The following is a 57,671-nucleotide window of genomic DNA, read 5'->3' as shown; positions in this document are numbered from 1 at the left end:
CTTTAGGGCTTGCTTATATGATGATCAAGAATGGGTTTCAGGATATGATCATCTGTGGAGGAGCTCAGGAAACCAATAAATATTCTATGGCCAGTTTTGATGGATTAGGGGTGTTTTCAGCAAGAGAAGACGAACCTACAAAAGCGTCAAGGCCTTTTGATGCTGACAGGGATGGGTTAATTCCTAGTGGAGGAGCCGCTTCTTTAATTGTTGAAAGCTTAGAGTCTGCTCGAAAAAGAGGAGCACCTATTATTGCTGAAATCATAGGATATGGTTTTTCATCCAACGGAGGACATATTTCAACTCCGAATGTGGATGGGCCGGCTTTAGCAATGGACAGAGCTTTGAAACAGTCAGGTTTGAAAGCCTCAGACATCGATTATATCAATGCTCATGCTACTTCCACTCCAATTGGTGATGCTAATGAAGCCAAAGCTATTTATGAAATCTTTGGAAGTGAAGTTCCGGTAAGTTCTACGAAATCCATGACGGGACATGAGTGCTGGATGGCTGGTGCAAGTGAAGTTATCTACTCAATTCTGATGATGCAGAATGATTTTGTAGCACCAAATATTAATCTTGAGAATCCTGATAATGAAGCTCAAAGGATAAATTTAGTCTCCAAAACAAAAAATCAAAAAATTGATGTATTTTTGTCAAATTCTTTTGGGTTCGGGGGAACCAATTCTGCACTAATAGTTAAAAAATTTGATTAAAAACATGGAAAGGGAAAAAATTGTTGCTATTGTTAATGATTTTCTGGTTAACGAATTTGAAGTTGACGGAGATGAAATCAGTAATGATGCCAACCTTAAAAATACACTGGGACTAGACAGTTTAGATTATATTGACATGGTCGTAGTGATTGAATCCAATTTCGGAGTGAAATTAGGAGAAGCAGACTTCAAAAAAATGGTGACATTTGATGATTTCTACACAACGATTGAACATAAGATCGCTGAAAAAAACGCATAGTAATTAAGTAATCTATATTCCTTACAATGTACCAATGTAATAATAGAAGAGAGGATACTCAGAGATATTGTTACATTGGTACACTTTTATATATTGGTAAATTGTATTAATGAACAAGTGGAAAGGTAAATCTAAAGGGACGGTTCTGGGCTACAGGATATTCGTCTGGTGCATTAGAAATATCGGAATCAGAAGTTCATATTTCGTATTGTACTTTGTGGCTGCTTATTACGTTCTGTTTCAGAAAAAAAGTAACCAGTACATTCTCTATTACTTCCAAAAAAGACTTAATCTCGGATATTGGAAGGCTAAACGTTCTATTTTTAAAAGCTACTTTACTTTCGGGCAAGTTCTGATTGATAAAACGGCTATTTCTGCCGGATTGAGAGAAAAATATACCTATGAATTTGACGGTATTGAAAACCTGAGAAACCTTCTGGCTGCTAAAAAAGGTGGAGTCCTTATCAGTGCCCACATCGGTAACTTTGAAGTAGCAGAACATTTCTTTGCAGATATTGATTTTGACTGCCAGATCAATCTGGTAACCACGGATCAGGAAGTCACTGTCATCAAGGAATATCTGGAAAGTGTTTCTGTAAAAAAGAGCAGTATCAAATTTATTTATGTGAAAGAAGATATGTCGCATATCTTTGAGATCAATCAGGCTTTGTCAAATAATGAACTGATTTGCTTTACCGGAGACCGTTACTTTGAAGGTTCAAAATTCCTGGAAGCTGATCTTTTAGGAAAAAGTGCCAAATTTCCGGCAGGTCCGTTTTTGATTGCCTCCCGATTGGGTGTACCCGTTGTCTATGTCTACGTGATGAAAGAAAAAAAACTTCATTACCATTTATATGCGAGAGTGGCTCAAAATATTAAAAATCGCGACTCTCAGGGGCTTTTACATTCTTATGTTCAGAATCTTGAAACCATGGTGCGAAAATATCCGCTTCAATGGTTTAATTATTTTGATTTTTGGGATGATATTGATTAATTTTTCTATTTTTATTCCCTAAAAAACTAATAAAAACTCAAAACCACTAAGAAATACTGAGAAACTGAAATTTAAAATGATATTATCCCAATAGGATTTTCCTGTACAATACTCACAAAATAATATTCAAATTTCTTAATTTCCCGATCTCTTAATTAAAAGCACATTCTCCTTTGAAAAAAGAATATGACATACTTGTAATCGGCAGCGGATTGGGAGGTCTTGTTTCGGCTCTTGTTTTGGCGAAAGAAGGTCTGAACGTTTGTGTGCTGGAAAAAAATAACCAGTATGGTGGAAATCTACAGACTTTTTCAAGAGATAAACTTATTTTTGATACTGGAGTTCATTACTTAGGAGGTCTTTCAAAAGGACAGAACCTCAACCGCTTTTTCTCCTACCTGGAGATTATGGATGATCTGGAACTTCAAAAAATGGATGAAGATGGATATGACAGAATTTCCTTTGGTGATGATGATGTTAAATATCCACATGCCCAAGGCTACCAAAATTTTGTAGAACAGTTATCTGTTTATTTTCCTGAAGAAAGAGAAAATCTTGAAAACTATTGTGAAGAAATTCAGTATGTATGCAGCCAGTTTCCAAGATATCACGTGGTGGGAAAGGATAACTACAATGAAGAAATCCTGCATCTAAATACCAAAAGATTTATAGAATCTGTGACACAGAATAAGACCCTTCAGGCAGTTTTATTAGGTTCTAATTTTTTGTATGCCGGAGATTCAGAAAACGTTCCTTTTTATGTGCATGCTTTAACAGTAAATTCTTACATACAAAGTGCTTATAAATGTGTAAAAGGCGGAAGCCAGATCTCAAAACTGCTGATTCGAAAGCTTCGTCAGTATGGAGCCGAAGTTCACAAACATTCAGAAGTTTCTGAATTTATTTTTAATGAAAACAGTACCTTGACTTCTGTCAAAACAAAGTCAGGAGAGGAATATCCAGCCAAGCAGTTTATTTCCAATATTGAAATACGTTCTGCCATCAAGCTGATTGGAGAAGAAAGGTTGAAAAAATCTTTTCTTAACAGGGTGTTAAGCTGGCAGCCGGTTTCATCCTGCTTCAGTGTGTACCTTGTTTTAAAGCCTCACTGTTTGCCGAACTTTAATTATAATATCTATCACTATTCTTCAGAAGATCGGGTTTGGAATGCTTACCACTACCATAAGGAATCCTGGCCGGAGACCTATATGCTTTCATCTACACCATCAAAACACCATCCCGGATTTGCAGAAAGTCTTACTGCAATTTCTTATATGGATTTTGATGAGGTCAAACAATGGGAGAATACAGTCAATACCGTTGCGGGCGAGCATGAAAGAGGAAAACAGTACGAAAAATTCAAGCTGGAAAAGACTGAGAAAATGATTGATGCCCTGGAAAAGAGAATTCCTGATTTGAGGCATGCCATTAAGCATATATATACTTCTTCCCCTTTGTCTTATCGTGATTATATCGGAAGTTTCGAGGGAAATATGTACGGTTATATGAAAAACTCAGAAAATCCTCTTAAAACAATGGTCTCTCCCCGTACAAAAATTGAAAATCTATTTCTTACAGGACAATCTGTAAATATGCATGGGATTTTGGGGGTAACCATCGGTGCATTCAATACCTGTGCTGAGATTCTGGGAAAAGAGACGATTGACAGTCGTTTGGATTCAATGACCTAATAAAAAACAACCGTGAAAAAAATTAATATCCAATACCTGTCATATAAAAAGTTTCTTCCCCTTTTCTTTTTTTTCTCCCTCCTGAGCTCCTGTGGGGTATCAAAATCAGTCCATCATCTTCCTGATGTAAAACAATATGCTCTGGAAATTCCAAAGGTCAACAGGATCAATGACAGTACATTCAGCTATAAACAGAATTTTCTTACCAAAAATAAACAACAGCTCTGGGAACTTTATATAAAAGGAAACCCATTGCAGTTAGGATATAACAACGGCGCGTTAACTCAAGATCTCATGCAGAAACAAGAAGGAATTTTCTTTTCCAAGGTGGAAAGCTTCGTCCCTTCAAAGTTTAAACAGAAGCTCTTAAATACCTTTTTAAAATGGTATAACCGTAAGATGTATCTCAATGTAAGAGAAGACTATCAGGTAGAATTGTATGGATTATCACAATATTCATCAGATCAGTATGATTTTATAGCACCAAGGTATTTGAGGAATCTTTATTTGCATGGGGCACATGATATTGGACATGCTATGCAGGATCTGGCAATGGTAGGTTGTACTTCTCTGGCAGTCTGGAATGAAAATACAGAAGATGGTGACATGCTGATCGGAAGAAACTTTGATTTTTATGTAGGCGATGAGTTTGCTCAAAATAAACTGATTGAATTCGTGGAACCGGAAAATGGTATTCCCTATATGTCTGTAAGCTGGCCTGGAATGATAGGCGTGGTTTCAGGAATGAATAAAGAAGGAATAACCGTAACCATCAATGCGGGGAAATCAAGAATTCCTTTAACCGCAAAAACTCCAATTTCCCTGGTGACAAGAGAAATTTTACAATATGCTAAAAATATTGAAGAAGCGATTGCTATTGCCAAAAAGAGAAAGGTTTTCGTTTCGGAATCCATCTTAGTGGGAAGTGCTCATGATAAGAATGCGGTCATTATTGAAGTTTCACCGAAAAACTTTGACGTTTACAGGGTTCAGAATACCAGCAGAGTGCTTTGTACCAATCACTTTCAGTCTGAAGGGTATAAAAATGATGTGAAAAATCAGAAGCAAATTGAAGAAAGTCATTCGAAATACCGTTATGAAAAGCTACAGGAGCTTTTACAGGACGAAAAAAAGCTGACACCTGAGAAAATGGCATCTATTTTAAGAAACAGGTCAGGTTTAAAGAATAAAAGTATTGGCTATGGAAATGAGAAAGCTTTAAATCAGCTATTGGCCCACCATGCTGTTATCTTTTCACCTGAGAAGAAATTAGCCTGGGTATCTTCTAATCCCTACCAATTGGGAGAGTTTGTTTGCTATGACCTCAATGAAATATTTTCAGATAAGGTTTTAAAGCCTAATGATTTTTCAAAATCAGAATTGAATATTCCACGTGATCCCTTTGCAGATTCTGAAGAATTTGAAAATTATGAAATCTCAAGAATACTGAGTAAAGAAATCAATGAAGCCGCAGAAAATAAAAAGATTGGATTAACAGAAGATGCTATCCCTTATTATCAGTCTTTGAATCCTGATTTCTGGAAAGTCTATTTTTTGAGTGGAAAGTATTATTATCACAAAAAAGAATATTCCCAGGCAAAAATAGAATTTGAAAAGGCGCTTACCAAGGAAATAACCACTGTTCCGGATCGGAAAATGGTTGAAAAATATCTTAATAAAATCAATAAAAAGATTAACAAGTAATATAGCTCAGGAATATTTTCAGGGCTTTTCTTTTAGCTTAGTTATTTTCCGGATTTAGTTTATTCAGGAAAAGAAAAGTGCTTATTCCAGCCACAGCAGATAAGGTAGTGCTCAGGATGAAGCTTCCGATTACATATTGAAGCAGATTATTTTTAATCAGTTCGAAGTTAAGATCCTGGCTCAGGAAGTTGCTGTTTCCATCTACAAATGGTGCTCCCAAAAATAAGGAAGCTGCAATGATAAAAGGAATGAAAGGAGGCAAGCTTACATTGGAAGCTACAAATGCCAGCACTTTATTCAGTTTGAAAAGGACAGATAAACTAATGACAAGTAAAGTCTGAAATCCCCAAAAAGGAGAAAGTCCGATGAAAACCCCAAAAGCAATGGAAAAAGCCTTTGTGCGGTTACTTCCGTCGCTTTCCAATACATCTTCTTTTATGAACTTTTTAAAGCTTTTTTTTTTGAAATTATTCACGAAGTTCCTCGGAATAATGTAGAATAGGGTAATGGTGACCAAAATTGTATTCAGAATACTGATTCGGGTAAAATCCTTAAACGGTCTGAAATGAGAAACACGTTCTGCAGGATCATACAACACTTTTATCGGAACGTTTTTTACGGGAATGTGTCTCCATGCAGTTCTTACAATGATCTCAATTTCAAATTCAAATTTAGGGGTAAAATATTTGTTTGGAATTTTATGCAAAGGGTAAAGTCTGTATCCGGATTGAGTGTCTTCCAGTTTAATTCCGGTTTCAAACCAGAACCAGAAATTGGAAAATCTATTTCCAAAGCTACTTTTCTTTGGAATCCCATCCTGAGACATGTTTCTGTTTCCAATCAGAAGAACATCTTCGTTTTCCTGAAGAAGTGCTTCTACAAATACAGGGAGGTCGTCCGGATAATGTTGTCCGTCAGAATCAATAGTGATGGCATGATCATAACCTAATTCTTTTGCCTTTCTGAAGCCTGTTTTAAGCCCGTTTCCCTTTCCTTTGTTCTCAGGTAAGGAAATTACCGTAATCTGAGGGTATTGGTTAAGAATCTGAGGTGTGGAGTCGGTGGAGCCATCATTCACCACAATAATACTTTCGGTGTAATCTAAAACACCGTCAATGACCCTTTTCAGGGTCTTCTCATTATTATAAGTAGGTATTAAAACGCAGATTTTCCTTTCGGAAATTACATTTTGTACTTCAGCAAGGGACATGTTTTTATTTTAAAGTGGCTTTTTCCGCCTCGGTCATCGTTTTGGACTGCATTGCAAACCTTTTGATATAGTTTTTTAAAGCGGTATTCTGTTTGCTGTAATTGTTCAGAAGAAATGCTTTGTCATCTTTTAAGCTTCCTCTGTATCCCACAATTTTAGGGATGTTTTCCTGAACACTTAATCTGATTAAACGCAATTCTGCATTATTAGGATTACTCTTGATGATACCTTCAAGATTAGTTGCTCCCGTTTTTACCAGCGCTTTTCTGTTGCCTTTAGATACTTTGGCTTCCATAATTTTGGCAGCTGCTTTATATCCTAAAGTTACTGGATCAGAACCTGATTGTTTCTCGGCAACTTCAATAAAATTCGAGGTATTGGTACTTGATTCATTGGCCTTGGCATAGCTGTTTCTCAGGGCATCGAGATCAGGCTGAAAGAAAAATAAAAATGCCGCTACGAAGGATAAAATAAGTTTCATGACATTAATTTTTTATAGCTTACAGACAGTTTCAATGCAATAGTCTCGCCAAAAGAGGTTACATTTTTTACTTTAACATCTTCACCATCTTCTGCAATATCAAGCTGAAGTTTCAGATCAGGAGTCTCAAAAGGGTTGATAATCGCCATGAACTTTATATTCGATGCTGTTTTTAAAAATAATTTTGAACCTGTAAATTCTTCTGTCAGTTCTTTAATGATCTGCATCATACAAACTCCGGGAGTTACAGGATTTCCAGGGAAATGTCCCTTGAAAATATCATGATCCTTATTTAAATGGATATGAGCTGTAAAGCTTCCGTTTTCTGTTTTTTCGTATGATGTAAGTGTATAAAAGTCTGTAAGAATGGTCTGCATGATCTTATTTTTTAAGATTAAAAGGGATGATAAAATCCGGTTTGAAAATGATATAAGCCTGTTTTTATGTTGGAAATCATTCTGTTTCGGTTATTTGAAATAGTCTTATATTGATCTTAAAATCCTTATGTTGTAAGTTTAAGCTGTCTGCGAAGATATGCTTTTTTGCATCAAAAGTAAAATCGATCTTTTCTTTGTTATTTTTCGTGTAAATGATTTGTTTTAGCAGATTATTTTCTTTGTTGAAGAACAGATAATAGCTTTTATTGTCAATCTTGGAGAGATAGATTTTAGCATTTGCATTTTCAAAACTTTCATTCACCTGATATTGTCTTTTTAACAGCTGCTGAAAGTCATTTTTCAGAAAGTTAATCACAATTTTCTTATCCAGATCAGGAAGTACATAATTGAGCTTAAAATTATTATCCGAGGAGATCTCAAAATCAATTAGCTTATTCCCGAAATCAGAAGTTAAGGCGACACGGTGTGTCGTTTCATTCAGTTTTTTGATAATCAGAATCCCGCTTACATGATTTTTATAAATATCCATCTGACATTTATACACATAATCTTCAGCAGACGAAAAATAAAGATTTTCAACTGTTTTTTTCGTTGGTGGAACTGGTTTTACATCAGTAAGCTGATACGTTTTACAGGATACAGCCAGTACCAGAATCACGCTATAAAGTAAATTCTGACGCAGGAATCGAAGCATTAATCTTTGTGTTTTTGAAAACAATATTCGTAGTATCTCCCGAAGCTTCTGTCATATTCACCTGAGAAACGGTAGACTGGTTTTTAGGAAAATAGAGTTCAATCTGCTTAATGTATTTCAGCAATTGAGAAGTTTTAGGAACGAATTTCGCCACATTGTAATTTCCGTTTTTGAAATACGTTACTGTAAATTCCGGATCGTTGAACATCGTTCCGTTTGAACTTCCGACAATCAGTTTGTTGATCTTTTCAAAAGTCTTGCTTTTGGCATCTACAGAAGATTTCTTCCCTTGATCATTGATGTAGATCTTGTTGCTTTTAAAAACGATGCTGTACTGGTAAGGCTTCGTATATTTCCAGCTTAGCATATTGGGAGTCTGCAAAGACATTTTTCCATACGTAACAATACTTTTATCCAGGAAATCCATTTTCTTGGTTTGTGTAAAGTCACTCTGCAACGTTTTGATTTCCTTGGTGTCTGCGGAAACTTTAGTTACAAATGCTTTAGCTTCTGCTCCAGACATTGCCGTGTTTTGGGCAAAAAAGAATCCAGAAACCAATAAAAATGCTCCGAAAGCAATATTTTTAATCATTTTTTCTTGAATTTGTAATGGAATCAACGGTAAATGTTGAATACTTTTTATCCGCCAAAAATACTAATAAATCTGCCAGTACACGATACGTTTTTTCTGAAGTATCATGAAGGAGAATAATGCTCCCTTTTTTCAGACCTTTAGTTACTCTTTGGTAGATTTTCTTTTCATCATCAGTAATAGTGTCCAGAGAGCGGACATTCCAACCAATACTTGTTTTATGAGTTCGTTGTATTGCTTTGGCAATACTGGGATTGGTAACCCCGAAAGGCGGTCTGTATAAATGGGTTTGTATATTCCCAACTTTCGTTATGACTTTATCACAGTTTTCAATCTCTGCCATCATTTTTGAAGTTGATAAAAAACCTGTTGAATTGGAATGCGATAGAGTATGATTTCCTATGGTATGCCCTTCAGTAATGATTCTTTGAAAGGTTTCAGGATATTTTTCAATCTGTTTTCCAATACAGAAAAAAGTCGCTTTTACCTCATGCTCTTTGAGTAGGTCTAAAAACTTAGGCGTAAATTCCGTAGGACCATCATCAAAAGTAAGGGCTACTTCTTTAATTCTTGTTCTTTTATGGGTAATACTGTTGACGAAATATCCCAGCTCAATAGCAAATGATCCCCAAACCACGACTGCTGAAAAAGCAAGGAAACATGCCATATACACCCAAAGACTTCCATGAAACGCATAGATAAAAACGTTACAGAAGAGATAAAACAGGATGAATGAATAATGTTTCATGATTAGTGAGGTATTTCTAGTAGAGGTTCTTCCTTCGTCAGAATGACCGTAAAGATTACTTTATATAATTTTGAGATGTTTTTAATATTCTTCTTGTCACTCTGTAAGAGTCTAAACCTATATATTCAAACTATCTATATTGAGATTCCACGCTTCACTTTGTTTCGCTCTGAATGACAAAAACTACCTTACAATAAAATCATTAAGCTCTTTCCAGTAATACTAAGCTGTGATCATCACCTGACAGATGATTGTAAAGAAGTATATTTTTTACTTCCTGCTTTTTCTCTGCGTTAATCATCATCACTTCCGGAATCTTTTGTTCCTTAAGAATATGACATGCTATAAACGTAGAAAAACCACTTGCCGTGTTAAATTCTCCACTCAAATGTTTGTAGTACAGTAATGCTGAATCCGGAAACAGATGCATTGCTTTTGTATAATAAACATCAGAGGCTGCATCACCGCTGAAACCCAAAATGACAGCATCAATTTCGTTGGCTGTTAGATTGTTTTTAGTTAAGAACTCGTGAATAAAATCTGAGGTTTCATTCAGCTCCAATCTATTGCTGATTTTAATGTCGGTGAGTTTTGCGTAGGTTTTTTCTGTTTTATCTTTTCCAACTACAAAAAAACTGGCGCCTTCACCCCAAATAACACCTTTGGTGGTAGAATGCAGATAATCTACTGGCAGATCTGATTCTTTTTTAATGGTATTATTCAGACAATAGAGTTCCATTGTTCTATCGGTCTGCTCATCAGTTGAGCCAACCAGAACATTTTCTGCTTCACCCTCCTTTATCTGAAGTTGGGCATCCAAAAAAGAAAATTCCAACGATGACGAAGTATTTACATAGGTGAAGTTGTAGGCGTGGCACTGTAATCCCAATGCAATTTGGCCTGCAACAGTATTATGAGTAGACTGAATAAAAAATGTAGGTGTTAAGAATTCCTCATGATTATCAATCACGTTTTTCAAAAACTTTTCAGAATCTTGTGAACATCCCATTCCGGTTCCTACAATAATAGCATTCGGCTGTTCAATTCCAGCTTCTTTTAAAGCGTAATGTGAAGCTACGGAACTCATTTTTACGGTTTTAGACATTCTCCTAATCATTGCGGGAGGAATGAATTCTTTGTAATTAGGTTCTATGGCTTTAATGATCTTCACCGAATTTTCCGGTTTAAGATTTTGAAGGATATTTTCGTTTAAAGTGTCCTGAACTGAGATACAGGATGCACTGTTGATGTATACTGTACTCATGATTTCGAGAAAATTAAAGTTGAACAGTTTCCACCGAATCCAAATGAATTGGAAAGTACATGAGTGATATTTTTCTTCTTCAGTTCAGTGACCGGAGTTAAATCGAACTCTTCCATTTTTGTTTTGAAATTCAGGTTGGGGAAAATAAGGTTGTGCTGCATCGCTAAAATTGAAAATACAGCTTCAATTCCGGCTGCGGCAGCCAGTGTATGTCCTGTAAATGCTTTTGTAGAGCTGAATTCAGGGACATTATTTTCTCCAAAAATCCTGATCATGGCAATTCCCTCAGATAGATCATTATTTGGAGTTGCTGTTCCGTGAACATTGATATAATCGATGTCCTCTTTTTTCAATCCAGAAACCTTTAGCGCTTTCTGCATCGCTAAAAATGCTCCTTGTCCGTTTTCAGAAGAGGCGGTTTGGTGATGTGCGTCATTAGCGTTTCCATAGCCGGAAAGATAGGCCAGCACCTGTTTGTTTTCTTTTTTAACAACTTCTTCGGATTCCAGCACTAAAAAAGCAGCCGCTTCTCCAAGGTTTAATCCTTTTCTGTCATTATCAAAAGGAGTATTGTATGAGTCTGTAAGGATCATCAGGGTATTGAACCCATTCAGTGTAAATTTTGAGAGAGAATCTGTTCCTCCAACAATAACACGATCCAAAACTCCATTTTTAATAAGTTTGGCCCCCATCATAATAGCATTGGCTGCAGAAGAACAAGCTGTACTGATGGTAGAAACCATACCTTTTAATCCCAAATGATCGGCAATAGCCAATGAGGAATTTCCGGCGTCATGAGCGTCAATGTATTTTTGCTTTTCAGGAAAGTCTTCATAGGAATAGAAATATTTTTCAGTAATATCCATTCCTCCGACGCTGGTAGAAGAAATAAGTCCGGTTCTGTATCCGTTAATGTTTGATATTCCGGCATTTTCTACAGCTTCTTTGGCGGCAACCATTCCTAATAAAGAGGTTCTTGTAACATTATTATCATCGTTAAGCTGAAGTTTCTGTACAAGTTCTTCATTGGATAATTTTATTTCACCTGTTTTAATCGCTCCGGCATGACGGGTTTCAAACATTTGTATATCTGAAATACCGTGTTTTCCGGTTTGTAATGAAATAAAATTTTCCTCTACATTATTTCCAATGGAGGAAATGATGCCCATTCCTGTTATGGCAATATTTTGATTCATTAATTAGTTTTTCTATGAATTATTTAACGCAATGAGTGCAAAGCTTTATTTTTAAACTGTTTTTTAAGCTCGCAAGGGCGTTTCACTCAGCCAAGAAAATACAATTAGTGTTCATTGCTAAGCGAAGCGCCTTTGCGACCGAAAAATATTTTCCGATGGTTAAAAAGCTCAGCGAACCTAGCGTTTGAAAAAAATTATTTTGTTCTGTTGTCTTCGATGAATTTAGCCATGGTATCGATAGATTGGAAAATTTCCTTTCCTTTTTTAGGATCGGCTAATTTTATTCCATAGTCTTTGTCAAGAAGAACGATCAATTCTAATGCGTCGATAGAATCTAATCCTAATCCGCCTCCAAATAAAGGATCTGTATCTTTGATTTCTTCTACAGAAACATCTTCAAGGTTAAGGACTTCAATAATTTTGTGCTTCAATTCAGTTTTTAAGTTTTCCATAAAAGGGTTTAATTTGAAAATATGTTAATGAGATAATTTGAAAATATAGTGAATTCTATCAGACATTGGATTTTAAATAAAAAAAATCTGTTGAATAGTTATTGTACTTTAAATTCTAACATTTTACATGATAGAAATAGCACATTTTCAAATTATCAAATTTATAATGTGAGCAAATATACAAAAGCTTTATAATTTTCTTGAAATAATTCAACCCAGCCACATAATACTTTATCAGCTTTTCTAGAAAGGAGGATCTGTTCAGCATATTTGTTTAAAAAATTTTCATCAAATTCGTCCAAAACGAAGAAAGCATTCTCAGTCTGCATTTTGTGTTTAATGCTGATTTCCCCTACACAGATGTTAGGCAGGGTATAAACAAAGACAGCCGGACTAGGGAAGTAGTTCTCCTGTGAATTGATACTTTCCTGATATTTGAAGTCAGTATCCAGACTGGATGATTTGTTGGCAAAAACTAATGCTGTTCTGCTGTGGTCTTCCTCTTTTAAAAGCATCTCGGCAGAGAGAAAGGCCAATTTACTCAGACTATCCATTTTATGAAATTTCGGATAACTGAGTGCCAGGCTTTTATAGGCTTCTTTTGCAAATTCCAGGAATGTATTGCTTTCGGTTTCAAAAATAAGGTTTCCATCAACGATTATTTTTGAATGTTCTATGGTGCAGCTGCTTATTCTCTTCATCCTATTCATTTTAACATTTTTCCAGCACAATTGCTGCATTACAGCCTCCAAAACCAGATGCCGTCTTCAAAATATATCTTACAGTTGCAGCCTGATTTCCCCTGATAATATTCAAAGGTTGAGATACACCCATTTCCTCAAAGTTTTTAGAAGGAATTAAAGTGTTTTGAAGAGCACTTTCCATCGAAATAATACTTTCCAGAAGACCGGAAGCACCCAGACAGTGCCCATAATATCCTTTCATGCTGTTTAAAGGAACGTTTTGCAGTTCCATTCTGCTGAAGGCGATACTTTCCATTTCATCGTTGTATAATGTTGCTGTTCCGTGGGCTGAAATAAAATCGATTTGCTGTGCGGAAACATTGGCTTCCATCATTGCATTTCTGATACTTCCGTATAAACCGTCTCCTGTTCTGGAAGGTCCGGAAATATGATTAGCATCATTGATAGCTGAATCTCCCAATACTTTAAATCTTAATTTTTCATTTTCTGAAAATTCTGTAGTGAGGTAAACTGCTGCGGCTGCCTCACCAATATTGATTCCGTTCCGATTTTTATCATAAGGTTTGCATGGTTCTGAACCAATCGCCTGAAATGAATTGAAACCGGAAATTACAAATTCCGAAATCTCATCACCTGCGATTACAAAAGCATCTTTATATTTTCCTGCCTGAATTATATTTTTAGCTACTGCAATAGCCATTACCCCAGAAACACAGGCATTGGAAACCACGATAGGTTTGGTTTTAAATCCAAAAAAATCAGCAATCTTCTGAGCTAAGTACGACAAGTAAACGTCTTCCGGTAATTCAGTCTGATTTTTTAATAAACTGATGTTTCCTTTTGTCGTCGAAAGAATTAGCGCTGTGTCTTCAGATATAGTATGTTTTTCCACTAAAGACTTCATGCTTAGAAGAAGCATCTTCTCCAGCCTTGTGAATGTTTGTTGTTCAATTTGAGAGAATACTCTGTCAAATTCTTCATTCAGCTTTTCAGAATTGATTCCGGAGGCGTAAAAAGCATCCTGGCTTTCTATAATTTTATGTAAATCAACCCCTGATTTTCCAGCTAAAAGTTCATTCCAGTTAGAATCTACATCAAAGCCAAGAGGAGTTACACAGTTGTAATCTGTAATATAAATTTCTTTCTTCATGATAATCCCATTTTATCTTTCCAGGCTTGAAAAAATTCCGGGTTGTATAAACATAAACTTCCGTTGCTATCCAGAAATACCTGAACAGTTTCTCCACTGCACACCAATTTATTTTCGTGATTGAAAAGTTCGTACTTATAGATAAGTTTCGCGGAAGCAGAATTGACAAAAGTGGTCACAATTCTGAAGGTTTCTCCATATTTTAAGGGAAGAAAATGTTCACAGGTGCTTTTTACAATAGGGGTTACATAGCCTGCCTTCTGAATATCAAGGTAAGTGAGACCATGCTGGCGCCCGAAGGCTTCTCTTCCGTCTTCAAAATAAACGATATAATGGCCATGCCAGACAATACCGAGCGGGTCTGTCTCATTGAATCGTACTCTTACTTCTTCGGTAAAGGTTAATATATTTTCGTTAGAATGCATGTTTTTCTTCCTGAGTGTTGTTTTTTATGAATGCCAGAAACTTCCTGACAATATTAGTAATAAAATAAATTAAATATTATGAAGTTTCCTTTCATAAAAAATAGAAATGGATACGGTGGCAATATAAAATAAAAACAGGAATACCAGTTCTTTGGCAATCCCGCCGATTCCACTGTTTCTTAATATAATATCATAATAAGCATTCAATCCCCAATTCATAGGAGAAAATTTAGCGACAGTCTGCATGAATTCAGGCATTAAAAATACCGGAACCCAGATTCCTCCAATTGCTGCCAGGACTACTACAGATGTTGCTCCAAAAGGGGCTGACTGTTCCTGGGTATCTGCAATGGTTCCCAGTAATACTCCAAATCCAATGGCAGCAAGCCCGGCAAAGAGAGTTACTGTAACGAGCTGGAACATTTTTCCGGATACATCAAACGCCGGAAGGTCCATATATGGGAAAAGATAGATCCCTACAGCTACCATCAGTAAAAATTGAATAAGGCAGATAATCAGATAGGTAAATGTCTTTCCTAAAATATGAACAAAATAGGGAGTAGGGCTTATTCTGGCTCTTACACTTGTTCCCTGGCTTTTTTCCTTTACAAGGTTGATAGACAAAGGAACCACGATGAAAAAGATAGCGAAAAGAGTCCAGGCAGGAACATTATGCTGAACGGAATTCGGCATGATATCCATTTCTCCTTTTTTCGGGATGATTTCCTTGAAACTGATTAGGTTTTTATTTTCTTCAAGGTTTTCTGTTGTTCCCAGTTGATCCTGAAAGGCTTTGTAGATCTTTTTATTTTCGATCTCAAAAACCATTTTGTTCACAGAATTCATCACAGAATTTTTGAATCCTGCGTTGGTAGCCGGGTCAAAATACAAATGAATCTCTTTGGCTTTTGGAGCTTCTATTTTTGTTTTTGCAGAATCACCCTCTAATCCAAATGAACTTACAATCGTCTGAACCTTGGAATCAATATTAGAATTTAAATCCTTTGTAAGATCCTCAGGAATAACGATGGCCATCTGATAATCTCCGGCAAAAACAGCATCCTGTGCTGATTTTTCGTTGAAATTGGTTAGCAGCTGAAATGTTTTGCTATTTTCCAGTTCCCCTTTTATATTTTTGGAAACTTCGGATTGATCGTTATCAATAAAAATGATTGGGATTTTTGAACCCTCAAGGTTTTTAAAAGTAGAATCCTGAATCAGGGTAATGGTTACAATCAAAAGCAGCGGCATCACAAAAATGATGACAATACCTCCAATATCTCTTTTCAGCAGAAGAATTTCCTTAATAAAGCTTCTCCACAATTTATACAACAACATCTCTTAATTCTTTTCCGGTTAATGAAATGAAAACATCTTCAAGGTTTTCTGCATGGGCAATCTGAGAAACAAGCTCTTCAGGAGTTCCTACAGCATGAATTCTTCCTTTATCGATAATGGCGATTTTGGTGCAGAATTCTTCCGCCTCAGAAAGGTGGTGGGAAGTATAGATAATGCATGTTCCGCTTTTATTCAATTCTAAAAGGAAATCTATAATTACTTTTTTGGATTGTACATCTACTCCTACGGTAGGTTCATCCAGAAAAAGGACTTTCGGATTGTGAAGAGTTCCGGCGATGAGGTTACAACGGCGTTTCATTCCACCAGAAAATTGTCCTACCTGCTTATTGGCAAATTTTGAAAGCCCCATAATTTCCAGGGAATCATCAATAGCTTTGGTAAGCTGTTTATGCTTTAAGCCATACAAGCTTCCGAAAAACATAAGGTTTTCTTTAGCGGTAAGAGTAGGATAAAGGGCGTACTCCTGTGGAACAATTCCCATGACCTCTCTGATCTTGAAATTGTCTTTTTGAGGAGACAGTCCATTGATGGTAAACTGCCCGGAAGTGGGTTTTATTAAGCCGGAAAGCATGGAAATTAAAGTTGTTTTTCCTGCTCCGTTGGGTCCAAGAATTCCGTAGATCTCGTTTTTGTCGATATTCAAAGTGATATCATTGACGGAAAACTCATCGGAATTTTTATATTTTTTATAAAGATTTTTGATCTCAATCATATTCTCTGCCATATCAGATTGCTTTTCTCAGTTTTTTATAAAAAGCTTCTTCTAAATCTGCAATATGAAGCATTGTTTTTGATAAGGTGTTGTAGATATCGCTCTTAGCATTTCTGTTTTTATAAACTCTGGCAATATCTACTGCAAAATCTCTCCAAAGATCACCAATGGAGGTAATTTCCTTTGAAAGTTCTTTTAATTCGTCATTTTTAAGGATAACTGCTGCTTCCTGAAGAAAGGCTCCATAGATAAATCTAAAGCCTCCGCCTCCGGTCCCGATCTCTTCCTGCATTCTGATCAATTGGCCCAGATAATGGTTGGTTACTTTTGTTCCTTTCTTCTCTGCCCATTTCGGGATACTTTTAGCAACCCATCTCATCGCTTTTACTCCAATTAATGGTACAGGAGCCAGCATATTTTTACAGGTATCTTTAATCCCTTTTTTAATCGCTTCTTCCAGATGAACATCTTCAGGAATATAAATAGGATAATACATATGTCCTTTTGGGGGAAGTGCCCCCTTGGCATATCGTACTTTTTCCAGTTCTGCTTCTGTAAGGGTTGTGGTATAATCCATTACCGGATCACTGATCAGGAATTTGCCGTCTTCTTTACCATAGACCACAAGATTGTGGGCATTGAAGTGGAATTTATATTCTTCAGGGAAATAGGTAAGGTTGAAAACACCTACCTGAAGACCTGTAGGGATATTTTGTTCTAAGTTTCTTTCCAGTGCTTTTTGAGCATCCTGAGGGTTAGAAAACTTTTCTCTTTTGATTTTAATTCCTAATCTCTTGGCCGCTTTACTGAAAATAGCACCCGGCATCGGACGATAGCTGAAGCCCGGAGCAAAATTCACCTTTAAAAAGGGAAGGTAGACAAAAAACAATCCTGAGCCAATCCCGAAGATCATAGGCTCACTTAGTTTCAGTCCTCTGTTAAGCAGTAGATTAGAAGCAACACCGTTTTCGCAATGCGCAGTCTGATGGTGTTCAAAGTTTAATTTCATTTGCAGTTTATATCTTTTTCATAGGTAAATAAAATGGAAGTGCCACTTTATTTATTTCCCGTCGAAGTTTTTTAGTTCATTCACTGAAATCCCAAATGCATCAGCATATTTTTTCAGTGCGGTTTCACTCAGTGTTTTAAATACTTTGGGTTTAAAGTGTCTTTTTACCCTCCATTGCCACATTCCTACATAAGAGGCTAATACTCCCAGATCCATTTTATTGAATTCCATAAAATAAACGATAGGACTTACCAGATTATTGGCAACATTTTGCTTTGCTTCTTCAATTCTCTCATAAATCAGTTCCATAGATTCATCCAAAGCAGCTTTTTTTGCATCCCAGCCGGTACTGTTGGCAGTTGTATAATTATCATTTTCATCCGTTACATACAGTACTTCTGTCATGTTGGCGGATTTCAGATTACTTTCGTCTTGAGGCAGGTCTTGTTTTTTCATCTGAATAATGTTTAATTTTTTAGGTTCCAGATGAACTTTATTTCATCTGTTCTCGATTTTTTAATCAAGTGGCTAAAATAGTGAAAATACATAATATGAAAATTAAGCCATCTTTGAATAGAAAATTTTTGTGAAATAATGACTGTATAAGGTTTTTTCATTTATATTTTCATAATAAGGCTCATGATTATATTTCTCCGTTTGAATAAGGGGATACTGATGGATATCTTTTCCCTTGCCTCGTAGTATTACAAATAATCTTTGTTTTCCTCAATTTTTAATTCAGATATGTTTAACTATTTTGATGTAATGAAATCTTAAAGAATACTGTTAATACTTATGATGGGAAGGCTGTAACAAGTAAGTCCTATGATAAGACTAATGGATTAGAAATTTGATTATAAAATTATTAAATAACCACTATGAAGAAATTTTTTATTTCTGTTTCGCTTTTCTGCATGCTTAGTGCTATGGCTCAGAAATTCGATACTCAAAAACTAACAGATGCCCAAGGGTATACGTATGAAACGGTAAAAAATGACCGTTCCGGGGTAAGAGTTTATACCCTGAAAAACGGACTAAAGGTTTATCTCGCTAAAAATGAAGATGCCCCAAGAATCCAGACTTATATTCCGGTAAGAACAGGATCTAATAACGATCCAAGTGATAATACGGGATTGGCTCACTACTTAGAGCATATGGTTTTCAAAGGAACTTCAAAACTGGGAACTCAGGACTGGGCAAAAGAAAAAGCTTTGTTACAGCAGATTTCTGATCTTTATGAGCAGCATAAAGCGGAAAAGGATCCAGCAAAGAAAAAGGAATTGTATAAAAAGATTGATGAGGTATCTCAGGAAGCTTCAAAATATGCAATTGCTAATGAATATGATAAAGCTATTTCTTCACTGGGAGCAACAGGAACGAACGCTCATACCTGGTTGGATGAAACAGTTTACAAAAACAATATTCCATCTAATGAACTTGAAAAATGGTTAAGAGTTGAAAAGGAACGTTTCTCAGAATTAGTACTTCGTCTTTTCCACACAGAACTAGAAGCGGTGTATGAAGAATACAACAGAGCGCAGGATAATGATGGCCGTTTGGTAAACTATGCTTTGATGGAAGCTCTTTTCCCAAAACACCCGAACGGACAGCAAACAACTATCGGTACTTCTGAGCATCTGAAAAGTCCTTCAATGGTAGCAATTCACAAGTATTTTGATACGTATTATGTGCCTAATAATATGGCTGTAGTATTGGTTGGAGATCTTGATTTTGATAAAACTATAAAATTAGTTGATCAATATTTCGGAGCTTTCAAATATAAGGAGCTTCCGATGAAAAAAATGGTAACAGAAGAGCCCATGACTCAGATTGTTTCCAGAACAGTAAAAAGTCCGTCTACACCAAGAATGACGATGGCGTGGAGAACAGATTCTTATGGAAGCCAGGAGGCTAGATTAGCAGATGTTGTTGCAGAGATTTTAAGCAATAGAGGAGATGCTGGTTTGATTGACCTTAATATTAATCAAAAACAGAAAACGTTAGGTGCAGGAGCTTATGAATCTCCATTCAAAATGTATGGAACATTTGCATTAGTAGTAACTCCTAAGGATGGACAAAGCTTTGATGAGGCTAAAAGGTTATTGCTGGATCAGCTCGATCTGGTTAAAAAAGGACAGTTCCCGGACTGGATGCTGAAAGCCATCGTCAACGATAAAAAGGTTCAGCGCATGAAAGGCTGGGAAACTGCTGATGGTTTGGCTACCGAGCTTTATGATTCCTATATCAAAGGAAGAAGCTGGGAGCAGGAACTGGATGAGATCAATCAGTACGAAAAGATCACTAAAGCGGATGTGGTAAAATTCGCAAATGAGTTCTTTAAGGATAACTATGTAGTTGTTTACAAAGAAAAAGGAGTGAATGATAAACTTGTTCGTGTAGAGAACCCGGGAATTACTCCTATTAAGCTGAACAGAGAGGCTCAATCTCCTTTCCTTAAAGATATTTTAAATACAAAGGTTACTGAAATTAAGCCTGAATTTGTGGATTATAAAACAGTGATCCAGACTTCAAAGGTAAAAGATAAAACGGTAAGCTTTGTAAAGAATAAATACAATGAGATTGCCCAGGTAAGCTATGTTTTCCCTTTCGGAACAGATCATGATAAAGAACTTTCTTTAGCGGGAACACTTTTCGAATACCTTGGAACAGATCAATATACTCCGGAGCAATTGAAGGAAGAATTTTATAAGTTAGGAATCTCTTACAGTTTCAGAACTTCTAATGATCAAACTATCGTTACTTTATCAGGACTTGAAAGTAATATGAAGAAAGGAGTGGAGTTAATGAATCACTGGATGACGAACGTAAAAGCAGATAAAGCGATTTACAGCCAAACTGTAAAAACGATTCTTGAAGCCAGAGAAGTTGCCAAAAAAGATAAAGTAAAAATTATGGGAGCGCTTTCCAACTATGCAAAATATGGGAAAGACTCAAGAATGACAGATGTTATTTCTAAAGCTCGTCTGGAAAGCATTGATGCTGCAGAATTAATGAAAAAGATCAAAACACTGAACCAATATCCTTACGAGGTTCTTCTTTATGGACAGGATCAAGCGGGAATGGAAAAAGCTGTACAGCCTTATATTGTAAACGCGAGTCTGCAACCTGCAAAAGCTAAGGAATATGCAGAGCCTGCAACAACAGGAAAAGTATATTTCACGAATTATGATATGGTACAGATGGAAATGGCAAAAGTAGCTAAAGGAAGCACTGTAAACCTAAGCAACTTCGGAAAGTCTAATGTATTCAATGAATATTTCGGAAGAGGATTATCATCTATTGTTTTCCAGGAAATCAGAGAAAGTAAGTCTTTAGCATATTCTGCCTATGTTTCTTATGCAAATGCTTCAGAAAAAGGGCATGCTAACTATATCACTAATTATATAGGGACACAGGCGAATAAACTTCCTTTGGCAGTCAATGCAATGAGCGATCTGATGGCTGAGCTGCCACAGATCCCAACACAGTTTGAAAATGCAAGAGGTTCTGCATTAAAGCAAATTGCATCTAACAGAATCAACAGGACTAATATCTTCTTCAGCCAGCTAGCCCTTAAAAAGCTAGGTGTTGATTATGATCTTAGAAAAGATACTTACGCTGAAATTCAAAGTTTGACACTGCCTCAACTGACAGGATTCTATAATACAGAAGTGAAACCTGTACAATACAATACAGCAATCATCGGTAAGAAAGAAAATCTGAATATGGAATCTATCAACAAGATGGGAACATTCCAGGAGGTATCGCTTGAAGAGATCTTCGGATACTAATATTTTAGTTTTAATAATAGGTAAAGTGGAGCAGAAATGTTCCACTTTTTGTTTAAATATGATACTTGCCTGATAGTGAATGTTCCACAGGTTTATGGAATGTTTCACGTGAAATATGCTGTTATTTAAACACAGATGTCACCAATAATTCCACCAATATTCACAAGGTTCTGTGATGTTTTTGACGGTTGTTACTTTTAACGCAAGGTTCGCGGAAGGGGTATTGATTGTGGATATTTCTCGCTCGCAAAGGCGTTTCACTCACCCATGGGAGAGTGTGATAAGATCAGTGGTTTTAAATTCAATAGAGGTGGGCTTTAGCCCACCTAAATAAATCATAAAATTCATCTGGCTTTAGCCAAAACCTAATGATGGATACAGTAATTTCCCACGTAAAAATAATTAGCAGCCTTAGCTAAGTGAAACGCCTTAGCGAACTTTAAAACAATAAGAATAAACATTTCCTTGGCGATCATAGCGTTAAAAATAACAACATCCAATTTATGTAATCATCAAAAAAACAAAAAAGCTGTACAAAACGCACAGCTTTTATAGTCTTTTTTCTTTCTTTTTTACGATTTTACCTCCTGAATAAACAGGTTTATCTCTGCTCTGATCAACAATTCTTCGTTGTTGAAGGTTTCGCAGAAAATATGGCAGATATTTTCAAACTGGGAAATCAGTGATGCTTTTGAAATGATTTTGTCATTTACTTTGGGAAGTCCGAAGATCTCAATCTTTTTGATATTGGTGATAAAGCCTATCACTTTGGTATCTGCTTCCGGATTTTCAAAGAAGCTTTGTCCAAGGATGGATGAGCAGGTCTGTGCCAGGTTTTCAATTAATCCGGCTTCTGCCAATTCATTGTTATGTACAAAGATATTGTCTTCTTTTATTTCAAAGGAAGTCACTACTTTTTCTTGGGTCAGCTCCAGAATATAGTCTGCCATCAGCATCGGTTCACGATGAGGTAAAAAGTTGTGGATATTGATGATATTTTCTTCCCTGATTTCCATTACAAGTTATTTTACAGCAGTTTTCATTTGAGATTTTGCAATCACTTCACCATTTAATTTGGTAACGATGTCTACAAGGGTTACTCCCATTACTTCATTGAGGATGGTTACCTCAGATTTCAGTTGATCTCCAATTCTAGGCAACATTTCAGCTTCAAAGGATTTAATGGCTCCGATGTATCCTGTAGGGGCATCTTTTCCAAGCAGATAATACTTGTACCCTGTGTGAAGTGCTACACTTTGTGCCTGATGCTCTATCAGCCCTGATGCCTGAAAAAAACCATCCTGAATGAAAAGATTATCTTCTTTTACTTCAAATCCTGAAATAAGGTGGCTTTCTGAATATTCTGATAACTCGTGTACCATTACAAATGGTGCACGCTGTGGAATAAGACTTTGTACAAAATCTTTATCGGATGATGGCAGTCTGTTTTCCATTAGCAGACTGTTAATAGTGAACAAGAATAAGCGAATCTTCCACTCTCAGGAACACAAAGAAGTATTTTTTCTCCTTTTTTCAATGTTCCGGAGTTCATCAGCTCTTCTAATGCTACGAAAATAGATCCGGCACCGATATTTCCAATATCAGAAAGGTTATAGAACCATTTTTCAGCAGGGAAATCCATTCCTTTTTTAGCGAATTCATCTTTCAGTCCATCTTTGAAATAGCCTGAAGAGATGTGAGCCAATACATGGTCAATTTTTTCAGGATCCAGATGATGTTTGTCAAAAGAAGCTCTTAAGCTTTCCGCACCTTTTACCAGGATATATTTATCAAGAATTTTAGTGTCTTGTTTGATGGCAAAAATAGAGTCTTTCAACCATGAATCAGAGGGATAATCTGCCCATGATTTTAAGCTTCCGTCTTCCTGCTTTTCACATCCGGCATACATACAGGCTTCGATCTCGTGAGCATAAGAATAGAAATCAATAAATTCCACTCTTAAAGAAATTCCGTTTTCTCTGGGTTTATTTTCTAATAAGAAAGCACCTGCTCCGTCAGAAAGCATCCATCTAAGGAATTCTCTTTTGAAAGCAATGATGGGTCTTTCTTCCAATAATTTTAAGTTTTCCGCTTCATGGTTGAATTTATCGGCTGTCATCCATGCAGACATTCTTTCAGAACCTGCGCATACAGCACTTTCCTGTACTCCGGCTCTTACAGAAAGAAAGCCATAGTTAAGAGCATTCATTCCTGAATTACAAAGTCCGGTTGCAGTATTGATCTCAATAGATTTACCAATATTCAGCTCACCGTGGACCATAGAAGCGTGTGAAGGCTGAATCTGATCCGGAGAAGTGGTTCCTACAGATAACAACTTCATATCCTTCTTTTTGAAATTCTCATCAAAAAGTCCTTCAATGGCCTTTGCCGTAAGCTGAGCATTGGTATGTGTAGGATTTCCTTCTTTATCTAAAGCGTAATATCTTGTGGTGATTTTATTATTTCTTAAAATAAGTGATCTGGCTTTAGAAGGTGCGTCATTGATAAGCCCCAGATATGTTTCCATTTCATCATTTGCTACCGGTGCATTGGGTAAAAATTTTGAAGCTTTTGTTATAAATACGTCGTACATTCTATTTTAAATTAATTCCTTGTAAATATCTTTTTTGTTTTTGTCTTTTAAACCAAAATATAGGGGTTGTAAGCAGGTGTAACACCAAAACGACAGGTGAGATGATCCATATCGCAGCCATCAAATATACCTTAAAGAATTTTACCAGCAATGGACGTTTCTCTTTTTTCTTGATAATCAGATGAGACCATACTGTGAAAATCTTGTTCCCTACCTTTTCTACACGCACTAAAAACGGACGAATTTCAATGGCACCATTTTTTACAAGATCCGGTTGTAAATTTTCCAGATGATTGTTTTTAAAATGCTTTTCAATGATCTCGCCATATTTTACAGAGCCTATAATTTCTTCATCTGAAACTCCTGCAGCAGGAAGCATACCTGATTTTTCCTTTTGGCCTGTTGTCAGCCATCGAAGAATAGTCAAAACACTGGTGTAGTTGTCATGTCTGTCTACCAAAGCAATGTTTCCAACAAGTTGGGCTTTAAGATCTCTTAAATATACTTTCAGTTTTTCCTGAGAAAGCATCCACATGTTTCGGGTTCCGGAAATAGTGACTACTGGAGTGTCTTTTAAGATCTGCTCTGCATAGCCGCTCTTTAAAAATGAAATAATCGGGATTGATGGTGTGAGATACCATACCTGATATCCGAACAAGATGAGGTCATATTTTTTGTTCAGTATTTCTTCTGAAGGGGTTACAATTTCCTTGGGTATTTGTAAATAAGACTCCGGAAAGGTGTTGAAAAAAACATCACTTTGCCAAGGAAAAGGGAAGTCCTCCTTTAATTTAATATTATAATAGGTAACATTATATTCTTCCTTTTGCGCTTCAAAAGGCTTGGCAATATTTTTCACAATATCCTCCAGTTGACCGGTTTGAGAATAATATATGACAAGTATATTTTTTTTCATGGAATCTTTTTTAGCGTTTACAAAAATATGTTTTTCATATGTATTATTTAGTTTTAAATACTTTTAATGAGTCAGAACTAAATTCTAATATATAATTTTTATTTTCTATTTCCGTTTTTGTGGTATTGATAAAAATAATCGTCTCAGGGAGATTCTTACTATTATTGATGTCAAAATAGTCATCCGAAACCAAAAGAACATCAATGTTTTTAGTGACTTCAGATAGTTCCTTTATATAGTTTATCTTTCTTCTTTTTACAAGATAATTATGTTCAGCTATGATTCGCTTTTCGTCATTTCTGATCCATGAGAATATTCTTCGGCTGGCCTGATAGAGCGTCAATAGAACATCTTTTTGACCAAAATCATCAGCAATATGCAGGATGTTGGCATCTGTGGCAATATGTTTATTCAGTTCAAAGTAAACGGATTTATGGGTGTTAAAATCTTTTTTTACTTCTGTTACTACTTCATTATCCTTATATAAATAACTTAAGAATAATTGCTTTTTAAAATAATTCTCATCTTCAGTTTCTTCTCTCAGCTTAGCAAATTCCTCTCGATAGTAAGCATTGATCTTTTTTGTTCTTTCAGAATAATTTTTACCATAACTAAGATCATCTTTACTGATTCTATCTCCTACTTTTACAGTAATGCTTCCATCATAGATAATGAAGTCACCTTTTGGCAGCACTTCAGAATTTCCATGAATATATAAAGGAAGAACATCCAGCTCAAATTGTTCTGCAAGATAAAAAGCTCCTTTATGAAATCTTTTTACGTCATTGGTATAAGAACGTTCCGCTTCAGGGAAGACAACAAGAGAATATCCCTGAGCAATTTTTTCCTTCAATTTATCCATTCCGTTTTCAATACCTTGAGAAACCGGATAAAAGCCCAATGCTCTTACCAATTTTCCGAAGACTGGAGATTGGTACACCCAATCATTTACTAAATAAATGATTTTATGGGTTGCCATTGCAATAGCCAGGGTGTCCAGGAAAGAAGTATGATTGGCAATAATGACTGCCGGTTTGCCGAAGTCTTCTTTTGGGTTTTCAATGACCTTCTTCTTTACAAATGGATTAGAATACAGAACAGAAGTTAAAAACTTAGCTAAAATAAGTTTAATTATATTCAGTGTTTTACCCTTTGAATTTTTCACAAAGAAGCTTCCTATGGCTGAAAATACCATTCCTCCAAGCCCATAATATAAAAAGGAAAACACGGATACAATAAAAAGCCGGAATGTTATAGGCGAAAGTCCTTTTTTTGCTCTGTTGGTAATCAATAATCTGAACCAGAACGGATATAGGGTAGAAGTAATGATAATCACTGAGAACATTCCGATCAATGCTACCAAAGCTAATGAATGTAAAGCCGGATGTTTAGCGAAAATTAAAGAACCAATAGATAAAATGGTTGTAAATACTGCTAGTATTATGGATGTTCTGTAAGTAGGAAGCTCATTTTTTCCTGTAGTATGTTCTTTTTGCATCGCCTGGGTAAGGAAAATGCTGAAATCATCCCCAACACCGAAAACTAAAGTACAAACTACTGTGCTGAAAATATTTAATTCTAATCCTAAGAAATATAAAATTCCGGCGGTTACTACTCCTGTCAGAACAATAGGGAACATGGTAAGAACCGTTAATTCAAAATTTCTGAAGAAGACAATAATGGTTAAAATAATCGCAAGAAGAGAATAATTAATCAGCGTATTGAAATCTCTTTTTAATAAGCCTAAAAAGTTTTCATTCATCTGCTGGCGGTCAATAGCAATGGCATCATGCTTCTTTTCAATATCTTTAATGAACGCATCTCTTTTATTTTCATCTACCTTCACTACATTAGAAACCGTGTAAAAGCCGTTTTCATTGCTCATGAATTCCGAAATCTGGAGCGCTTTTACTTTTTCATAATCCTTGATGTCTAATGTGGAATAATTCTTATTTAAAATCTCATTGAAATTGTCAAAGGCGGAGCTGTTGAATCCAAACTTATTTCCATGGGTGATAAGCTCAGAAACGGTTTGGTGTTTTTTATTGTCATTCCAGAAATTTTTCCATTCTTCGATTTTCTTTTGCTGATCTTTTTCAGACAGAACAATACTTCCGATAGAATTATAACTAAGGATTTTACCCTCTTTTTTTTCCTTTTCAAGGAAGGTATTTAATTGAGAGTTTCTGGCTAGCGCCTGCTCTTCAGAATTCCCATAAGAAATCGTATAAATGGATTTTGAAGTGATATCCGACAGTTTCTGAAGCTTAGCCTCACTGATCTTCATTTCTTTCGGAATATAGTTCAGATCCCCTATGTCTTCATTAAAACCTACATGTCTGAACCCAAATAAACAAGCCAAAATAATGATGGAACATCCAATAATTAAAGGTTTGTTTTTCTCATAAGGATAAGAACCTATTTTATCTATGAAATTGGTATTAAGCTTTTCTTTATTAGGCTTTGGTTTATACAGCTGAGGAACAATAATCAATGCAGTAATGGAAGAGAGAATAACCGTGATGGCGGCGAAAAGTCCCAGATCTTTTAAGGCTTCGGAACGTACAAATACCAGGCATAAAAAAGAGACTGCTGTAGTAGCACTACTCAAAATAATTGGCTGGGTGATTTCCTTGTAAAGCTCCTCAATATTGTTGTTGTGCTTATAATGGGTAAGAATATGCAGGGCATAATCTATGGTGATCCCAATAAGAATAGCTCCTACACTTAATGAAATAGCAGAAATTTTATCCTTAATAAAATATAAAACCAGTAATGCCAGTAAAACAGAAAATACTGTAGGAAGAAATACAATAATTGGTGTGAAGAAGTTTCTGAAATAATAGATCAACAGCACCAAAAGTACTGTCATAGAAATCACAACTGTATTCTGGATGTCTTTTTTGATCTGCTTGGCATTGGCCACCGCTATAACCGGAGAGCCGAAATAGCTGATTTCTGTTTTTCCTTTGAACTGTTTATTGAGATTATCTTTTATCGTATTAAGCTGGTCAATAAAAACTTCATTGGCTTTTGTATCGTTACTTTTATTTTTAGGTTCAATGAACAGCAAGAGGTTTTTACCGTCTTTGGTTACGATATAACTGTCTTCCAGTTTAAAATCCTTGCTGATATTTAAAGCATTTAATTTTTTGATTCCTAAAAAGGTCAGTCCAAGAGGATCTTTTTTAATAAATTCTTTGGTGACAAGACTGGTAGGGGAAACCAATGAAATATAATTATTCTCTACCTGTTTGGCAATACTGTCTTTTTCGAGTTTGTTTTCAATTTCCTTATAATCATTTTCATTAAGAAATAAAGGCAGGTTCTGATTCACGAAATCAAAGGTTTCAGAAATTTCATTATCATTTACTTTTCCCTGGATAGAACCAATATATTTTTGCAAAGGCTCTGTTTTTTGTAAAAAAGTATCTGCTGTTTCGGAAAGCTGAAAACTGTCTTCACCAGATTTATTTTCAATGATCACAATAATCTTGTCGGAAAAATTAAGCTGTTTAAGTACCTTAGCCGTAAGATCTGATTTTTCATTTTTAGGGATGATCTGATTAATATCTTCCTCAAAATTAATCTTTGAAGCAAAAAAAAGGCATAAAAGGGCAATCCCTAAAGTTGTACAAACAGAAAGGATTTTGTTCCTGGAAATCAGATGATATAAAAATATAAAAAAGCGATGCATTGCATTTGGGTCAAGTCTGCAAATTTAAATTTTTAAGAATTACATCAAAATAGTTAGGGAGAAGTTTTGGCTGAAAATCAATAAAATATTCTGAATGGAATGAAAATTATTCTACTTTTGTACAAGTTCCCTTTTGATGAAATGTATTTTAAACCAAAATTATTATTAAAAAAATAAGAATCTGTTTTTGATATGTCGATAAAAAATGATGAAAAAATAAATGGGTTTTTATTTGTAACCGTACTTCCGTTTTTGCTGTTTGCGATGTCCTATTACGGCTTCGAGTCTTCCTATGTAAGGTTGAAAACGATGGAGAAAGCACCGGATTTTATGTTCTCTTCTGTATATGCTTATAGAGTAATTCCCAATTATCTGAGTGTACACGTCACAGAATTAGTGACTTTCATTGTGAATAATTATGTTCCTTTTCTCAAAAATTTTCTTTTAAAACAAGGAACACTGTTTTATCATAGCATTTTTCTGATTAACAGTTTCTTTTTTGTATTGTCTTCGGTTGTTTTGCATTCGCTTCTTAAGCTAAATCTTACAGGAGATGCATTACATTTGAATATCAGAAGAATGATTCATTTGGTAGCTGTATTCTTTATCGTCATTGTTCAGTATGTTCCTACCAATTGTGATTGTATAGCGATCTTCTTTTATCTTTTAGGAGCATTGCTTACTTTGAAATATCTGCAGAATAGAAAGCCTCTGGACTTTATTCTTTTATGTGCGGTAGTATTTATTTCTACGCTCGCAAGAGAAACTTCGTGCCTGAATATTTCTTTTTTTGCGGCAATGTGCATTGATTTTGAAAAATTGAAAAAGAAGGATTTTACTTTCATTAAAGAAATTATCTTTTTGGTGATTGCTTTTATAGTGCCTTATGCAGGACTTAGAATGATGATTCACCAGAACGTATCTTTTGTGGAAGGAATTTATTTTTGGGATAATTTCAGCAGTCCTTTTAACTTAAGTGGTCTTTTGTTTGGATTGATCAGTATATATTTCAGTTACTTGCTGTGTAACGATAAAGGAAAAATATTCATCAGGAAATATCTGTTCTTTTCCATTCCTTACCTGATAATGATTGCGATGGTGGGGCTTTTCTGGGAAACAAGATTGTTTTTACCATTAATTCTTACAGGTATTGTGACGGCTGCCCATCAGTTTAAAAATTTCATACCCAACCCATAATATCCTTTTTTGTAATTACAGTTTAAAATTTTTATATTAAATTGGTTACTAATTGAATATGATAATTAAGTTTGATGATCTAGAGTATATTAAGTTCGATGAAAAAAACGCTGGAAGGATTTAAATCAGGGTGGTATCTTATAGCAGTTACGATTCTTTGCTTATTTAAAATTGGATTTGCCTATTATGCATGTAATGGGTTTGCTTTCGCGGACTGGTTGATTAATTATCAGGATGGAGGATTTAAAAGAAGAGGGTTATTAGGAACTGTTTTTGTCTTTTTTTATGACTCATTCTCCATCAAATTACAATATTCTGTTTTTGTAGTTCAGGCGATCGTTTATATTCTGTTTTTTTATATTCTGTCACTATTATTTAAATTAAAACAGACAAATATTATAGACATTTTCCTATTTCTTACACCATTCTGTCTATGGGGATTTTTTTCTGATGCAGCAATTGGTTCCAGAAAAGACGGGATCTTATGGCTGCTTTTTGTACTATATGCTTATTTTTTAGCAAAAAATAAATTATCCGGATTTAGAGAGAACATATTATTGATTTCATTCTCTTTATCCGTTTTTATTCATGAAAGTTTTATTTTTTATACCCCCTATTTTTTATTGATCCTATTTCTTCATAACAGGAGATTAGATATTCAGAAGACTCTTAAAATCGTACTGGCCTTTTTCATTCCGGCTGTATTTATTTTCTTTATGGGAAGTATGAATCCGGATTATCAGCACACCCTTCAGCTTGTTAATGAATGCGGGATCAATTTACAGGATGATAACATTTTTCAATGGAAAGAAACCGAGCTGATTAAAACAAAATATTATCTGGAACATCTGAATACAATCAGTCTTTATGCAGTGAGCTTTACCATACAGCTATTGTTTATCCTGTATTATATTTTTATTCTTAAGAAGGAGGAAATTTCTAATAAAAAGCTCCTGCTAATCGCTTTTTTTACATGTATTATACTTACTATTCCTCTGTTTCTAATTGCGATTGATGTAGGAAGATGGCTGTATAATCACTTTATTCTCTTCTTTATCATCCTTATTTTCCAGCTTCCTGAGAGAAAAGGGGAGATGAAGCTGATAGACAATTCTTTATTGAATTATAAAAATATGATGTTCGTAGCTGCTGTTCTTGTGGCTGACTTTGTTTATCGTGTTCCATCTTATGAATTAGGCATTGACATGGGATTGCCTCTAAAGCTTTTTTTGAAACTTTTTTAAAAAAATAACCGGACTTAATCTCATAAGATGATCAGTGTATATTTCAAATTAAAAATATAGCTTTTTATAATTAATATAAGCTGGAAAAAATGAATATATAAAACACTTAATATTATTCATTTTATTTTTTAATGATAATGGATATTTTTATATGTTTTTTCTTTTAATAACGTTTATTGTGTTATAAAATATCTATTTTTTTATTTATGATTCTATTTTTCTCAAAAATATAATTTCTCTATTTTGGGATTTTTTTCTTTTTTTTTGATAACTTTGTTAAAAATTTAAAGATAGTTATATCTGGAATTTTTAAGGGTTTGTACAGCACATAACCAGAAAACTAAAACATGTAATCGTGAAAAAGATTACGTTCTACCTATTTGTAGATTCCTTTGTTCACTTCCTCTGAAATTTATTCATAAGAATCCGATTTAATATACCCTGTTTTCCGGATAATACATTTACGATCCTGGCTTTTGTTGACAAGGTCTGGGTTGGGATAGTGCTTTGAATTCTATTTGATTTTCAAAGCATTATATGGGTTATACGTTCGTTTTACCTTCTAAACACTTTTTAATTCCATCGGTATGAAAAAAAGATTCACCTTAAAGATTTTTGCTGTAATATTTTGTATTGCAGTATCTCATACCTGGGCGAGGGCGGCTTCTGTCCCCAAACCTGATGAGACCAGTACGAGATTCAAGCATAGGGCAGCTTTACCGCCAAGTACCTATGATCTGGATCCGCTTATTATCATTTCACAGAATGTGAATGAGAAGGGATTGGTAGTTATGAAAGGAAACTTTCAAAAACCCGCTACCGCAGGAGATGTAAAAGTTACCATTAAGTACAAAGATGCCCAGAACAACTGGGTTTCTATATGGTGCAAAACTTTTGCAGGTAATTATGACTATGATGAAGATCTTACGGCTAATTTCGAGCTGCCACAATCAGCTTTGGCTTCACATTCCTTGAAAATCGAATTAAGTTCGAATGAGACGGTAACCAATTGGTCCTCTGTTTCATGGAATAAGTCAGTAAGCCATTACAGACAATCTGATTATATCTATGGAAACTGTGATCTGGATGAAAACCAGTACACCATTCTGTTTACCCCTAAAAAGAATGGAACTGTTGTGTACAATCCAAATGGGTCTGTTGCCGGGGTAAAAGATAGGGTAACTTCCCAGCATCTGGCGAGAAAGCTGGATAATATTGTTTTGTCTTTTCAGGGAAGAGCGGTATTAGATAATTCTAATGCCAATTCACCATTGGTTAACATTACAAACCCAAATAACCTTTCTACGATAGCCAGTTCACAGAAATATATTTATCAGAACAGTGATACCAGTCCTTTCGAGTTCTCTTATCATGATCCGGTATATATGTTTGCAGGAAGATTTTCCAATGAAAGTTTCTTTATTAACTTCAGCAATTGGTTTTTACTACCGTCTGAAGGAGGAGAGGATTTAGGCAGAGGATATCTGAATTTTACCAAGCCCAATACTCTTGTGAACCGATATTATAACCTTTATAACTATATCGATGAAAAATTGGGAGATGTTTTTGCCAATCAGCAGCCTGTTGTTATTGTGATCAGCAAGGTTACCGGATTAAGAGTTTATAAAGCCAATGGACAATTTATTTCCCTTTCTGCGATAAGCAACTACAATACAACGGATGATTTTGGGTATCCCCCTCTTAATGGCAAGCAGCGAGGTCCTGGTTCTGAGAATTTTTCATTAAGCAATACTTCCCAGGCATCATTGTATGGGGTGGGAGCGATCAGAAACAGAAAAGTGATCAATAGCTGGAACGGTCCGTCAAGGCCTTTGATGGATATCGAAAGTGAGATCAACAAATTTATAAAATATGTAGGGATTTTTAACAATCCAATTACAGAGGAATGTCCCGTTTCCTGCTTTACCATCAATTCAGGCGCCGTATCTGATTTTGCAGATTGGGCAAAAGCACCCAACAGTTATATCTTTACGGGTAAGGATAAGAAAACCAACGCTGATGTGGATGGTCTTTATATCCCTGTAAAAAAAGCCTATAAAATGTGGAACTCTAACCCGCTTATGGGTGGAAGTCCTATTCCTTCCGGTACTGTAACAGCAGATGTGTATTGGGAAGATATCCATGGATTGATAAAATCCGGAGACAATTACAGTTTAGAGATTATCGGATCCGGAGAGGATGCAAAAATAAAAGTTCCGATTAACAAAACGAAAGAAGGAAATGCCGTCATTGCCTACAAGGTAAACGGAGAAATTTTCTGGTCCTGGCATGTCTGGGTTACGGATGATCCTACCAATGGTTCAACCTACAAGAGTTTTGATGGGGTAAAAAGACAAAGGACTGATGGGACAGTGGAATTAATCCCTAATTCAGACTGGGGATGGATGGATAGAAACCTTGGTGCTTTAAGCAATACCATCACCGGAACAGAATATAACAAAAACGGAGGTCTGCTGTATCAATGGGGAAGAAAAGACCCAATTCCTCCATTGGCGTATAAAGGAAATGATTTTTATGAAGCTTCAGGATCTGTAGGAAGAATAAGACACAGACAATCCAGAAATATGGCTAATGGCTCTCAGAAGATTGATAACTTAATTAAACTGGTAACATTGTCAAATGCTACTGTTCCTAATAATATCCGTTTATCCATTAAAAATCCATTAAGCTTAATTTATGTGAACAAAGATGACAATTCAGGACAGGCTGTTTATAACAATAATACAATTCTTCAGGTAAACTGGTTTGGTAATTCTGCTACATTGCCTCCGAATAGATTAAGTGAACTAAACTTATGGTCTGATAACTCAAAAGGCTTTATTACAAACGGAGATTTGAGTAATGACAACAGTGCAAATCCATATAGGGATAAATCATCTTTTGATCCATGTCCTAACGGATGGAGAATCCCTTCCGTCTTGGTTGCCAATTTAGGGAATACAAGCTACATTGATAATGTTAGGGTAGATTTCAGCCCGTTTGGTATTAAGAATAATATCTCCATCAATACTTTTGAAGCCAATAAGTATCAGATCATTAAACCCAATGATAATAATACTCCATCTTATATGAAGGGATTCAAGATATACAACAATGTGGGGGTAGATCTTAGTAATGTAGGCGGAAATAATATGGGAATATTTCCTGGTACTGGAATGCTTGTAAGAAATTACCATGAAGGGCAGTATACCGATCAGCATGAAACCTATTTATGGACAGCAACAATGACGCGGTTTTTCGATGCAACACCTTCCGTTTCAGCTAGAAATCTCCGTATAATTCCTGATAGGGAGCAGCCGGATACTCCAGATCCTTCCTTACCTTCCATCACCGGAAGATATCAGTATTATCCTTTAACTGGGGGAGTAACTTCTGCCGCTCATGGATGCAGATGTATTAAAGATCCTTTATATGAAGTTAACAATTATAACTTCCCTACCGAGTTCTTTAATAATGCTGTGGAATATGCTGAAGGATTAAATAATCCGAATTCTTATACCCTTGTTAAAAGCACAGTAGAGTCTACCATTCAGATCCCAATCAGTAAAGCATTCTCTGCTCAGAGCAAGCTGCTTAATAATCCTGATATTCTGAATCCAGCGAATTTCAACAATTTGAAAGTTAATGTATTGTGGTCTACAGCTACCGGCTTAATCAGTAATATTGCCCTTTCTAATCCTGCTCCCACTTCATTAGCAGATATTTCCAACACGAATATCAATGTTAAGATTGCACCTAACCAATCAGGGAATGCTGTTGTTACCCTGCATAATGGAAGTATTACCAATCCTGTTTACTGGAGCTGGCATATCTGGGTAACCAATACCCCAATCAGTTCTGCTACTTATGTAACAGAATTGCCTAACCAGGCAGCTGTTAATTACATCAATTACATCAAGCCGGGTGAAGTAATCAAAACAGAAATAATGGATAGAGACCTCGGCGCTAACCAGGCTATTGCAGAAGACAATAAAACGGTTACTACCGGAGGGTTGCATTTCCAATGGGGTAGAAAAGATCCGCTGCCTGTTTTCGTGAATGCTAACAGGAACTCAGTTCCAGTTTATTTAGGAATGGTACAGGCTAATGGCAGTGTTACTTATACTACCTTGTCTGCTACAACCTATTATTCAGACTCTTATCTTAAAAAGTATCCTGATTATTCTGTACAGGCCAATGTATTGGCAACAGATAAAGTGGCAGATAAAATAAGCAAAGTTTTATCTTATTCCGTTAAAAATCCTATGACTTTTATGGTTCCTAATATGACCACGAAATCAGCAGATACTAACCACACCAATGGGGCAGACTGGTTGGCAAATGAACCCAACCTTGCTCCGGAAAGATGGGGGAGAGGGGGTAAAAAGTCTCCTTTCGATCCTTGTCCGGAAGGATGGAGGATTCCTGATTTAACCGGAGTCTCCAATACAAACGTAGGAGCAACTCCTTTTTATAAACCTGCCACCGGAGTTAGTATTCCTAATAATTATGGGGGGACAAGAATTAACAGAAATCCTTACAGTTCCGCAGCTATTGCCTATTTTTTTGGCGATGCAGCTTATAATATTGGAAGTTTTGCCAATTTAGGAGTACGAGGAGGTAGAAATACCATAGAAGCCACTCCTGCAGCTCCGGATTTCAATGCTATTGATTACGTTTATGGAGGTTTCTGGCTAGGGGCTTTAGGTTCCAATTATACCGGAAGAGCATTAAGAACAGAGATACAGTATGCTGGAAATTATATATTTCCGTTTAGTAGTAATGCCGATCCCTATTTTGCGCAGAACTGCCGTTGTGTTAAAGTAAAATATGATGAAAATGGAAATGAATTAGGCCCTATTCCTAAATTGCAGATTACCTCATTGTCTGCGGCTAAAGCGATTAATGTTTTAGCAAAATCAATTATTGAGGACAAAATAACCCGAAATAAACTTGAGGTATTCCCTAATCCTGTGAAAAACATATTGTATATCAAAGGTAATGACAGAGTGAAAGAATATTATTATCAGATCTATAATATGTCTGGCCAGATGATAAAATCTGGTAAGTTTGAAAACGAACAGACAGATCTTTCATCTTTATTATCGGGAGCATATTTAGTAAGAATCAATAATTCTGAAACCATAGTGAAAATTATCAAAGAATAATATAAGTGAATATGAAATCACCATGATTCCATACCACCTTTAAAAACAATAATAATTTTCATTTGAAATTTGAAACCGTCTCAATTTTTGAGGCGGTTTCTTAGTTAGAATTAAAAAAAGTTCATATTTGTTTTCATTTTACCCGAGGCTCCATAATCTGTATGATAAGGATCTTTTGAAGAAAAACTTATTGATAACCTTGTTATTACTATATTTATACGCTTATGAACAATTACAGATATTCAGTAAAAACTTTAACGCATATTAACAATTCCTTTTACGAAATTAATTACCTTTGCGTTGTTCCCAATTAACAGTATTAAAACACAAAATGCGCTCCATTACAAACTATTTTTTGCGATTTTTTTTATTAGGCATTACTCTTTTTTTGATTTTTAAGGTTTATTTTGCCTACACCATTGCCAATGGTTATCCTTTTGGTGACTGGCTTATTAATTATCAGGACGGAGGATTTAAAAGAAGAGGATTGTTAGGAACAGTCGTTTTTTTTCTGTACGAAACTTTTCAGATCAAAGTGCAGTATACTGTATTTTTCTTTCAGTTTATATTTCATTTTCTTTTCTTTTATTATCTGGTACGGTTAATCAACTTGAAAAAATATACTATTTTAGATTTTGTATTTTTATTTACGCCGTTTTGCCTGTGGGGATTTATTTCTGATTCTGGAATGGGGGCAAGAAAAGATGGTATTTTATGGTTTATGTTATCTTTTTTCGCCTATATTCTTACAAAAGGTAACATGAGCAAATGGTGGTGGTATTCTTTTTATATCCTCTTTTTTGTTTCGGTTTTTATACACGAGAGTTTCGTTTTCTTTTTTCCATGTTTTCTTTCTTTATATTATTTTCACACAAAAAAAGTTGAGCTTTCTAAAATTCTGCTGATTTCATTATCCTTCTGTATTCCAGCTTTGATTATTTTTTTTGCGGGGATGAAGAATGTTGGGTCAGAATATACTTTAGATGTTATTAAAGCATGTGGGGTCAACCTTCAAGATGATAATATCTTTGCATGGAAAGAAAATGAGTTTATTAAATTAGATTACTACTATAAGCATCTCTATGACTATTCACTTTACAGTGTAACTTTTCTGTTGCAGTTTGTCTATGTAATATTCTATTTATATATCAAAGAATTTAAGAAGGAAGATATAAGAAAACTGGTATTTTTCTTTTTTGTCTGCTTATTGTGTACAGTACCTTTATTTCTGATTGCGATTGATATTGGACGCTGGTTTTACAATTTGTTTATATTCTGGAGTGTATTGATTATTTCTCTTTTGCCAAAGAATGATTTTAAGATATCAGTTTTTGATTATAAAACTGTTTTTTCTAAAAAAAGTGTGAGTTTTATACTATTAATTTTTTTATCCAATTTTCTTTATAGAGCTCCTTCTTGTTTTGTTGGAATTGAAACAGCCGCGCCATTAAGGAGATTGATGCTTTGGTTGGGCTATTTGTAAATATTTTTTAAAGGATAAGCTTAAGCTGTATAATTAATATATGATTTTTAGATAAATTAGCACTATGGATTTATTACCCCTTTATTTTCTAATCGTTTTTTTTGTTTTACTATTTCTTACTTTTAAAGAATATTCTGGAGGGTATGTAGACCCTGCGACATTATATGGAATTTGTTTTTTTCAGATTATATTAATTGGACTTCGAAATGACGTGGGACCAGATTACGGGTCTTATAAAGGGATTTTTGACTACTCTTATATTTATGATTATGGGACGATCCTGATGAATGGCATTCCTTTTAGTGGGGCTCCCAAACTGGGGATAGAATGGTTATATATATTGATGAACCGGGTTGTATTTGATCTGGGGCTTCCATTTAGTATCATTACTCTATTAGTAGCCATAATCTCACTAACGCTAGTGTATAAATTTCTTATTAAAAATTCAGATTATCCTACTCTTTTACTCTTATTAGGGTTTATTCCCGGAATGTTAATCTCTACTGGGGGGCAGATGAGACAATCGGTGGCTGGAGGAATTATGTTTTATTCTTTTATTTTTATTAAAGAAAGAAAGTTTTGGAAGTATTTTATCTGCGTGTATCTTGCAGCAGGGTTTCATACCTCTGCGTGGGCTACCTTACCATTGTATTGGTTGGTGAAGCTTCCTTTGAATAAATTCTGGATATTTATTTTAGTATTAGCTTCAATGATATTATCCCCATTTAAGGTGTACGAGCAGCTTGGTGTTTTTCTGAATATGATAGCAGGAGGGTCTTCAATTTCAGATGGGATTAATGGATATATGGAAGAGCAGTATGCAAGGATTAATGGAGGTTTCGGGATCCCGGAAATCTTAATGGTTCTGTATACCTGTTTTATTTTATATTTTAATGATAAGTTGGAAGAGAAAAGTCCTTATTATGAGTACTATAGAAATGTGACCGTCATAGGAATATGTGCATTTTTTATTCTGAGAGAAAATCCTATTCTAAGTTCCAGGTTGGTAGGGGTTTTTATGGGATTTGTAATGCTGCTTATGGGAAATGCACTTTCTGTAGTTTCTAAAAGAGAAAAACAGATTATTTTTTCCGGGCTTCTTTTTATTATATTTTTTAACTTCTGTATTTTCTCCATTTTTAATGCTAAAAAGGCGAATTATTCTATAGATACCTATAAGAATTTCGTATTACCTTAATGAAGTTGGCTTTTTTGATTGCAGTTATACTTAGAAAATAAAACTTATTTCACATATTATATTGGTAACACGTTTGTGTGAATTTTAAAGCGCTTTATGAAGATGAAAAAGATAGTTCAGAATTTTAATATCAAGATTTTTATCTACTTTTTGATAATAATAACCACTCTATATACTCTTGCTTTTACCCTCGTGTTCAATCTTAAAGATGATGGATATATTCTTGCAGACTGGCTGATTAATTATGAAGACGGCGGGTTCAAAAGAAGAGGTTTATCCGGGAGTTTCTTTTTTATTCTGCAGGATATAACGGGGCTTCGTCTTAATTATATTGTGTATTTCTTTCAATTTGTGATTATTTCCCTGTTCTTTTGGTATTATACAAAACTTATCAGGTACAAAATAACAGATTTGTTGTATCTCTCACTTTTACTGTCGTCCATTGGTTTTGTGGGGCTTTTAAATACAGTGACTTATGTAGGGAAAAAAGAATTTATACTATTTCTGTTATTTACTTACTTTGCATACCTTTTAGATAATGATAAACTTTCAAAGTATAAAGAATATATCTTCTGCTTACTGCTTTTTATAAGTACACTTCTGCACGAGGTTACCCTGTTCTATATTCCTTACTTTGCGATTGCATTATATCTGAAAAACGGAAAACTGGAAATCAAAAGGTATATAAAATATTTCCTTGCAGTAATGATTCCAGCTGCAGCTATTGTCTTATTCGGGAAAAATGTGAACGAAGGCATGTCATTAGTAATCCTGAGCAAAAGGGGAGTACATCCTAACTACGGGATTTTTTATTGGGATATTGATGAAAGACAATATATTAAAGAACATCTTAATGAATATTTACTTTACTTTATCAGCTTAGGAATAAGTGTATTTCATATAGGCTATTATTTAAAATATCTAAAAGGCCAAAAGATTTTATATATTTTATTAATCGGAGCCTTTGTGTTTTCATTACCACTGTTTTATCTTGCGATAGACTGGGGAAGATGGATGTATATTCATATGATGCTCATCATTGTTCTTTTTGGGATGATGTTGAAAAAAGGAGACTCTATATATGCTTATGAACCGATAACCATTGATCGGAAATTCTATGTTATAATGGCTGTTATACTGTTGTCTTTACTATATAGAGTGGAAATGTCCGGGAAGGGTTTTACTTTTGAAGGAATACTCTATAGGCTGTTTGTTGCTCCCCTGGAATTATTAAATAAAATGTGATTTCAAAAAGTATATAATAAAAAAGCTTTACTTTTGCAAAAAAATTTTTTTTAGAATGTCGAAAAATTTAGTAATCGTAGAGTCCCCGGCAAAGGCAAAAACTATTCAGAAATATTTAGGTAAGGATTTTGAAGTGAAATCCAGTTTCGGACATATCCGGGACCTTCCTAAAAAAGGAATGGGTATAGATCTTGCCACCTTTAGTCCTGATTACGAAGTTTCAGCAGACAAGAAGAAATTGGTGACAGAATTAAAAGCTGCAGTAAAGAAAGCCGAAATGGTTTGGCTGGCTTCCGATGAAGACCGCGAGGGAGAAGCTATTGCATGGCACTTAGCAGATGAATTGAAACTGAAGCCTGAAAACAGAAAAAGAATTGTTTTCCACGAGATTACTAAAAATGCCATTCTAAAAGCAATTGAAAATCCAAGGGATATCGATCAGAACTTAGTAAATGCCCAGCAGGCAAGAAGAGTGCTGGACAGAATCGTAGGTTTTGAAATGTCTCCGGTTTTATGGAAGAAAGTAAAACCAGGACTATCTGCTGGTAGAGTGCAGTCGGTAGCCGTAAGATTAATTGTTGAAAGAGAAAAAGAAATCCGTGAATTTGTACCCAAAGCAAGTTTTAAACTAGACGGAATTTTCTTAAACAATACGGAACAGGAAATTGCAGCTAAACTTAAAAAAGACTTTGAAAAAGAAGCTGAAGCTGAAAAATTCCTTGAGCAGGCAAAAACTACAGAATTTAAAGTTCTGAATGTTGAAACAAAGCCCGGAACACGTTCTGCATCCGCTCCTTTTACTACTTCTACACTACAGCAGGAGGCTTCATCCAGATTAGGATACAATGTGACCAATACCATGCGTCTGGCTCAGAGACTATATGAAGAAGGATTCATTACTTATATGAGAACAGACTCTGTAAACCTTTCTCAGGAGGCTATTGAAGGAGCAAAAAAACAAATTATATCAGAATACGGAGCAGAATACTCTTCTCCAAGAAACTATACTACCAAATCAGCTTCTGCACAGGAAGCCCATGAAGCTATCCGTCCTACAGATTTCGGTGTGAAGAGCATTGGAGATGCACAGTTGAATAAGCTGTATCAACTAATCTACAGAAGAACATTAGCATCCCAGATGGCGAATGCTAAAATTGAAAAAACGGTCATCGAGATCGGAAATGCTTCATTACCCCATCATTTTGAAGCTCAGGGAGAAGTCATCATTTTTGATGGTTTCCTAAAAGCTTATGGTATTGTAAAAACCGAAGATGATGATGATGAAAACAATGAAAAGCTATTGCCAAAAGTAAAAGTTGGTGAAGTATTAAGTTATAAATCCATTACGGCAACAGAAAAATTCACCAGACCAAGTGCAAGATATACGGAAGCCGGATTGGTAAGAAAATTAGAAGAGTTAGGGATTGGTAGACCATCTACTTATGCACCAACCATTCAAACCATTCAGAACAGAGAATATGTGGACAAAAGAGAAATCGAACCACATACCCGTGAAGTGATCAAAATGTCTTTAGTAAAAGATAAGATCAAGAAAGTGGTTCTGGATGAGAAATTTGGTGGTGATAAAAATAAATTCATACCTACAGATATAGGAGAAGTTGTGAATGACTTCTTAACAGATAACTTCAGAGAAATCCTTGATTATGGTTTCACGGCAAGAGTAGAAGAGAGTTTCGATGAAATTGCAAGCGGAGATCAGAAATGGAAAGAAATGATGACGAATTTCTACTCAAAATTCCACCCAAGAATTGAAGATGTAGAAGAAAATGCAGACCGTGCAACCGGTGACAGGCTTTTAGGAGTTGACCCAAAGACCGGTAAAAATGTTCATGCAAGAATCGGAAGATTTGGAGCGATGATCCAGATCGGAGAAACTGATGATGAAGAGAAACCCATCTTTGCTTCATTGATGTCCGGGCAGAATATTGCGACTATTACCTTTGAAGAAGCATTGGAACTCTTCAAATTGCCTTTTGAACTGAGCGACTTTGAAGGGCAGGCAGTTTCTGTGGGAGTAGGAAGATTTGGGCCTTATGTGAAATGGGGTGAAACTTTTATCAGTATTCCCAAAGGTGAAGATCCGCTTTCTGTAGATCAAAAACGTGCAGAAGAGATCATTAATGAGAAGAAAAAAGCTGATGCTCCAATCGCAACGTATAAAGGAGAGCCTGTGACTAAAGGATCAGGAAGATTTGGACCATTTATCAAATACAAAGATATTTTCGTAAACGTTCCGAAGAAATACAACTTTGAAAACCTTTCCCAGAGTGATATCAATGAACTGATTGATGCTAAACTGGAAAAAGAGGCCAACAGATATATCCAGCAATGGGAAAAAGAAAAAATTTCCCTTGAAAACGGAAGATGGGGACCATTCATTAAGTTTGGAAAAGCCATGTTCAAGATTCCAAAGAAAAATGATGATACCAAATACGACGCAGAAGAATTGAAAGAAATTTCTCTGGATGAAGTCAAAAAATGGATCACGGATCAGGATAAAAATGCCTTTGCAGAAAAGAAAAAACCAGCAGCAAAAAAGGCAGCGACTGCTAAGAAAGCTACAGCAGCTAAAAAACCTGCTGCTAAGAAGAAGTAATATTAATTATATCATACAAAGCCGTTAACAAATAGTGTTGACGGCTTTTTTTATACACAAAAATCTCTGTAAGGTTCTCAGTTGTGGTGTTTTTTTGTATGTTTGTTATATCAAGCAATTAATAAACTATTACAATTTCAGGTTAAAATATGGATTTTGAAGACTTTATCATTTCGCCAAGAAATTTTAAAACAGAAAGCTGGCAGATCGGAAACCGGATTGCAAAAGACATAAAAGAAGACAGCATTGTTCTTTTATTTGTCTCGGATTATAGAGGAGCAGGTGGTGATGCAGAGGTACAGGATTTTACAGCAGTCAGAAAAGAATTTTATAAACTTTCACAATTGGATTTTGAAATTCCAATTGTGGATTTGGGTGATTTAGTCTCAGGGAAATCTGTTCAGGATACCCACTATATTTTGCAGGAAGTTTTATCGGCCTGTCATTATAAAAGAGCACTTCCCGTAATTATTGGGGGATCCAATGACTTTGCTTTTTCGCTGTTTTCAGCATTGAATTTTCATCAGAAAAGTATCAATTATACGCAAATCAGTAATATTATTTCCCTAAAACAGGGAGAAGAGATTAATGAATATACATTTTTAGGGAAAATTTTCGGAGCCAAGAATTTTTCTATTAAAAACTATCACCATTTAGGCTATCAGAAGCATTTGAACGAAATGGATTCTGTGAGATTGATTAAAGAAGTGGAGTTTGATATCATCCGTTTAGCAGAAATGATGAATTCTACGGAAAAAACAGAACCTTTCTTCAGAAAAGCAGATCTGGTGACCGTAAATTGTGACGCTGTAGAAAGTTTCAGTGAACCATTTTCTATGAATCCGCAAGTAAATGGACTGAACAGAAGAGAAATCTGTGCTTACATGAAGGAGATCGGGCTGAGTGAAAATCTGAAGACGGTAGGGATTTTTAATTATAATATTTATGCGGAAAACCAGTTGAATCATCAGCTGTTAGCTCAAATGCTATGGTATCTGATCGAAGGGATTAATATTCAGCAGTCTCACCCCAAAGAAAGACAGTATGAATTGTTCTATGTTTTAATTGATGAAAGACAATTTGCATTTAAGCGTGATACTTTCAGTAATTTGTGGTATTTTGGTGACGATGAAAATATAGAAAACTGCATTCCCTGTTCAAGAAAGGATTTTGATGATGCTAAAAAAGGTTGGCTGAATGCAAGACTGACGAAATTTTAATGTATGACCCACATTCCCTCGAGAGTTTCAATTATTGTTCCCGTTTATAATGTCGAAAATTATTTGACAAAATGTCTCGACTCTCTAGTTAATCAGACATATCAGAATATTGAGATTCTTGTTATAGATGACGGGAGTAAAGATGAATCCGGGAAGATCGTTAAAGAATATGCAGGAAAGTATCCGGACAAAATAAAAGGCTTTACCAAAGAAAATGGAGGATTAAGTGATGCCAGAAACTTTGGTTTGGCGAGAGCAACAGGAGACTATATAGGCTTTGTTGACAGTGATGACTATGTTAATGAAACCATGTTTGAAGAAATGCTTCAGTTGGCAGAGAAACATCAGGCAGGAATAGTGATCTGTAATATTCAAAAAGTAGATGAAAATGGGACGGTAACCCAAAAGCTGACCCAGATTCCCAATATGCCTGAGAAAATAAAATTAGAAGACCATTTCTCGGTTTTTTCGGATATCAGCTATTTTGCCTGCAACAAATTGTTCAAAAAAGAACTTTTTAATCAAAAAAGGTTTAAAAAAGGAGTTCATTTTGAAGATATTCAGTTGATTCCACAGCTGCTGCTGGAGTGTGAAACCATTACACATACTCAGAATTTTCATTATCAATACCTGGAGCGTATAGATTCTATCACGAAAACCCATACGGAAAAAGGACTTGATATACTGAAAGCAGTGCAGGATGTAGAAAATGTATTTGGAGAATCCAGATATGCTCATAAAAGAAAAGAACTTAAAAACTTTCAGATTTTTGAAGGAGTGTATTCTTTTCTGGCTTATCTGGCTTTTGTAAAAGATGAAAAAACGTTTTACAGCATGGCTGATAAACTATCTGTTTTCATAAGAGAAAGACAAATAAAAATTCAAGATATATTGAACTATAGTCGTTTTGGTACAAATTATCTTTTATCTTTGCCGGTGAAAAAAAAGATTTTTTATCTATTATTTTTTGCCGGACAGAAAAGATTGATAAGAAAATTGATATAAACACAAATGTAAGTACTATTGTTTCGGACAATGGAATACGATGACAACATAGATAGATCATCGGTTTAGTTGAAGAGATAATGTGTACTGGATAAGAAAAGAATGAAAAACTTTGAATTGTTCTTAAGCGGATCGGGGATAAATATTTTCTATGTAAAAATAGGATTAGGTTTCGTATTTTCCTTTTTAATTACTTTTTTCTCCATCCCTACTATTGTAAAGATTTCCAGGAGGAAAAACCTTATGGATGAACCTGGTGTTAGAAGTTCACATCTTAGAAAAATCCCAAATCTTGGTGGGATTGCCATTTTTTATTCGATAGGAATATGTGCATCTATTTTTGCATATGAACTGTTTGATCTTTATAAATTCCTGTTTGCTTCACTTATTATCCTTCTGTATATAGGAGTGATGGACGATATTGTGGTCATGAGAGCTTATAAAAAGCTTGTGGCTCAAATCTTAGTATCTTCCTTAATTGTAATTGGTTCAGATATCAGAATCAGGAGCTTATTTGGAATATTTGGAGTCTATGAGCTGGGGTATTTTGTAAGTGTAGTGTTTAGTATTATTACATTTATTATTCTTATTAATGCTTTCAATCTTATTGATGGAATTGATGGATTGGCAGGTGGTTATTCTGTAATCTGCAGTGCATTATTTGGGATCAGCTATTATAGGTTAGGTGAATACAATTATCCGTTGGTAGTTTTGTCAGTAATTATTATTGGAACTGTTTTGGCGTTTCTGTATTACAATCTGTCAAACTACAGAACCAATAAAATATTTATGGGAGACACGGGGTCTATGCTTTTAGGATTTCTATTAGCCTTTACTTCTATTTGTTTTATAGATATTTTTATAGATAAGAATCTTGCGGATGTACCTAGGTATCACCTGCAGTCAGCCCCGGTAGTGGCAGTAGCTATTCTAATTTTACCGATTGTAGATACATTGAACGTAATCATTGTGAGACTATATAACAAGAAGTCACCATTTGATGCTGATAAGAACCATATTCATCACAAACTTCTGAAATTAAATCTTACCCATAGAAGATCTACGTTCTATATTATTCTATACTATTTAATGATTGTAGCCGCCGCCTATTATTTAAGACACACCAATGTAAATCTTTTGTTATTACTGATTGTTTTCTTAGGCTTTTTGGGAGCATATTTACCAGATTTGATATATCGATTAAGAAATAACAAAAATTAACAATTAAATATTACTTTTGTAAACAATATTCAAATATGATGAAGAACTTTAAGTATTTATTTTTAATATTACCTTTTCTGCTTACCTCGTGCATTACCGTAAAGGATGTAAGGTATTTACAGCCGAGTGAAAGCCTTGTAATCAATGAAGAAGGTCTTGTTCCCTACAATATTCCTGTATACAGGATTACCAAAAATGATATGCTTAATCTTAATATTGTGACTACACCCAAAGGAGATGCAGCACAATTTTACTCAGCATACAATACTTCAGGCGGAATAGGTGGTGGTGGAGTTGTAAACGTTGGAGCAACAGGCGGTGCTACAGGTACAACATCGGGAGGAAATCTCAATTTCTATTTTAATGGATTAAAAGTAGATGGCAACGGAGATATTAACATCTTCGGAATAGGATATATTAAAGCAGAAGGAAGAACCCTTGATGATGTATCAAAAGAAATTCAGACTAAAGTCAATGAAAATTTCCAGGAAGGGAAATCTCAAGTGAGGCTAAATACAGACGGAATTACTTATTACATCCTTGGTGACTTGGAAACTACAGGACTATCAGGAGAAAAAATAGCCCATAAAAATACCCTTACCATTACTGAAGCCCTGGCTATTAATGGTGGACTAAACAGAACAGTAGATAAAAAAGAAGTTGTTATCCATAGAAAACTTCCGGAAGGTATCAAAATTGCTAAAATAGACCTTACCCGTGAAGACCTGATGAATTCTCCTTACTATTATATACAGAATGGAGACGAAATTTATCTTAATACCAGAAGAAAAAGCTTGAACGGATTCGGTAAAGATCCTATCCAGACAATGCTTACTGGTGTTACGGCTATTACGACTGCATTATCTATATATGTACTCCTACAAAGACTTTAATTCTATGATCCCAGGAAAAGAAACTAACGTAGGAAAAAGCGAAGCTCCCAAAGATAAGTACGGAACTTTTGCATTGTTTGATATTGAACACTTTATAAGAAGGCTGATTAAAAATTGGTATTGGTTTATCCTTATGTTCTTTATTGGTTATGCAGTCTCTTGGGCATATAGTAAGTATTATGCTCAGAATGTATACGCTTCAGACTTGTCTTTAAGTATTTCCAATAATACCTCAAGTTATTTTAGCCCTAATCAGTCCATTAATTTCATTTGGGGACAGGGAGGGAATCAAGATGGTGTTTATTTAAAGAAAATGCTTTTGTCAAGATCTCATAATGAATATCTGGTGAAGGAATTGAACCTTTTCGTAGGCTATTCTACCAAAGGATTTATAAAAACTACCTATCTGGATAAGGACGATTCCCCTGTTTTTTTCGAAATTGATAAAAAACATCTTCAGCAGGTAAATTATCCAATCACAATATTACCAAAAGGAAATGGTACATATGAAGTAGTATTGCCTGAAGAAGGACAATCCACAAGTTTGTATAATTATGAAGTGGAAGGCTTTCAAAATATTAATGCTTACAATAGACCAGCAAATAAGATTATTAGAGTCAATGAATGGTATAATTCCCCAAATTTGAGATTTAAGCTGGTTCAAAATCCGGTTACTCCTAATATCAAACTTGATAATATCATCATCAATTTAACGACTATAAACCAGGGAGTTAATGATATTGTTTCTACCATAGGAGTAGGTTTTGATAAGGAAATTAATACTATTATGATTATCAATAAAAAAGGGTATAATCTTAATGGTACGGTGAACTTCCTTAACAAATCGGTTGCTGAACTTCAGAAAAAAAGACTTGAAGATAAAAATATCGTTAATAAAAACACAACAGCTTACTTACAAGGAAGCCTGGACGGAATACGTAAAAGATTGGACTCCGCAGGTGCTGTGCTGAATAATCTGAAAACCTCAGAAAAACTTTACGATATTAAAAATAGAGATGAAAAGTCTCTTGAAACTATAAAAGAACTTGAAGCTAAAAAAGCAGATATCGTAAGTAAAGTTAACTCTCTGAATAATATCAGAAACACACTTCAGTCACAGAATTTTGATAAAATGATTGCTACGAATGCGGCAGGTTTTGAAGATGGATTCTTCTCCGCTTCAGTAAGCGAACTTAAGGCACTGTATACAAAAAGAAGCGAACTAGCTTTAATTTATAAACCTACTTCTGAGCCAATGAAAGAAGTAAACAGGTTAATTAATGAAGCTAAAACCAGCTCTTTTAACAGTTTAAAAAACTATTATACTAAATATTATGATGAGATCAATAAAATTGATCGCCAGGTATCAGACGCTAATGCTGATTTAACAACCTATCCTGAAAAAGAAAGAAGATATCTGGATGCAGAAAGAGGGTATAATATGATTGAGGCTACCTATAACAGCCTTTTAAACAGACAGAATGAAGCCCGTTTAAATGTAGCAACCAACCAATCAGACATTAGTGTGATTGACCCTGCCAAAAATATTGGACAGGGACCTGTAAGCCCTAATATTAAAACAGCAAAAACAAGTATAATAGGCGGAATGTTATTTATTCCAATACTGTTTATTCTAATAGGTGAGCTGCTTGATAATAAAATTAGAAATATTAAAGAACTGTTAGGAGTTACAAAAATTCCTCTTCTTGGAGTGATTGGAAATAACAACAGCGAAAATATGCTTACCGTTTTGGATCAGCCGAAATCCTCTGTTTCAGAAGCATTTAGAGGAATCAGAGCCAATATGAGATTCCTGATGAATAATGAAGATGAGAAAGGTAAAGTGATATTGGTAACCTCTTCCGTAGGTGGAGAAGGAAAGACTTATGTTTCCATTAACCTGGCTTCTGTATTAGGCTTAAGCGATAAAAAGACAATTCTTTTAGGAATGGACCTTAGAAAACCGAAAATTTTTGGTGACTTTAAGATCGATAACAAATATGGTATATCAAACTATCTTACAGGAGAAGTAAATATTGACCAGATTATCAATCATACAAAAATCCCGAATTTAGATGTTGCTACCTCAGGACCTATTCCTCCAAACCCTTCAGAATTACTGATGAGTCAGAAGAATGTTCAGTTCTTACAGGAACTGAAGGAAAAATATGATTTCATTATTATAGATTCTCCGCCGGCAGGTCTGGTAGCAGATTCTTATGAACTCATGAAATACTCTGATGCAAATATCTATGTGGTGCGTCATGAGTATACCGAAAAATATATGATGAAGCTCATCACAGAGAAATATCAGAATAATGAAATTGAACATTTAGGACTTATTTATAACGATTATAATACGAAGCAGGGATACGGATATGGCTATGGTTACGGATACGGCTATGGTTACGGATATTTTGATGAAGATAAAAATTATAAAGAACCGCTATTAATTAGAATACGGAATAAGATGCAGAGAATGTTTAATAAAAAATAGAGCCTTAAACCCTCATTCGATGGGGGTTTTTTCATACTATATGTATTTTCATTCTATGGAAAAAAGAATATTTTTGCCACTTTGCCGTTTACTTTATAACAAATTATGTTTTTTTGTTTATTTTTAACTAAACATTAAGATTATCATTAATATAAAAATGTTTTATATTTGCAAAAATTAAATTTTAAAATAACCATAAATCCATATTCTTTTATGAATAAAAAATTATTGTTTAGCTTCCTTGCCTTCCTTGGAGTGGTAAGTGTTAAAGCACAAAGAAACGAATTGGGGGTTCGTCTAGGTATGAGTAACCTAGTGGGTGATGTAGGGAGCACAAGTTATATTTTACAAAAGCCGTTGGATTTAAATAGAATGTCGGATTGGGGGATCCCATTTTATGGTGGAATTTTATATAGATTTAATTTTAACCCGCACCAAACTGTTAGATTGGATTTAGGGTATAACCAGATTCAATTTAGCGATAAAGCTGCAAAAGAAGAATATAGAAGAAATAGAAATGCATACGGGAAAAACAATGTATATGAGGCAAGTTTAATGTTTGAATATAATTTTTTCCCGGTTAATAATGAACAGATCAGTATGGTAAGTCCATATATTTTCGGAGGTATTGGAGCCTTGATGTTTGATGCGCCTAAAGCTAATCTTTCCCATGATTTCAGAAGAGATCCGGATGGGGTGGCATTAGCTCCGATTAATGAAATGGACTTTAAAACAAACACTGAATATTCATTAGGAAAAAAAGTTACCATGCATATCCCTTTTGGAGTAGGGCTAAAGTATAAATTTAACCATACTTGGGCTATATTTGCAGAAGCAACATTTAGATATACTCTGACAGATCAGCTTGATCATAGTAAGATTCTTTCTGAGGATGTAAAAAGTTCCTTTAATGCCGATATCCTGGACCCGGTTTCAGGTGGTTCATTATTAGAATCAGGAAACTATTACGCCGTTGCAAAGGAAAGAGAACAAGAGTTTATTAAAAAAAGAAATATTGGAGATGATAAATCCAAAGACTGGTTAAATACATTCAGTTTAGGATTGACGTTTTCGTTTGGAAGACCTCCATGTTATTGTGATTAATTAATATGTCGTTGATTAAAGATAAAATAAATTCTGAGAATTTACCAAAGCACGTAGCCATCATTATGGATGGTAATGGGAGATGGGCAAAATCTCGTGGCGAAGAAAGAACTTTCGGTCACAAAAATGCCATTAATGCTGTAAGAAATGCTATTAATGCATGTAATGAGATCAATATCCCTTATTTAACACTTTACACATTTTCTTCAGAAAATTGGAGCCGTCCATCTGAAGAAGTAAATACCCTCATGAACTTACTTGTGGAAACCCTGCTGTTAGAAGCAGAGGAAATCTTTAGTAAAGGATTGAGAATGCATGTGATAGGGAGTCTTGAGAAGCTGCCTGATTTAGTAAGAGAGCAGCTGATGCGTGTGGTAGAACTTACAAAAGAAAACACAAAAGGAAACCTTGTACTGGCGATCAGCTATGGCTCACAAAATGAAATACTGGAAGCCGTTAAAAATATCAGCTCAGATGTAAAAGAAGGAAAAGTAGAGGTAGAGAATATAGATGAAAAATTATTCGAAAACTATCTCTATACCAAAGATTTTCCTCCTGTAGATCTATTGATAAGAACCAGCGGCGAAATAAGAATAAGCAACTTCCTTCTTTGGCAGATTGCTTATGCTGAATTACAGTTTTTAAATGTTCTATGGCCGGATTTTACCAAAGATATTTTCTTCCAATGTATTGTTGATTATCAAAACAAAGAAAGAAGATACGGACTAACCGGAGAGCAGATACAAGGCCAATAAATTTTAAGAAAAGAAAGACTCGATAAAATGAAGTTTAGACTATTACCCATCATTATGTTTGCTGCTTCTGCACATTTTTATGGACAAGTAACGCCACAGGACAGCACAAAAGTAAACAATGCTGTACATGCAGACAATGAGGTAGGTACTTATACACTTAAAGACATTGTTGTAGATGGGGTAAAAAAATATACACCAGCTCAGATCCTTAGATTTACTGGCTTATCCAAAGGAGAAAGCGTAGATATTCCGGGGCAGAAAATCAGTAATGCGGTTAAGAAGCTTTGGGATACCCAATCTTTTTCTGAAGTAGAAGTGTACGTTCAAAGTATTGAAGGACAGACTGTTGTTCTTAAATTCTATCTTCAGGATCTGAAAGAACTTGGAGAAGTGAAATTTAAGGGCAAAGGAATTGGGAAATCAAAAGGTGAAAAACTGGCTAAAGATAACAACCTAAAGCCTGGGACAAAGATTACTCAAAACCTAGTGTCAAGTCTTAAAACAAACATTCCGAAAGACTATATCAAAAAAGGTTTTGCTGATGCAAAAATCACAATTGAAGATAAAGTAAATGCGGGAGATCCTGCTTTGGTAGATTGGACGATCAATCTTGACAAGGGTAAGAGAATTAAAATTGACCATATTGAATTTGAAGGGAACCAGAATGTGACCGATAGAAAGCTTAGAAATAAAGCCTTCAAAGAAACAAAACAGAAACGTTTCAGCATCGGTGGTATTTTGAAATCTTCCAAATTCATTGAAGATAAATATCAGGAAGATAAGCAAAGCCTGATCAATTATTATAACTCTTTAGGATACAGAGACGCAAAAATCGTTTCAGATTCTGTATGGAGAAATAAGAAGAATAACTACGAAATCAATGTAAAGCTTAACGAAGGTAAAAAGTATTATATCGGGGATATTACGTTCACTGGTAATACGGTTTATGCTACTGAATATTTACAGAGATTACTAGGATATAAGAAAGGAGATATCTATGATGCAGTAGGATTCAACAAAAAAGTTGGTGAAGACGGTGGTAAAGAAGATGATTCCGATATTAAATCCGTTTACATGAATAACGGATACCTTTTCTCCAATGTGACACCGGTTGAAAAATCAGTGAACGGTGATGCCGTAAACCTGGAGATCAGAATTAACGAAGGAGAGCAGGCTACCTGGAACAAAGTAACATGGCAGGGGAATACAACAACCCATGACCACGTAATCCTTAGAGCGTTAAGAACAAAACCAGGAGAATTGTTCAAAAAAACCGAAATCAAGAGAACTTATTTTGATTTGGCAGGGATGTCATTCTTTGATCCGCAACAGATAGGACAGGATATTCAGCCTAACCAGGTCGATAATACAGTAGATGTGAACTGGAAGCTTGTAGAAAAAGGATCTTCTCAGGTTCAGCTGCAGGCAGGTTATGGTGGTAACAGCTTTATTGGTACTTTAGGATTAACGTTCAATAACTTCTCATTGAGAAATTTCCTGAAGTTTAAAGACTTTAAGCCGGTTCCACAAGGAGACGGACAGACTTTCTCCATTCAGGTACAGGCAGGGCAGTATTTCCAGAACTATGGAGTATCCTTTACAGAACCTTGGTTATTTGGTACAAGACCTACAGCACTTTCTGTAAGTTTAAATAATTCAAGGGTAAGATACAGTGATGGACTGGGAGGTTCTCAGAAATTAAATATTTTCTCCGCATCAGTAGGTTTGAACAGACTATTAAACTGGCCGGATGACTATTTCTCACTATATACAGGATTACAGTTCCAGAAGTATGACTTTAATAATTATCCATTCCAATTTGGAACGGAAACAGAGATGTATGGAACAGCTAATAACTTTAGTATCAACCTAGGATTAAGTAGAAACTCAGCAGGTATAGATCCTATTTTCCCTACAATGGGTTCCAATATTGAACTTTCTGCTAAGCTAACTCCTCCATATTCATTGTTTAGTAATAAAAACTATGAAACAATGAAGGCGGTTGATAAATACAAGTGGATGGAGTTCTATAAGGTCAAGTTTAAAGCAGATGTTTATAACGAAATTGCCGGTAAACTTGTGTTGAGATCTTCCGCTGAAATGGGCTTCATGGATGGCTATAACAAAAACCTTGGGGCACCGCCATTTGAGAGATTCTATGTAGGGGGTACAGGATTATTCGGAGGTAGATATGATGGCAGAGAATTGATTCCTTTAAGAGGATATGAAAATGCGAGTACTTATGGAGGTGAAGGTGAAGATATCACTCAAAAAGGTGGGGGTACAATCTATAACAGATTTACTTTAGAGTTAAGATACCCGATTTCAATGAACCAAACAGCTAAAATTTATGCATTAACATTTGCTGAAGGAGGTAACGTTTGGAACTCATGGGGTAATTATAATCCATTCCAGTTGAAAAGATCAGTAGGTGTGGGAGTTAGAGTTTATATGGGAGCGTTTGGACTAATTGGGTTCGACTTTGCTTATGGATTTGATAAGACAATGTCCGGAAACCCATCAGGATGGCGAAACCACTTCTTGATGAACCAATCATTATAATTATAAATATGAAGAACTTTAAAATAACCATCACTTTTGTATTACTCTTAATTTTTGGGTTTGGAAATGCCCAAAAAATCGGAGTGGTAGATACTAATGAAATTTTAAATAAATTACCTCAGTATAAAGAAGCCGAAGCGAGACTAAACTCTCAGATTGATACCTGGCAGTCAGAACTTCAAAATCTGCAGTCAGAGTATGAACGAAAAAAAGCGGCCTTTGAAAGTGAAAAAGTGTTATTGATAGGCGATCAGCTGAAATTGAGAGAAAAAGAAGTGGCAGATCTTGATAAAAATGTCAAAACCACTACCAGCTTACGTTTCGGAGCTAATGGTGAAATAGCAAAATTGAGAACAAATCTTGTTTTACCATTTCAGGATCAGATCTGGGAAGCCATCAAAACAATGTCCGAAAAAAATGGGTTGGGCATAGTTCTTGATAAAAGCAATAACATTAGTGTTATTTTTCTTCAGGGAAAATATGACTATACAGAAAAAGTATTATCTATTTTACTGAAGGGAACAGATAAAAAAGAGAAAACTACAAGTAAAAGTAAAAAGTAAAATTGTAAGTTAACTTTTACGTAAATTTGAAATCTAAAAACAAATTAAATTATTTATTTACCAATTATGAAAAAATTAAGTGTATTATTTGCAGCAGTAATGATGGTTGTTTCTGTAGGTATGGCAAAAGCTCAAAAAATGGCTACTTTAGATGTATTGGGAGTTCTTAATGCAATGCCTGAAAAGAAAAAAGCAGATGCTGACCTTAAAACATTCTACGATACTAAACAAGCTGAGATCAAGAAAAAATATGATGCTGGGCAAGCTAAACTAAAGCAATATAGCGAAGAAGCGCCTAAGAAAACTGCAGACGAAAACAAAGCTAGAGAAGGTGAATTACAAAAAATTCAGGAAGAAATAGCTCAAATGCAGGACAAAGCTCAAAAAGATCTTCAGGCTAAACAAGAAGTAGCTTTCGGACCAATAGAGAAAAAATTGAACGATGCTGTTGATAAAGTTGCTAAAGCTAACGGATATGAGTATGTAATGGATGCAAATTCACCTGCATTCCTTTACAAAGCAGGTGCTGATGCTACTGCAGCTGTAAAGAAAGAATTAGGAATTCAATAATTTCAGCAAATTAACAAAGATTTATAAGACAAACTGCCTCCAAAAGGGGCGGTTTGTTTATTTTTGCGGAATGGAAAAAGAAGTATCAACTACAGTAAAAGTAAGGTTTAGCGATTGTGATCCTATTGGTCATTTGAATAATGTAAAATATCTAGATTACATGTTCAATGCCAGAGAAGATCATGTAGAGACTTTTTACGGATTTACTTATGAAGAATATACCAAGCAAACAGGCTGTACCTGGATTGCCATTCAGAATGAAATCGCTTATCTGAAAGAAGTAAGATATAATACCCAGGTGGTCATCAGTAGTAAGACTATCGATATTCAGGACAGAACAGCCAAAGTTGAAATCCTGATGAAAAGTTTAGATGAAAAAACAATTCATGCTGTACTTTGGGTAACGGTTATTTATTTTAATATAAAAACAAGAAAATCAGAAATCCATCCGGAAGATATCAAAGAAACTTTCCATAAATTCTATGTAGATCTGATACAAAAAGATTTCCAGTCAAGAGTTAAGTTTTTAAGATCCCAAAATGCAAAAAACTCTTAGGAGATAATTCTGTTGAGAGTCTTTTGAAAATTTAAAATGAATAAAATATGAAAAAAATAGCAGTAATAGGAAGTAATGGACAGTTAGGAAACTGTATCAGAAAAATAGCTCCTGACTTTGAAAACCAATATGAATTTATTTTTACAGATTCTACAATCTTAGATGTTACCAATGCAGACCAGGTAAGTGACTTCTTTTATGATAATAAACCTGATTTTTGTATCAACGCTTCTGCATATACAGCAGTAGACTTGGCAGAGAAAGAAGAAGAAAAAGCCTTTGCTGTCAATGCAAATGGAGTGGCTCATCTTGCTCAGGCTTGTGCAGATTATAAGACCATTCTGATTCATGTCTCTACAGACTATGTTTTTGATGGAGATACCAATCTTCCTTATTCAGAAGATGATTTTACCAATCCAATAGGAGTATATGGAGCATCAAAAAGAAAAGGTGAAGAATTGGCATTGGAAATTAATCCTAAAACAATTATTCTGAGAACTTCTTGGCTATATTCTGAGTTTAACAAAAACTTTGTGAAAACAATGTTGAATTTATTCTCTCAGAAAACTGAGTTGGGAATTGTGGCAGACCAGTTTGGGCAGCCTACAAATGCGAATGATCTTGCAGCTGCTATCATGGATATTATCGAAAACCCGAATAAAACCTTTGGAATTTTCCATTTTTCAAACTATCCGGAAACCACTTGGTTTGATTTTGCAAAGAAAATCGCTGAATTTTCAAAGTCTTCAATACAATTGAACGCATTAACAACTGAACAATATCCTACTCCAGCCAAAAGACCTGTAAGAAGTACAATGTCTTTGGATAAAATAGAAGAGATTTATAAAATTGAACCAAAACATTGGGAACACAGCCTTGAAGAATGTGTTGAGATCCTTACACAACAATAATATTATGAAAAATATCGCCATCATCTTTTCAGTACTATGTATTCAGCTTTGGAATGCACAAAATGTCTATCTGAGTAAAGTGGAGAAAACTAATGATAACTCAGATAAGTTTCTTTATAAAAAAGATGAAGCCGAAACAGAAGCAATCTATTTAGGAGAAGCAGAAGTTCAGGGGTTCTCGAAAGATGATGCAATAGTATTCTCATTAGTATATAAAAAAGCAAAAGAGATTGGAGCCAATACTTTTGTCATAAAACCTTTTGAAAATGTAGATGGATCCCGTCAGACCTTTAACCCTTCCAATTATAAGATAGCATTATATTATACTCCAAAAGAAAAATTAAATGTCAAGGAGGGTATGATGTATATATTTGCTTCCTCAGAAAAAGACCAGAAGATCAATATTAATAATAAAGACTATAAGATATCACCAAGATCGTTTTTTAAATTAAAAATTGTTCCAGGAGAAGTATATACCATCTCTACCAAGAAACTTTTAGGTTCAACAGTGAAAGTTCAGCCCAAAACCAATGATGAAAACCTCTATTTCCAGGTATCATCACTAAAAATTAAATCAGACACTTCAGGAATTGGAGGCTTAAATCTTAAATCAGGAGATGTTACAGGCTTAGAAAAATCATATGCTGAATTTTTGAGTGCTATTTATACAGAAAAGATACCAGAATAACATTGCCAAAAAGACTGAATTTGTTTTATTCATATAATAAAAACAAATTCGCCAAACAAATGTTTAAAATTTTTCTCTCAAGGTATCAGTGTGTTAGGTGTAAAATATTACATGAATATGAAATTTATGTTAAGTTTATTTGTTTTGCGTGGTATAAAGTCTCTATCTTTGCCCCACTGAAAACGAGAGTATCAGTAAGCGCAGAAGGGCCTTTAGATG

At 35.0% G+C, this 57,671-nt stretch carries 47 protein-coding genes (1 of these 47 running past the window's edge); 26 read left to right on the top strand and 21 right to left on the bottom strand.

The features are described from left to right. The 5 genes from AC3HD6_RS17720 to AC3HD6_RS17700 all read left to right on the top strand — a co-directional run. A protein-coding gene (locus tag AC3HD6_RS17720) for a beta-ketoacyl-[acyl-carrier-protein] synthase family protein (RefSeq protein WP_488897538.1) crosses the window boundary here: on the top strand, positions 1-716 show its 3' portion. The gene continues 505 nt to the left of window position 1, outside the view; only the last 716 of its 1,221 coding nucleotides appear in the window; the start codon falls outside the window, past its left edge; the stop codon is at positions 714-716. 4 nt (positions 717-720) lie between these two features. After that, positions 721-975, top strand: a complete 255-nt coding sequence (locus tag AC3HD6_RS17715) for an acyl carrier protein (protein WP_034692469.1) — start codon at positions 721-723, stop codon at positions 973-975. Between the two features lie 109 nt (positions 976-1,084). Next, the gene (locus tag AC3HD6_RS17710) at positions 1,085-1,969 is read left to right on the top strand and encodes a lysophospholipid acyltransferase family protein (RefSeq protein WP_488897537.1); all 885 of its coding nucleotides are present in this window, start codon (positions 1,085-1,087) and stop codon (positions 1,967-1,969) included. Positions 1,970-2,142: 173 nt separating this feature from the next. Next, complete coding sequence (locus tag AC3HD6_RS17705; RefSeq protein WP_488897536.1) at positions 2,143-3,660, top strand: phytoene desaturase family protein; 1,518 nt, start codon at positions 2,143-2,145, stop codon at positions 3,658-3,660. Between the two features lie 21 nt (positions 3,661-3,681). Continuing rightward, positions 3,682-5,364: a C45 family autoproteolytic acyltransferase/hydrolase gene (locus AC3HD6_RS17700; protein WP_488897677.1), complete on the top strand. Its 1,683-nt coding sequence runs from the start codon at positions 3,682-3,684 to the stop codon at positions 5,362-5,364. A gap of 37 nt (positions 5,365-5,401) precedes the next feature. Here the strand turns inward: AC3HD6_RS17700 and AC3HD6_RS17695 are convergent, their stop codons facing one another. The 16 genes from AC3HD6_RS17695 to DarG all read right to left on the bottom strand — a co-directional run bounded on the left by AC3HD6_RS17695 (position 5,402) and on the right by DarG (position 18,214). After that, complete coding sequence (locus tag AC3HD6_RS17695; protein ID WP_488897535.1) at positions 5,402-6,574, bottom strand: DUF2062 domain-containing protein; 1,173 nt, start codon at positions 6,572-6,574, stop codon at positions 5,402-5,404. 4 nt (positions 6,575-6,578) lie between these two features. After that, the gene (locus AC3HD6_RS17690; protein WP_488897534.1) at positions 6,579-7,055 is read right to left on the bottom strand and encodes a hypothetical protein; all 477 of its coding nucleotides are present in this window, start codon (positions 7,053-7,055) and stop codon (positions 6,579-6,581) included. Then, complete coding sequence (locus AC3HD6_RS17685; RefSeq protein ID WP_488897533.1) at positions 7,052-7,432, bottom strand: ApeI family dehydratase; 381 nt, start codon at positions 7,430-7,432, stop codon at positions 7,052-7,054. The genes AC3HD6_RS17690 and AC3HD6_RS17685 overlap by 4 nt, the downstream gene beginning before the upstream one ends. Before the next feature lie 76 nt (positions 7,433-7,508). Next, positions 7,509-8,147 (bottom strand): flexirubin biosynthesis protein LolB2, encoded by a 639-nt coding sequence (gene lolB2, locus AC3HD6_RS17680; protein ID WP_488897532.1) that lies wholly within the window; start codon positions 8,145-8,147, stop codon positions 7,509-7,511. Next, on the bottom strand, positions 8,113-8,739 hold the full coding sequence (lolA2, locus tag AC3HD6_RS17675) for a flexirubin biosynthesis/transport protein LolA2 (RefSeq protein ID WP_488897531.1): 627 nt from the start codon (positions 8,737-8,739) through the stop codon (positions 8,113-8,115). Before lolA2 ends, lolB2 begins: the two co-directional genes overlap by 35 nt. Next, positions 8,732-9,487: a polysaccharide deacetylase family protein gene (locus AC3HD6_RS17670; RefSeq protein ID WP_488897530.1), complete on the bottom strand. Its 756-nt coding sequence runs from the start codon at positions 9,485-9,487 to the stop codon at positions 8,732-8,734. The genes lolA2 and AC3HD6_RS17670 overlap by 8 nt, the downstream gene beginning before the upstream one ends. A 202-nt stretch (positions 9,488-9,689) precedes the next feature. Beyond that, complete coding sequence (locus tag AC3HD6_RS17665) at positions 9,690-10,751, bottom strand: beta-ketoacyl synthase N-terminal-like domain-containing protein (protein ID WP_488897529.1); 1,062 nt, start codon at positions 10,749-10,751, stop codon at positions 9,690-9,692. Then, entirely contained in the window at positions 10,748-11,947 is a 1,200-nt protein-coding gene (locus tag AC3HD6_RS17660) for a beta-ketoacyl-[acyl-carrier-protein] synthase family protein (RefSeq protein WP_488897528.1), read from the bottom strand. Before AC3HD6_RS17660 ends, AC3HD6_RS17665 begins: the two co-directional genes overlap by 4 nt. A gap of 194 nt (positions 11,948-12,141) precedes the next feature. Beyond that, complete coding sequence (locus tag AC3HD6_RS17655; protein WP_034692439.1) at positions 12,142-12,399, bottom strand: phosphopantetheine-binding protein; 258 nt, start codon at positions 12,397-12,399, stop codon at positions 12,142-12,144. 161 nt (positions 12,400-12,560) lie between these two features. Further along, on the bottom strand, positions 12,561-13,100 hold the full coding sequence (locus AC3HD6_RS17650; RefSeq protein ID WP_488897527.1) for a 3-oxoacyl-ACP synthase: 540 nt from the start codon (positions 13,098-13,100) through the stop codon (positions 12,561-12,563). Positions 13,101-13,110: 10 nt separating this feature from the next. Further along, on the bottom strand, positions 13,111-14,253 hold the full coding sequence (locus AC3HD6_RS17645) for a beta-ketoacyl synthase N-terminal-like domain-containing protein (RefSeq protein WP_488897526.1): 1,143 nt from the start codon (positions 14,251-14,253) through the stop codon (positions 13,111-13,113). After that, positions 14,250-14,678, bottom strand: a complete 429-nt coding sequence (locus AC3HD6_RS17640; protein WP_488897525.1) for an acyl-CoA thioesterase — start codon at positions 14,676-14,678, stop codon at positions 14,250-14,252. Before AC3HD6_RS17640 ends, AC3HD6_RS17645 begins: the two co-directional genes overlap by 4 nt. Positions 14,679-14,747: 69 nt before the next feature. Continuing rightward, complete coding sequence (locus AC3HD6_RS17635) at positions 14,748-16,016, bottom strand: ABC transporter permease (protein WP_488897524.1); 1,269 nt, start codon at positions 16,014-16,016, stop codon at positions 14,748-14,750. Continuing rightward, a complete protein-coding gene (locus AC3HD6_RS17630; protein WP_488897523.1) occupies positions 16,003-16,761 on the bottom strand; it encodes an ABC transporter ATP-binding protein in 759 nt (252 codons plus the stop codon). Before AC3HD6_RS17630 ends, AC3HD6_RS17635 begins: the two co-directional genes overlap by 14 nt. Position 16,762: 1 nt before the next feature. Then, entirely contained in the window at positions 16,763-17,758 is a 996-nt protein-coding gene (darH, locus tag AC3HD6_RS17625; RefSeq protein WP_488897522.1) for a BtrH-related acyltransferase DarH, read from the bottom strand. Between the two features lie 51 nt (positions 17,759-17,809). Beyond that, complete coding sequence (DarG, locus tag AC3HD6_RS17620) at positions 17,810-18,214, bottom strand: flexirubin biosynthesis protein DarG (RefSeq protein WP_488897521.1); 405 nt, start codon at positions 18,212-18,214, stop codon at positions 17,810-17,812. A 422-nt stretch (positions 18,215-18,636) separates the two neighbouring features. On the opposite strand from DarG, the gene AC3HD6_RS17615 reads away from it, so the two are divergent. Beyond that, positions 18,637-21,549 carry a M16 family metallopeptidase gene (locus AC3HD6_RS17615; protein WP_488897520.1) on the top strand — a complete coding sequence of 971 codons (2,913 nt, stop codon included), beginning with the start codon at positions 18,637-18,639 and terminating at the stop codon, positions 21,547-21,549. Between the two features lie 572 nt (positions 21,550-22,121). Here the strand turns inward: AC3HD6_RS17615 and AC3HD6_RS17610 are convergent. The 5 genes from AC3HD6_RS17610 to AC3HD6_RS17590 are packed head-to-tail and all read right to left on the bottom strand — an operon-like array spanning position 22,122 to position 28,755. Beyond that, positions 22,122-22,565: a hotdog family protein gene (locus AC3HD6_RS17610; protein ID WP_488897519.1), complete on the bottom strand. Its 444-nt coding sequence runs from the start codon at positions 22,563-22,565 to the stop codon at positions 22,122-22,124. Positions 22,566-22,571: 6 nt separating this feature from the next. Beyond that, on the bottom strand, positions 22,572-23,003 hold the full coding sequence (locus AC3HD6_RS17605) for a hotdog family protein (RefSeq protein WP_488897518.1): 432 nt from the start codon (positions 23,001-23,003) through the stop codon (positions 22,572-22,574). Next, on the bottom strand, positions 23,003-24,142 hold the full coding sequence (darB, locus tag AC3HD6_RS17600; protein WP_488897517.1) for a dialkylresorcinol biosynthesis protein DarB: 1,140 nt from the start codon (positions 24,140-24,142) through the stop codon (positions 23,003-23,005). The genes AC3HD6_RS17605 and darB overlap by 1 nt, the downstream gene beginning before the upstream one ends. Position 24,143: 1 nt before the next feature. Further along, positions 24,144-25,058 (bottom strand): dialkylresorcinol condensing enzyme DarA, encoded by a 915-nt coding sequence (locus AC3HD6_RS17595; protein ID WP_488897516.1) that lies wholly within the window; start codon positions 25,056-25,058, stop codon positions 24,144-24,146. A 43-nt stretch (positions 25,059-25,101) separates the two neighbouring features. Continuing rightward, a complete protein-coding gene (locus tag AC3HD6_RS17590; RefSeq protein ID WP_488897515.1) occupies positions 25,102-28,755 on the bottom strand; it encodes an MMPL family transporter in 3,654 nt (1,217 codons plus the stop codon). Positions 28,756-28,947: 192 nt separating this feature from the next. On the opposite strand from AC3HD6_RS17590, the gene AC3HD6_RS17585 reads away from it, so the two are divergent. The 20 genes from AC3HD6_RS17585 to AC3HD6_RS17490 all read left to right on the top strand — a co-directional run bounded on the left by AC3HD6_RS17585 (position 28,948) and on the right by AC3HD6_RS17490 (position 57,452). Beyond that, a complete protein-coding gene (locus AC3HD6_RS17585) occupies positions 28,948-29,952 on the top strand; it encodes a hypothetical protein (protein WP_488897514.1) in 1,005 nt (334 codons plus the stop codon). Positions 29,953-30,050: 98 nt separating this feature from the next. Next, the gene (locus AC3HD6_RS17580; RefSeq protein ID WP_488897513.1) at positions 30,051-31,196 is read left to right on the top strand and encodes a hypothetical protein; all 1,146 of its coding nucleotides are present in this window, start codon (positions 30,051-30,053) and stop codon (positions 31,194-31,196) included. Positions 31,197-31,783: 587 nt separating this feature from the next. Beyond that, the gene (locus AC3HD6_RS17575; RefSeq protein WP_488897512.1) at positions 31,784-36,364 is read left to right on the top strand and encodes a T9SS type A sorting domain-containing protein; all 4,581 of its coding nucleotides are present in this window, start codon (positions 31,784-31,786) and stop codon (positions 36,362-36,364) included. 610 nt (positions 36,365-36,974) lie between these two features. Then, on the top strand, positions 36,975-37,847 hold the full coding sequence (locus AC3HD6_RS17570; protein ID WP_488897511.1) for a hypothetical protein: 873 nt from the start codon (positions 36,975-36,977) through the stop codon (positions 37,845-37,847). Positions 37,848-37,911: 64 nt separating this feature from the next. Continuing rightward, positions 37,912-39,045, top strand: coding sequence for an EpsG family protein (locus AC3HD6_RS17565; RefSeq protein WP_068939328.1), 1,134 nt, complete (start codon positions 37,912-37,914; stop codon positions 39,043-39,045). Between the two features lie 102 nt (positions 39,046-39,147). Then, positions 39,148-40,290: a hypothetical protein gene (locus AC3HD6_RS17560; RefSeq protein ID WP_488897510.1), complete on the top strand. Its 1,143-nt coding sequence runs from the start codon at positions 39,148-39,150 to the stop codon at positions 40,288-40,290. Positions 40,291-40,345: 55 nt separating this feature from the next. Continuing rightward, positions 40,346-42,907: a type I DNA topoisomerase gene (gene topA / locus AC3HD6_RS17555; protein WP_488897509.1), complete on the top strand. Its 2,562-nt coding sequence runs from the start codon at positions 40,346-40,348 to the stop codon at positions 42,905-42,907. A 149-nt stretch (positions 42,908-43,056) separates the two neighbouring features. Further along, on the top strand, positions 43,057-44,127 hold the full coding sequence (locus AC3HD6_RS17550) for a formimidoylglutamase (protein ID WP_488897508.1): 1,071 nt from the start codon (positions 43,057-43,059) through the stop codon (positions 44,125-44,127). A 3-nt stretch (positions 44,128-44,130) separates the two neighbouring features. Then, positions 44,131-45,132, top strand: a complete 1,002-nt coding sequence (locus AC3HD6_RS17545) for a glycosyltransferase family 2 protein (RefSeq protein ID WP_488897507.1) — start codon at positions 44,131-44,133, stop codon at positions 45,130-45,132. 102 nt (positions 45,133-45,234) lie between these two features. Beyond that, positions 45,235-46,353 carry a glycosyltransferase family 4 protein gene (locus AC3HD6_RS17540; RefSeq protein ID WP_068939339.1) on the top strand — a complete coding sequence of 373 codons (1,119 nt, stop codon included), beginning with the start codon at positions 45,235-45,237 and terminating at the stop codon, positions 46,351-46,353. A gap of 38 nt (positions 46,354-46,391) precedes the next feature. After that, on the top strand, positions 46,392-47,246 hold the full coding sequence (locus AC3HD6_RS17535; protein ID WP_488897676.1) for a polysaccharide biosynthesis/export family protein: 855 nt from the start codon (positions 46,392-46,394) through the stop codon (positions 47,244-47,246). A 4-nt stretch (positions 47,247-47,250) separates the two neighbouring features. Further along, the gene (locus AC3HD6_RS17530; protein ID WP_488897506.1) at positions 47,251-49,743 is read left to right on the top strand and encodes an exopolysaccharide transport family protein; all 2,493 of its coding nucleotides are present in this window, start codon (positions 47,251-47,253) and stop codon (positions 49,741-49,743) included. Positions 49,744-49,956: 213 nt separating this feature from the next. After that, positions 49,957-50,847: a type IX secretion system protein PorG gene (gene porG, locus AC3HD6_RS17525; RefSeq protein WP_488897505.1), complete on the top strand. Its 891-nt coding sequence runs from the start codon at positions 49,957-49,959 to the stop codon at positions 50,845-50,847. A gap of 5 nt (positions 50,848-50,852) precedes the next feature. Further along, the gene (gene uppS, locus AC3HD6_RS17520; protein WP_488897504.1) at positions 50,853-51,602 is read left to right on the top strand and encodes an undecaprenyl pyrophosphate synthase; all 750 of its coding nucleotides are present in this window, start codon (positions 50,853-50,855) and stop codon (positions 51,600-51,602) included. Between the two features lie 27 nt (positions 51,603-51,629). After that, positions 51,630-54,164, top strand: coding sequence for a BamA/OMP85 family outer membrane protein (locus AC3HD6_RS17515; RefSeq protein WP_068939353.1), 2,535 nt, complete (start codon positions 51,630-51,632; stop codon positions 54,162-54,164). Between the two features lie 8 nt (positions 54,165-54,172). Continuing rightward, the gene (locus AC3HD6_RS17510) at positions 54,173-54,727 is read left to right on the top strand and encodes an OmpH/Skp family outer membrane protein (protein ID WP_488897503.1); all 555 of its coding nucleotides are present in this window, start codon (positions 54,173-54,175) and stop codon (positions 54,725-54,727) included. Between the two features lie 66 nt (positions 54,728-54,793). Beyond that, a complete protein-coding gene (locus AC3HD6_RS17505; protein WP_068939355.1) occupies positions 54,794-55,297 on the top strand; it encodes an OmpH/Skp family outer membrane protein in 504 nt (167 codons plus the stop codon). A 70-nt stretch (positions 55,298-55,367) separates the two neighbouring features. Then, a complete protein-coding gene (locus AC3HD6_RS17500) occupies positions 55,368-55,853 on the top strand; it encodes an acyl-CoA thioesterase (RefSeq protein WP_488897502.1) in 486 nt (161 codons plus the stop codon). Between the two features lie 47 nt (positions 55,854-55,900). After that, entirely contained in the window at positions 55,901-56,764 is an 864-nt protein-coding gene (gene rfbD, locus AC3HD6_RS17495; protein WP_488897501.1) for a dTDP-4-dehydrorhamnose reductase, read from the top strand. A gap of 4 nt (positions 56,765-56,768) precedes the next feature. After that, the gene (locus AC3HD6_RS17490) at positions 56,769-57,452 is read left to right on the top strand and encodes a hypothetical protein (RefSeq protein WP_488897500.1); all 684 of its coding nucleotides are present in this window, start codon (positions 56,769-56,771) and stop codon (positions 57,450-57,452) included. Positions 57,453-57,671 lie beyond the last annotated feature (219 nt).

This window comes from Chryseobacterium sp. II3a (assembly GCF_057815135.1).
The sequence above is the reverse complement of the archived record's forward strand: the minus strand, read 5'-3'. Positions and strand labels throughout refer to the sequence as shown.

What these genes read in the sequence shown, in the direction of transcription:
- AC3HD6_RS17715 (WP_034692469.1), top strand. Translation starts at nt 721, where the DNA reads ATGGAAAGGGAAAAAATTGTTGCTATTGTTAATGATTTTCTGGTTAAC.
- AC3HD6_RS17710 (WP_488897537.1), top strand. Translation starts at nt 1,085, where the DNA reads ATGAACAAGTGGAAAGGTAAATCTAAAGGGACGGTTCTGGGCTACAGG.
- AC3HD6_RS17695 (WP_488897535.1), bottom strand. Translation starts at nt 6,574, where the DNA reads ATGTCCCTTGCTGAAGTACAAAATGTAATTTCCGAAAGGAAAATCTGC.
- AC3HD6_RS17690 (WP_488897534.1), bottom strand. Translation starts at nt 7,055, where the DNA reads ATGAAACTTATTTTATCCTTCGTAGCGGCATTTTTATTTTTCTTTCAG.
- AC3HD6_RS17685 (WP_488897533.1), bottom strand. Translation starts at nt 7,432, where the DNA reads ATGCAGACCATTCTTACAGACTTTTATACACTTACATCATACGAAAAA.
- lolB2 (WP_488897532.1), bottom strand. Translation starts at nt 8,147, where the DNA reads ATGCTTCGATTCCTGCGTCAGAATTTACTTTATAGCGTGATTCTGGTA.
- lolA2 (WP_488897531.1), bottom strand. Translation starts at nt 8,739, where the DNA reads ATGATTAAAAATATTGCTTTCGGAGCATTTTTATTGGTTTCTGGATTC.
- AC3HD6_RS17670 (WP_488897530.1), bottom strand. Translation starts at nt 9,487, where the DNA reads ATGAAACATTATTCATTCATCCTGTTTTATCTCTTCTGTAACGTTTTT.
- AC3HD6_RS17665 (WP_488897529.1), bottom strand. Translation starts at nt 10,751, where the DNA reads ATGAGTACAGTATACATCAACAGTGCATCCTGTATCTCAGTTCAGGAC.
- AC3HD6_RS17660 (WP_488897528.1), bottom strand. Translation starts at nt 11,947, where the DNA reads ATGAATCAAAATATTGCCATAACAGGAATGGGCATCATTTCCTCCATT.
- AC3HD6_RS17655 (WP_034692439.1), bottom strand. Translation starts at nt 12,399, where the DNA reads ATGGAAAACTTAAAAACTGAATTGAAGCACAAAATTATTGAAGTCCTT.
- AC3HD6_RS17650 (WP_488897527.1), bottom strand. Translation starts at nt 13,100, where the DNA reads ATGAAGAGAATAAGCAGCTGCACCATAGAACATTCAAAAATAATCGTT.
- AC3HD6_RS17645 (WP_488897526.1), bottom strand. Translation starts at nt 14,253, where the DNA reads ATGAAGAAAGAAATTTATATTACAGATTACAACTGTGTAACTCCTCTT.
- AC3HD6_RS17640 (WP_488897525.1), bottom strand. Translation starts at nt 14,678, where the DNA reads ATGCATTCTAACGAAAATATATTAACCTTTACCGAAGAAGTAAGAGTA.
- AC3HD6_RS17635 (WP_488897524.1), bottom strand. Translation starts at nt 16,016, where the DNA reads ATGTTGTTGTATAAATTGTGGAGAAGCTTTATTAAGGAAATTCTTCTG.
- AC3HD6_RS17630 (WP_488897523.1), bottom strand. Translation starts at nt 16,761, where the DNA reads ATGGCAGAGAATATGATTGAGATCAAAAATCTTTATAAAAAATATAAA.
- darH (WP_488897522.1), bottom strand. Translation starts at nt 17,758, where the DNA reads ATGAAATTAAACTTTGAACACCATCAGACTGCGCATTGCGAAAACGGT.
- DarG (WP_488897521.1), bottom strand. Translation starts at nt 18,214, where the DNA reads ATGAAAAAACAAGACCTGCCTCAAGACGAAAGTAATCTGAAATCCGCC.
- AC3HD6_RS17615 (WP_488897520.1), top strand. Translation starts at nt 18,637, where the DNA reads ATGAAGAAATTTTTTATTTCTGTTTCGCTTTTCTGCATGCTTAGTGCT.
- AC3HD6_RS17610 (WP_488897519.1), bottom strand. Translation starts at nt 22,565, where the DNA reads ATGGAAATCAGGGAAGAAAATATCATCAATATCCACAACTTTTTACCT.
- AC3HD6_RS17605 (WP_488897518.1), bottom strand. Translation starts at nt 23,003, where the DNA reads ATGGAAAACAGACTGCCATCATCCGATAAAGATTTTGTACAAAGTCTT.
- darB (WP_488897517.1), bottom strand. Translation starts at nt 24,142, where the DNA reads ATGTACGACGTATTTATAACAAAAGCTTCAAAATTTTTACCCAATGCA.
- AC3HD6_RS17595 (WP_488897516.1), bottom strand. Translation starts at nt 25,058, where the DNA reads ATGAAAAAAAATATACTTGTCATATATTATTCTCAAACCGGTCAACTG.
- AC3HD6_RS17590 (WP_488897515.1), bottom strand. Translation starts at nt 28,755, where the DNA reads ATGCATCGCTTTTTTATATTTTTATATCATCTGATTTCCAGGAACAAA.
- AC3HD6_RS17585 (WP_488897514.1), top strand. Translation starts at nt 28,948, where the DNA reads ATGTCGATAAAAAATGATGAAAAAATAAATGGGTTTTTATTTGTAACC.
- AC3HD6_RS17580 (WP_488897513.1), top strand. Translation starts at nt 30,051, where the DNA reads ATGAAAAAAACGCTGGAAGGATTTAAATCAGGGTGGTATCTTATAGCA.
- AC3HD6_RS17575 (WP_488897512.1), top strand. Translation starts at nt 31,784, where the DNA reads ATGAAAAAAAGATTCACCTTAAAGATTTTTGCTGTAATATTTTGTATT.
- AC3HD6_RS17565 (WP_068939328.1), top strand. Translation starts at nt 37,912, where the DNA reads ATGGATTTATTACCCCTTTATTTTCTAATCGTTTTTTTTGTTTTACTA.
- AC3HD6_RS17560 (WP_488897510.1), top strand. Translation starts at nt 39,148, where the DNA reads ATGAAAAAGATAGTTCAGAATTTTAATATCAAGATTTTTATCTACTTT.
- topA (WP_488897509.1), top strand. Translation starts at nt 40,346, where the DNA reads ATGTCGAAAAATTTAGTAATCGTAGAGTCCCCGGCAAAGGCAAAAACT.
- AC3HD6_RS17550 (WP_488897508.1), top strand. Translation starts at nt 43,057, where the DNA reads ATGGATTTTGAAGACTTTATCATTTCGCCAAGAAATTTTAAAACAGAA.
- AC3HD6_RS17545 (WP_488897507.1), top strand. Translation starts at nt 44,131, where the DNA reads ATGACCCACATTCCCTCGAGAGTTTCAATTATTGTTCCCGTTTATAAT.
- AC3HD6_RS17540 (WP_068939339.1), top strand. Translation starts at nt 45,235, where the DNA reads ATGAAAAACTTTGAATTGTTCTTAAGCGGATCGGGGATAAATATTTTC.
- AC3HD6_RS17535 (WP_488897676.1), top strand. Translation starts at nt 46,392, where the DNA reads ATGAAGAACTTTAAGTATTTATTTTTAATATTACCTTTTCTGCTTACC.
- AC3HD6_RS17530 (WP_488897506.1), top strand. Translation starts at nt 47,251, where the DNA reads ATGATCCCAGGAAAAGAAACTAACGTAGGAAAAAGCGAAGCTCCCAAA.
- porG (WP_488897505.1), top strand. Translation starts at nt 49,957, where the DNA reads ATGAATAAAAAATTATTGTTTAGCTTCCTTGCCTTCCTTGGAGTGGTA.
- uppS (WP_488897504.1), top strand. Translation starts at nt 50,853, where the DNA reads ATGTCGTTGATTAAAGATAAAATAAATTCTGAGAATTTACCAAAGCAC.
- AC3HD6_RS17515 (WP_068939353.1), top strand. Translation starts at nt 51,630, where the DNA reads ATGAAGTTTAGACTATTACCCATCATTATGTTTGCTGCTTCTGCACAT.
- AC3HD6_RS17510 (WP_488897503.1), top strand. Translation starts at nt 54,173, where the DNA reads ATGAAGAACTTTAAAATAACCATCACTTTTGTATTACTCTTAATTTTT.
- AC3HD6_RS17505 (WP_068939355.1), top strand. Translation starts at nt 54,794, where the DNA reads ATGAAAAAATTAAGTGTATTATTTGCAGCAGTAATGATGGTTGTTTCT.
- AC3HD6_RS17500 (WP_488897502.1), top strand. Translation starts at nt 55,368, where the DNA reads ATGGAAAAAGAAGTATCAACTACAGTAAAAGTAAGGTTTAGCGATTGT.
- rfbD (WP_488897501.1), top strand. Translation starts at nt 55,901, where the DNA reads ATGAAAAAAATAGCAGTAATAGGAAGTAATGGACAGTTAGGAAACTGT.
- AC3HD6_RS17490 (WP_488897500.1), top strand. Translation starts at nt 56,769, where the DNA reads ATGAAAAATATCGCCATCATCTTTTCAGTACTATGTATTCAGCTTTGG.